A 56,950-nucleotide genomic window follows, 5' to 3' on the forward strand; every position below is an offset into this window, starting at 1 on the left:
GGCATCCCCGCCTTCTACACCCCCGCCGGTGTCGGCACCCAGGTCGCGGAGGGCGGTCTGCCCTGGCGGTACGACGGCGAGGGCGGCGTGGCGCTACCGGGGTACGCGGCCCCACCGCGTGGTGTCCTGGACGGTGGTCCCGGACGGACGGGGATCCGGCCGGGATCAGCCCCCGAGCGGGATGCCGTTGATCCCGTTGCCGCCGCCGAGCAGGCCCTGCACCGGCAGGCCGCCGAGCAGCGCCGTCAGGGGGTTGGCGCCGACGCCCGCGTCGACGGCGTCGAGCGCGTACGGCGTGGTGAACTCCAGGGTGTCGACGGCGCTTCCGGCGGCGTTGGTCACCTCGGGCAGGGGCGCGGGGAGCTGCTTGCCCAGATCCTCCACGGGGAGGGTCTTGCTGACGGAGCCGACGGTGCCGAGCGCGGCGCCCGCGTCCGGGACGGCGGGCGCGGCGCAGGCGCTGCCCGCGGCGGCTGCGGCGAAGGCGGCGCCGAGGGCGGCGACACCGAGGGTCTTGGCGGCGGACTGCTTCATCGGGATCTTGATTCCTTGAGGACTCGGGGAAACGGATGGACCGTAAGAGCGCTGAGCGGCTCTGCAAGGTAGTCAGCCGCGCACCCGTCCCGCAAATACCCGGAGGCGGCCGGAAACACGTGTTCCCGGCCGTCCGGCATTCCCCAGTATTCCCGCCGTTCGAACCGCATCGGGAAGGTTTTAGCTGGTCACAGTGGTCTGCCTAAACAGCCATTCGGATTTCAGCTCGGCATATCCGGGCTTGATCACGTCATTGATCATGGCCAGTCGTTCATCGAAAGGAATGAATGCTGATTTCATCGCATTGACTGTGAACCATTGCATGTCGTCGAGCGTGTAATCGAAGGCGTCGACCAGCAGCTCGAATTCCCGGCTCATGCTCGTGGCACTCATCAGCCGGTTGTCGGTGTTGACCGTCGTCCGGAAGTGCAGCTTGCGCAGCAGCCCGATGGGGTGGTCCGCGATGGAGGCCGCCGCGCCGGTCTGGAGGTTGGAGCTGGGGCACATCTCCAGCGGGACGCGCTTGTCCCGTACGTACGCGGCGAGCCGGCCCAGCGTCACCGTGCCGTCCTCCGCGACCTCGATGTCGTCGATGATGCGCACGCCGTGGCCGAGCCGGTCCGCGCCGCACCACTGGAGCGCCTGCCAGATGGAGGGGAGCCCGAACGCCTCGCCCGCGTGGATCGTGAAGTGGTTGTTCTCGCGCTTCAGGTACTCGAACGCGTCGAGGTGCCGGGTGGGCGGGAAGCCGGCCTCGGCGCCCGCGATGTCGAAGCCGACCACACCCGAGTCCCGGTAGCGGTTGGCGAGTTCGGCGATCTCCAGGGCGCGGGCCGCGTGCCGCATCGCGGTGAGCAGCGCGCCGACGCGGATCCGGTGGCCGTCGGCGCGGGCGAGGCGCTCGCCTTCGCGGAAGCCCTCGTTGACGGCTTCGACGACCTCTTCGAGGGTGAGCCCCCCGTCGAGGTGCTGCTCGGGCGCGTACCGCACCTCCGCGTAGACGACGCCGTCCTCGGCGAGGTCCTGGGCGCACTCGGCGGCGACCCGGAAGAGCGCGTCACGGGTCTGCATCACGGCGCAGGTGTGGGCGAACGTCTCCAGATAGCGCTCCAGGGAGCCGGAGTCGGCGGCCTCCCGGAACCAGAGGCCGAGCTTGCCGGACTCCTGCTCCGGCAGGGCGTCGTAGCCGGCCGCGCGGGCGAGGTCGATGATCGTGCCGGGACGCAGTCCACCGTCGAGATGGTCGTGGAGCAGGACCTTGGGGGCGCGGCGGATCTGGTCGGCGGTGGGCGGACGGTACGTCTGGCTCGTCATCCATGAACTCTAACGCTTCTCTTCCTACGCGCGTAGAGTACAGCCGGACGATACGTAACAGTGACCGTGCGGACGGGTGGCGTACACCCGTCCTTCTGAGACTGTTCTGTTATGGGACAGCAAGCGGTTCCCGCGCCGGGGGGACGTACGGCAGGCCGGGACGGTTGGGCACGCGCGCGGCGCGCGGAGCCGCGGGCGCGACTGGGAAGGGCGGTCGCCTCACCGGCCGCGGACGCGGCGGTGGGGGGCGTGATCCTCGTCCTCCCTCCGGGTGAACCGGTGTCGGCCAAAGGGGCCTCCTTCCTCGCCCACGCGCGGATGCTGCCGCTCGCCCGCTCCCTGGCCGCGGCGGGCGGGGCGGAGGGTCTGGTGGCGCACGTGGTGCGGTACGGGCGGCGCGGCTGGAACGGTACGGAGGCACACCTCGCCGCGGATGCCCGCTGGGCGGCGGAGGAGGTCGTACAGCGGTACGGGGACGTCCCCGTCTGCCTGGTGGGGCACGGGATGGGCGGCCGGGCGGCGCTGCGGGCGGCCGATCACACCGCCGTCAACTCGGTGCTGGCGATGGCCCCGTGGCTGCCGGAGGACGACCGGGCCGCCGAACCGGAGCCGGTACGGCAGCTCGTGGGACGCCGGGTGCTGATCATGCACGGCACCAACGACGCGCGGACGGACCCGGAACTCTCCTACCGGCTGGCCGAGCGCGCCAAGAAGACGAGCCGCGACATCTGCCGCTTCGAGGTCCACTCGGACGGCCACGCGCTGCGCCAGCACCACTCCGAAGTCCTGGCACTGGCCTCGGACTTCGTCCTCGGCTCGCTGCTGTCGCGGGCCTACTCACGGCCGGTGGCGGACGCGCTGGCGGCGCCGCCGCCGCTGGGGCTGCGGATGCCGCTGGCGGCGGGGTTCGGGCGGTCGCTGCGGCCGTGAGCCGTGCGCGGCACGCTCCATGACGGCCTGATCCGAACAAACGGGCCTAGTCCGGCAGGAGTTGGCCGCGGCGCGAGAGCAGGAAGCGTTTGAAGGCGGCCACCGGCGGGGTGTCCGGGTGGCCGTCGAGCCAGGCGACGCCGATCTCCCGTACCGCGCGCGGCGCCGTGACCGTCAGTTCGACGACCCCGGGGCGGGCCACCGCCGGGGGTGGCAGCAGGGCGACGCCGAGGCCGGCCGCGACCAGGCCGCGCAGTGTTTCCGCCTCCTCGCCCTCGAAGGCGACGCGGGGCCGGAACCCCGCCTCGGCGCAGAGGTCGTCGGTGATCCGGCGCAGCCCGTACCCCGGCTCCAGGGTGACGAACGTTTCGTCGGCGGCCTCGGCGAGGCGGACACGGCGGCGCCGGGCGAGCCGGTGGTCGTCGGGGACGACGAGACGCAGCCGCTGCTCGTCGAGGCGGCGGGCGGCCAGGTCGGGGGCGTCGGGGACGGGTGAGGTGAGGCAGAGGTCGAGTTCGCCCGCGCGCATGCGCTCGATCATCGCCTCGCCGTAGTTCTGGACGAGCTGGAACCGTACCCGGGGGTGGTCGACGCGGAAGGCCCTGATCAGGCCGGGTACCGTCTCGGAGCCCATGGTGTGCAGAAAGCCGAAGGCGACCTTGCCGGAGGCCGGGTCGGCGTCGGCGCGGACCGATTCGGCGGCCCGCTCGACCTCGCCGAGGGCCCGCTCGACGGAGGCGAGGAACGTCCGGCCCGCGGGGGTGAGCGCGACCGTACGGCCGATGCGGGCGAACAGCGCGACGCCCAGGTCCTGTTCGAGCCGGACCATCGCCCGGGAGAGGGTGGACTGAGGGACGCCCATGTCCCGCGCGGCGCGGGTGACGTGTTCGTGGCGGGCCACCCCGGCGAAGGAGGCGAGGCGCGGGGCGAGGACGGCGGACCAGGACGCGGGGTCCAGTTCCGCGACTCTCGGGGGCGGGTTGCCGGGCGGCCGGGCGGGCGAAGTGCCGGGCGTTCGGCCGGGGGTGTTGCCAGGGGTGTTGCCGGGGGTGTTGCCGGGCGTGTTGCCGGGCGTGTGATCCATGTCCTGTTCGTCACTGTTCCGTGACAGCCGGGGCCGCGAGCTGTGTTCATGCGCCATGGGAACGATTATCGCCATTCCATGCATTGGACGCATGAGGCCGCGGTGCCTACCTTCGAGATATGCCTTCCGTCAGTACCGAGGCACCCGCCACCCCGGGTGCCTCCGCCGCGCCGTCCGCTCCGACGTCCTCGACCCGCACGTCCCCGGTCGAGAAGCCCTCGGACTCGCTTCTCTCCCCCGGCCGCCCCGGCTACCGCCGGATGAGCTTCGCGCTCTTCGCCGCCGGGGTCGCGACCTTCGCCCTCCTCTACTCCACGCAGGCGCTGCTGCCCGCGATCTCCGCCGGGCTCGGTGTCACGGCGAGCCAGGCGAGCTGGACGGTGTCGGCGGCGACGGGCGCGCTGGCCGTCTTCGTACTGCCGCTGAGCGCGCTGTCCGAGCGGTTCGGGCGGCGCACCCTGATGACCGTCTCGCTGGCGGTCGCGGTGGCGGTCGGGCTGCTGGTGCCGTTCGCGCCCAACGTGGAGTCCCTGGTCGCGCTGCGCGCCGTGCAGGGCGCGGCGCTCGCGGGGCTGCCTGCCTCCGCGATGGCGTATCTCGCGGAGGAGGTCCGGCCGAAGGCGCTGGTCGCCGCGATCGGGCTGTTCGTCGCGGGCAACAGCGTCGGCGGCATGAGCGGCCGGATCGTCACCGGCTGGGTCGCCCAGCTCTGGGGGTGGCGCGCGGCGCTGGGCGCGGTCGGTCTGATGGCCGTGGCGTGCGCCGTGGCCTTCCGGATCCTGCTGCCGAAGGCACGGAACTTCCACCCGCGCTCGCTCAGCCCGGCGGGGCTGGCGCGGACGGTGGCCGGCCATCTCGCCGATCCGCTGCTGCGCCGGCTGTACGCGATCGGCGGGCTGTTCATGACGGTCTTCGGCGCGGTCTACACCGTGATCGGCTACCGGCTGGTGGAGGCGCCGTTCAGCCTGCCGCAGGGCGTCATCGGCTCGATCTTCCTGGTCTACCTCGTGGGTACGGTCTCCTCGGCGGCGGCCGGCCGGCTGGTCGCGCGGCTGGGGCGGCGCGGCGCGCTCTACCTGGCCGTCGGTACGACGACGGCGGGGCTGCTGCTCTCCCTCGCGGACGCGCTCGCCGCCGTCCTGCTGGGCCTGGTCCTGATCACGGCGGGCTTCTTCGCGGGCCACGCGGTCGCCTCGTCCGCCGTGAGCCGTACGGCGAAGACGGCGCGGGCGCAGGCGTCGGCGCTCTACCAGTCGTCGTACTACCTGGGCAGCAGCGCGGGCGGCACGCTCGGCGCGATCGCCTTCCACGCGGGCGGCTGGGCCGCGACGGTGGCGCTGGGGCTCGTGGCGGTGCTCGGGGTCGTCTCGATCACGCTGTACGGGACACGGGTCGCGCGCGCCGAGCAGCGCCTGGCGCTCTCGTAGCCCCGTAAGGACGTGCCCCGTAAGGAAGCGCCCGGTAAGACAGCGCCCCGTAAAACAGCGTGAAGACGGCGGAATCCGCGCCATCTGTCTGCGCGGGGCGGCGGCTTCCGGAAGACTGGTCACCAGTGACGCATGACTGGTTTCTACGGGTGGGACGGGCTACCGGGGTGACGCCGTGAGCGAGAGTGCCGCAACACAAGATCTGGACGTCCGGCTGGAGAAGCACCGAACGGAGCTGACCGGCTACTGCTACCGCATGCTCGGTTCCGCGTTCGAGGCCGAGGACGCCGTGCAGGACACGATGGTGCGCGCGTGGAAGAGCTTCGACAAGTTCGAGGGCCGCTCCTCGCTCCGGTCCTGGCTCTACCGCATCGCCACCAATGTCTGCCTGGACATGCTCACGGCGGGCAACCGCAGGGCCCGTCCCATGGACCTCAGCGGCCCCACCCCGGTGGCCCAGGCCCAGCTCAACCCGCAGCCGGAGATCGTCTGGCTGGAGCCGGTGCCGGACGGCCGGGTCCTGCCGTCGATGGCGGACCCGGCGGAGGCCGCGGTGTCCCGGGAGTCGATCCGGCTGGCGTTCGTCGCGGCGCTCCAGCATCTCCCGCCCAAGCAGCGCGCCGTGCTGATCCTTCGCGAGGTGCTGGCGTGGAAGGCGAGCGAGGTCGCCGAACTGCTGGACACGACGGTCGCCTCCGTCAACAGCGCGCTCCAGCGGGCCCGCGCGACGATCGCCGAGTCGGAACCGGCCACGACGGAGACGTCGGACCCGCTGGACGAGGAGCAGAAGGCGCTGCTGGAGCGGTACGTCACGGCCTTCGAGGGCTATGACATGAAGGCGCTGACGGCGCTGCTCCACGACGACGCGAAGTTCACCATGCCGCCGTTCGACCTCTGGCTCCAGGGGCACGACGACATCGTGGCCTGGATGCTCGGCCCGGGCGCCGGCTGCCGTGGCTCGCGGCTGCTGCCGACGTTCGCCAACGGGACGCCGGCCTTCGCGCATTACAAGCCCACCGAGTCGGGCGACGGGTATCTGCCGTGGGCGCTCCAGATCATCGAGATCGAGGACGGCCGGATCTCCACGATGCACTGCTTCCTGGACACCGCGCGGTGGTTCCCGCTCTTCGATCTGCCGATGCGGCTGGAGAAGGAGAAGGACGGGCAGGGGTAGGCGTCACTCCTGCCTGCGGCCCTCTCCCCTGCCCCTCACCCCGCGGCGGGCAGGGGCAGGGGCGCGAACCGGTGGGCCTCCCAGAGCAGCCGGGAGGCCTCCTCCGGGTAGTCGGTGACCGCGTTCGCCGCGCCGTCGAGGACGAGGACGCGCGGCCGCTTCGGGTCGTACGGAGGCCACTGCGTACGACCCGCGGCGAACGCGGCCCATTCGGCGCGGAAGCGGGCCGACAGGGCCTCCGCCTCCGCCGGCGGCTCCTCCCCCATCAGCATCGTCGCGAGCCGGCCCGTGAGGTTGCCGAAGGTCAGCGGTACGTCCAGGGCGTGACAGGCCCCGAGAGCGCCGCCCATCGCGGGGGCCGGCCAGGTCAATTCGTAGCAGCGGACGACGCCCCCGCCGTCCGCGTGCGCCCGCGCGAGATGGAGGCTGGGCATCCGGAACAGCCAGTCGGAGAAGACGAGTTCGTGCAGCCGTTCGGCGTCGGCGGCCGGATGGGCGGCGCGGTAGGCCGCGGCGCTGTCGGCGACCGGTCCGAAGGCCCGCAGGAGGTCACGCGCCTGCTCCTCGGTGACCTGGCCGAGCTGTCCGGCCATGGCGCTGAACAGCCGGTACTCGTCGCGGTTGTGGCCGACGATCAGCTCGACGTCCCGCGCGGCACCGTCCGCCAGCGCCTCCCAGGGCGCGCGCGGCAGTACATCGCCGTCGACCACCGGTGAGTACGGCACAGCCGTACGGGCGACCGCGCCCCAGCGGTCCTCCCGGGCGGGCATCGTACGCGCGACCGCCTCACCCGCGGTGACCAGCCGGTCGGGCGCGAACGCCGCCAGCTCCGCCACCGTCGGCCGGACGTCCGGGCCCAGTTCGGCGGCGATCGCGGTGGAGAGATCGGCGGCCAGCTCGGGCGAGAAGTAGGTACCGGGCACGCTCTGCGCGATGGCCCGCGAGAACAGCCCCGCCGCCCGCTCCATGACCAGCAGCGCGGCGATCGAACCCGCGCCCGCCGACTCCCCGAAGACGGTGACCCGGCCGGGGTCGCCGCCGAACGCGGTGATGTTGTCCCGTACCCACTCCAGGGCGGCGACCTGGTCGAGCAGGCCACGGTTGGCGGGCGCCCCCTCGATCCAGGCGAAACCCTCCACCCCGACGCGGTAGTTGAGGGTGACCACGACCACGCCGCCGTCGCGGGCGAGCCGACCGCCGTCATAACCGGCGTCACCCGCGGTCCCCGACATGTACGCGCCTCCGTGGATCCACACCATGACCGGCAGCCCGGCGGCGCGGTCCGTACCGGGGAGTGCGGGCGACCAGACGTTGACCGTCAGCCACTCGTCCACCCGCGCGGCCGCGTCCCCCTCGCCGTCGCCAACAGGCCGCCCGATCTCATTCGGTACCACCGCCTGCGGGCACGGCGGCCCGTACTCCCGGGCGTCCCGCACCCCCGCCCAGCCGGTGGCGGGGCGCGGCGCGGCGAACCGCAGGGCGCCGACCGGCGGTTGCGCGTACGGGATGCCGCGGAAGACGGCGACGCCACCCTCCAGGCGGCCCCGCACTCTCCCGGCGGCGAGGCTCAGCTCCGTACCGGTCGCCGTCCCTGTCTCCGTCTCCGCGGAATCGGCAGCGGTCATCGGAAGTCCTCTCGGCCGGGCCGACCGGGCGGGTCGGCGGGGTACGCCGCACACGACGCACCCTCCCAACGTCCGGGCCGCGCGTCCGGGTTCCTGGCGTTCCGCGGGTCAGGCCGGCTTGCGGATCAGCAGGCAGGCCTGCGGGACCCGCGCCTCCGGCTCCCTGATCAGCGTGGCGTCCACGACGAGCCCGGCGCCCGTCGCCAGCTCCGCGATGCGGCCGGGCGGCAGCAGATGGACATCGAGGGACATGGGGTGGCCCCCGTACCCCTCCTCCTTGCGCCGCCGTTCGTCACCGACGTGGAAGCCGAGCAGGAGATGGCCGCCGGGAGCGAGCACCCGGTGGAACTCGTCGAACACCGCCGGGAGTACGTCACGCGGGAGGTGGATGATCGAGTACCAGGCGACCACGCCGCCGAGTGCGCCGTCCGCCGACTCCAGGGCCGTCATCGTCCCGATGTCGAAGCGCAGCTCCGGATGGGCCCGCCGGGCGACGCCGACCATCCCCGGGGACAGCTCCACCCCGAACGCGGCCGCCCCGAGGGAGCGCAGATACGCCGTCACATGACCGGGACCGCACCCCACATCGGCGACAGGACGCCCCCCGGCGGCCCGTACGAGCGCGGCGAAGGCGCCCAGCATCGCCCGCCCCAGCACATCCCTCTCGAACGCGGGGCGTACGAGCGCGGCGTAGTCGACGGCGACGGTGTCGTACGACGCCCGGGTCTCACTCAGATAGGTCGGCTCGGTCACGCCGGGGACCCTACCCCTCCCCCGCCACGCCCTCCCGCTCGGCGGTCCCCGCCATCCCCACCATGCCCGCCAGTCCCACCAGATCCAGCAGCAGCCACAGCTCACGCCCCACACCGCGCAGCCGCAGCGGGCGGCCCTGCCTGCGGGCGTCGAGCCGGAGCGCGGCGAGTACGTCGACGGCCGCCAGGTTCGGCCGCCGCAGCCCGGTGACGTCACAGACGACGGCCTCGGCGGGGCCGGCCTCGGACAGCCGCCCGGCCAGCTCGGCGCGAAGCCGGGGGACGTCGTCGGGGGTGACATGTCCCGCGACGACGAGAACGATCGGATCACTGGCATCCACACCAGGGAGACCGGTCCCACACCCGGAACTCATCGCAGCGGCCCGTGCACGGCCCGTACGCCGCGGGAGGCCGCCGGGGTGGCCTGCGGGGCGGGCCGTCAGCTGACAGGCAGCTCGGAGGTGTCGATGGCCAGGTCGAAGGGGGCGGGGAGGGTGAGCTTGCCCCCGTATTCGACCGCCTGGAGGGTGCGGTATGTACCGCCCTCCGGCTCGCCGTAGAGCGTGGCGGTCGGACTGTCCGACACCCAGGGATCGAGGAGCAGGTAGAGCGGAACGCCTGCCTGGGCATAGCCGTGCGCCTTGGCGATGCGGTCGTGGTTGGCGTTGCTGCGTGAGGTGATCTCCACAACGAGCTTCGCCCGGCTCACGGGAAACAGCTCCCCGGGCACGGGCCGATCCTCCTCCGCCGCCACCATCAGGTCAGGGATGTAGAGGCCCTTGCGACCCGGTACCGCCGCTTCCTGCGTCTGGAAGATTCTCCAGTCGCTCGGGATCACCGCGTACAGAAGCCGCTGCACGCTGTCAGCAGTCGAGTTGTGGTCCCAGGACGGCGTCGGTGACACGGTGATGATCCCCTCGATGATCTCCACCTTGCAGCCCTCGGGTGCGTCCTTCTCCTTCCAGAGACGGACGAGGTCGTCCCAGCCCTGCTCGGGCTCGTGGTCGACGGTGAGTGCGCTCATGGCGGTCTCCTTCGTTGTGTCACCGATTCCAGCATGCCGAACGGGACCGGCGGCCGTCCACCGATCCCGTTCACCCGAATGAGGAAACCGCAGGTCAGGCGATACGTTCCCGCACCACCGGCGTGGTCGCGTACGCCGTGCCCGCCGGGCTGATGTCGTACGTGCCCTCCAGGGCCTCGGCCGCGTACGCGAACTTCTCCGGGGTGTCCGTGTGCAGCGTCAGCAGGGGCTGGCCCGCGGTCACCCGGTCGCCCGGCTTCGCGTGGAGTTCGATGCCCGCGCCCGCCTGGACCGGGTCCTCCTTGCGGGCGCGGCCCGCGCCCAGGCGCCAGGCAGCGACGCCCACGCCGTACGCGTCGAGGCGGGTCAGGACGCCCGTGGCCGGGGCCGTGACGACCTGCTGTTCGCGGGCGACCGGGAGGGCCGCGTCCGGGTCGCCGCCCTGTGCCGCGATCATCCGGCGCCAGACGTCCATCGCGGAGCCGTCGGCGAGGGCCTTCGCCGGGTCGGCGTCCTTCAGGCCCGCCGCGTCGAGCATTTCGCGCGCCAGGGCCAGGGTCAGTTCCACCACGTCGGCCGGGCCGCCGCCGGCCAGCACCTCGACGGACTCGCGGACCTCCAGGGCGTTGCCCGCGGTGAGCCCGAGCGGGGTGGACATGTCGGTGAGGAGCGCGACGGTCCGTACGCCGTGGTCGGTGCCCAGGCCGACCATGGTGGCGGCGAGTTCGCGGGCGTCCTCGATGGTCTTCATGAAGGCGCCGGAGCCGACCTTGACGTCCAGGACCAGCGAGCCGGTGCCCTCGGCGATCTTCTTCGACATGATGGAGGAGGCGATCAGCGGGATCGCCTCGACGGTGCCGGTGACGTCCCGGAGCGCGTACAGCTTCTTGTCGGCGGGGGCCAGTCCGTCGCCCGCCGCGCAGATGACCGCGCCGGTGGTGTCGAGGACATCCAGCATCTCGGCGTTGGAGAGCAGGGCCCGCCAGCCCGGGATGGCCTCCAGCTTGTCGAGGGTGCCGCCGGTGTGGCCGAGACCGCGCCCGCTGAGCTGCGGTACGGCGGCGCCGCACGCGGCGACCAGCGGGGCCAGCGGGAGGGTGATCTTGTCGCCGACGCCGCCCGTGGAGTGCTTGTCGGCGGTGGGGCGGGACAGCGCGGAGAAGTCCATGCGCTCGCCGGAGGCGATCATGGCGGCGGTCCAGCGGGCGATCTCCGTACGGTTCATGCCGTTGAGCAGGATGGCCATCGCCAGCGCCGACATCTGCTCGTCGGCGACCTCGCCGCGCGTGTAGGCGTCGATCACCCAATCGATCTGCTCCGGGCTCAGTTCGCCCCGGTCGCGCTTGGTGCGGATGACGGAGATGACGTCCATGGCGGTCCTAATCCTTGCGTTTGGCTTACGTACGTACAGCGGCCCCGGCGCCGCCGGATCGCGGCGGGGCCGGGGCCGGGTTCAGTGGGACCGGCCGTTCCCCGGTCGGCCGTTCCCCGACGGACCGTTCTTCAGGTGGCCGGGGCCGAAGGCCTGCGGGAGCAGGTCGGCGAGGGTGCGGATTCCGTCCGGGGTCTCCATGACCAGCTCCGGGCCGCCGAACTCGTACAGCAGCTGCCGGCAGCGTCCGCACGGCACCAGCACCTCCCCCGCGCCGTCGACGCAGGTGAAGTGGGTGAGCCGGCCGCCGCCGCTGAGCTGGAGCGCGGAGATCAGCCCGCACTCGGCGCAGAGTCCGAGGCCGTACGAGGCGTTCTCGACGTTGCAGCCGGTGAGCGTGCGGACCGGGGCGCCGTCGCCGGCCACCGCGAGCGCCGCGACCCCGACCGGGAAGCCGGAGTACGGGGCGTACGCGCGGGACATCGCGTCCCGCGCCGCCGCCCGCAGCGCCTCCCAGTCCACCTCGCCCGGGGCCGGGGCCGAAGCCCCGGCCGGCGCGCCCGGCGCCGTCATTTCCCTTGGCCCTTCCGGTACGGGAGTCCGTCCGCCTTGGGCATCCTGAGCCGTTGCGCGGAGAGCGCGAGGACCAGCAGCGTGGTGACGTACGGCGCGGCGTCCACGAACTGGCTGGGCACCTGGTCGGTCAGCGCGTACCAGACGAAGAGCAGGGCCGAGACGGCCGCCGAGATCACCGCGGGCAGGTACTTCTTCTTGTAGAGCTGCCAGCAGACGACCAGCACCAGCAGGATCGCGAGGAGCAGCAGCATCGCGTGGACGTTCTCGGCGCCGCCGCGCAGCTTGAGGCTGTCGGTGAAGCCGAAGAGCCCGGCGCCCAGGGCCATGCCGCCCGGCATCCAGTTGCCGAAGATCATCGCGGCGAGGCCGATGTAGCCGCGCCCGCCGGTCTGGCCCTCCTGGTAGATGCCGGTGGAGACGATGGCGAGGAAGGCGCCGCCGAGCCCGGCGAGGCCGCCGGAGACGACGACGGCGATGTACTTGTACTTGTAGACGTTGACGCCGAGGGATTCCGCGGCGACCGGGTTCTCGCCGCAGGAGCGCAGGCGCAGGCCGAACGCCGTACGCCACAGCAGCCACCAGGTGCCGGGGATCAGCAGCAGGGCGACGACGGTGAGCAGCGAGAGGCCGGTGACCAGGCCGCCCACCAGGCCGGCGAGGTCGGAGACGAGGAACCAGTGTCTGGCCTGGAGGTCCTGCATCCAGTCGGAGAGTCCGGGGATGGTGATCTCGGTGATCGAGTCGACGCGGGGGGACTGCTTGGAGGAGCCGCCCTCGGCCGCGTCGAAGGTGAACTTGGAGAGGTAGCGGGTGGCGCCGACGGCGAGGATGTTGATGGCCACGCCGGAGACGATGTGGTTCACGCCGAAGGAGACGGTGACGACGGCGTGCAGCAGCCCGCCGAGCGCGCCGCCGATGATGCCGAAGAGGACGCCGGTCCAGGGGCCCCACTGGTAGCCGGCCCAGGCGCCGAACCAGGTGCCGAGGACCATCATCCCTTCGAGGCCGATGTTGACGACGCCCGCGCGCTCGGCCCACAGGCCGCCGAGTCCGGCGAGGCCGATGGGGATGGCGAGTTCGAGGGCGCCGGCGACCTGGCCGACGGAGGTGATGTCGTTGGCGCCGCTGATCAGCCGTACGAGCGAGACCAGCGCGAGCGCGCCGGCGATGATCAGCAGGATGACGGGGAGGGAGAGCGCGGGCCGGCCGCCGCTCTTCTTCGGGGCGGCGCTCGTGGCGGAGACGGTGCTCGTGGTCGTGGTCACAGCGCGGACCCCTCCTTCTCGGTCTTGTCGTCGCCCGACGAGGCGCTCGGTGAGGCGCTCTGCGACGGGTCGCTGTCCGACGGGCCGTGGTCCGGCGTGGCCGCCGTGGTGAGGGCGCCGCCCGCGGCGAGTTCCTCGCCGACCTTCTGCTGCTGGCGGCGGAGCCCGTAGCGGCGGACGAGTTCGTAGCTGACCACGACCGAGATCACGATCAGGCCCTGCATGATCGTGGCGATCTCCTTCTCGTACCCGAACTGGTCGAGGGAGGCCGACGACTTGTCGAGGAAGGCGATCAGCAGCGCGCTGAACGCGATGCCCAGCGGGTTGTTCCGGCCCAGCAGCGCGATGGTGATGCCGGTGAAGCCGACGCCGGTGGGGAAGTCGAGGCTGTACGTGTGGGTGTCGCCCAGCAGGGTCGGCATCCCGGCGAGTCCGGCGATCCCGCCGGAGACCAGCATCGCGGTGAGGACCATCTTCTTGGCGTCGACGCCGGAGGCCTGGGCCGCGCTCTCGCTGGCGCCGGTGGCGCGCAGGTCGAAGCCGAAGCGGGTGCGGCCGAGGACGAACCAGTAGACGATGCCGCAGGCGGCGGCGACGAAGGTGAAGCCGTAGATCTCACCGGCCTCGATGCCCATGTCCAGGCCGGGGAACCAGCCGGACCGCGGGATGTCGCCGGTGGTCAGGTTGTTGGAACCGGGGGGCTGGACACCGAAGTTCTTCGGCAGGATCAGCCAGGCGACCAGGCTGGTGGCGATCGAGTTGAGCATGATCGTGGAGACGACCTCGCTCACCCCGCGGGTCGTCTTGAGGATGCCCGCGATCCCGGACCAGAGGGCGCCGACGAGCATGGCGACGATCACGATCAGGGCGATCTGGAGCGGCCCCGGCAGATCGACGCTGGCGCCGACGAGCGCGGCCGTCATCGCGGCGAGCCGGTACTGGCCGTCGACCCCGATGTTGAACAGGTTCATCCGGAAGCCGATGGCCACGGCGAGGGCGGCCAGGTAGTACGTTCCGGCCTGGTTGACGATCAGCACCTGTACGTCGACGTACCAGGCCGACTCGAACATGATGCGGTACGGCTCGACCGGGTTGGTGCCCGAGACGAGCAGCACCACCGTGGTGAGGGCGACGGCGACGACCAGTGCGAGCACCGGTCCCGCGAAGCCCAGGATCAGCCGGTCCTTGTCGAATTTCTTCATCGGGCGTCGTCCTCCGGGCTCGCGCCGTCGGTGTGCGGGGCCGCGCTCTCCGCCGGTGCCTCCAGGTGGCCGCGGGCGGCGCCGGTCATGGCCGAGCCCAGTTCCTCCGGCGTGATGGTGGCGGGGTCCGCGTCGGCGACGAGACGGCCGCGGTACATGACCCGCAGGGTGTCGGAGAGCCCGATCAGCTCGTCGAGGTCGGCGGAGACGAGGAGTACGGCCAGGCCCTCGCGGCGGGCCTCGCGGATCTGGTCCCAGATCTGCGCCTGCGCGCCGACGTCCACCCCGCGGGTGGGGTGCGCGGCGATCAGCAGCTTGGGACGGTGGCTCATCTCGCGGCCGACGATCAGCTTCTGCTGGTTGCCGCCGGACAGCGAGGCCGCGGTGACCTCGATGCCGGGGGTGCGGACGTCGTACTCGCGCACGATCCGCTCGGTGTCGGTGCGGGCCGCCTTGAGGTCGAGGAGGCCGCCGCGGCTGTTGGGCGGCTCGGTGACATGGCCGAGGATGCGGTTCTCCCAGAGCGGGGACTCCAGGAGCAGGCCGTGCCGGTGCCGGTCCTCGGGGATGTAGCCGATGCCGTTCTCGCGGCGCTTGCGGGTGGGCGCGTGCGAGATGTCCTCGGTGCCGAGGGTGATCACGCCGCCGTCGGGGTCGCGCATCCCCATCAGCGCCTCGATGAGCTCGGTCTGGCCGTTGCCCTCGACGCCGGCGATGCCGAGGACCTCGCCGCGGTGGATGGTGACATCGATCCCGGCCAGGACCTCGCGGACGACGCCGTCGGGGTCGGTGGCGGTCAGCCGCAGTCCGTCGACGGTGAGCACCGGGACGTCCGTGACGGTGGACTCGCGGGTCTCCGGCGAGGGCAGCTCGCTGCCGACCATCAGCTCGGCGAGTTGCTTGGTGGTGGTGTTCGCCGGGTCGGCGGTGCCCACGGTGGTGCCGCGCCGTATGACGGTGATGTCGTCGGCGACGGAGAGCACCTCGCCCAGCTTGTGCGAGATGAAGATGACGGTGAGGCCCTCGGCCTTCAGCTCCCGCAGGTTGTCGAAGAGCGCGTCGACCTCCTGGGGGACGAGGACGGCGGTGGGCTCGTCGAGGATCAGGATGCGGGCGCCGCGGTAGAGGACCTTGAGGATCTCCACGCGCTGACGGTCGGCGACACCGAGGTCCTCGACGAGGGCGTCGGGCCGCACTCCGAGACCGTACGCCTCGGAGATCTCCTTGATCTTCTTGCGCGCCTTGGTGCCGATGCCGTGCAGCTTCTCGCCGCCGAGGACGACGTTCTCCAGGACGGTGAGGTTGTCGGCGAGCATGAAGTGCTGGTGGACCATGCCGATGCCGCGCGCGATGGCGTCGGCGGGACCGGCGAAGGCGGCCTGCTCACCGTCGATCGTGATGGTGCCCTCGTCCGGCTTCTGCATGCCGTAGAGGATCTTCATCAGGGTCGACTTGCCGGCCCCGTTCTCGCCGACGAGGGCGTGGACGGTGCCCTTGCGGATGGTGATGTCGATGTCGTGGTTGGCGACGACACCGGGGAACCGCTTGGTGATGCCGTGCAACTCCACGGCGGGAGGGCTGCTGGACGCGTTGATGACGCACTCTCCTTGGCGGGAAAGGAGTGGGGGCGGAGGGGGTGGCAGGGCGGGGTGAAGCTATCGCGCCGGAGGGTGGTCTACACGCATTGCGCTGCCGAATCGTAAGGAGGGAGTGCCGGGTGCGCCGGGGGCCCGGGCGGCGGCTTGGTGCCGTCGCTCCGGGCCCGCGGTCACGTACCGACGTACCGCATGTACCGCATGTACCGCTTGTACCGTGTGGACCGCTCGGTCGGCCGCTGGGGCCGGGGGCCGTTACGGGGCGGTCTTGACGGTGATCTTGCCGTCGATGATGTCCTTCTTCGCCTTCTCGACGGCGGAGACGACATCGGTCATCTTGGTGTACGCCGGGTTGGAGTCGGCCAGGCCGACGCCGTCCTTGTCCAGGCCGTACCGGATCTCACCGGTCTCGGGCTTGCCGTCCTTGACCGACTTGATCAGGTTGTAGACCGCGTCGGAGACGTCCTTGGTGACCGAGGTCAGGATCTTGTCCTTGTACTTGGCCAGACCCGCCTGCTCGTACTGGTCGGAGTCGACGCCGATGGCCCACTTGCCGGCCGTCGCGGTCGCCTCGATGGCACCGAAGCCGGCCAGACCGGCGGCGTGGTAGACCACGTCGGCCTTCTTGTCGAGCTGGCCCTGCGCGGCGGCCTTGCCGAGGTCGGGCTTGGAGAAGCCGTCGAAGTTCGGGGGCTGCGTCAGGTACTGCGACAGGACCTTCACCGACGGGTCGGTGTCCTTGACGCCCTGCTCGAAGCCGGCCTGGAACTTCTTGATCAGCGGGGTCTCGACACCGCCGATGAAGCCGACCGTCTTCGACTTGCTGACCTTGGCCGCGGCGACGCCCGCGAGATAGGAGCCCTGCTCCTCGTTGAACACCATGTTGGCGATGTTCTTGTCGGTCATCGAGGAGTCGTCGATGATCCCGAAGGAGACCTTCGGGAACTTCGGGGCGACCTTCTTGATGGCGGGCGCGTAGGCGAAGCCGATACCGATCACCGGGTTGTTGCCGGCGCGGGCCAGGTCGGTCAGGCGCTGCACCTTGTCGGCGTCGGCCTCCCCGTCCGTCGGCTCGGAGTCGGTGCCCTTGATGCCGAGGTCCTTCTCGGCCTTGGCCAGACCGGCGTAGGCGGCGTCGTTGAAGGACTGGTCACCCTTGCCACCGACGTCGTAGGCGATGGCGGCCTTGGCCTCGTTGGAGTCGGTTCCGGCGTCCGACGACGACTTGCCGCCACAGGCGGTGACGGAGAGCGCGAGTGCCGCTGACGCGACGCCCACTGTGGCTATCCTGGTGATCCGGCGCAAGGGAGGCTCCTTCTGGCCTAAGCGCCTCTTCCGGCGCTGGTTTCGCCGCGATCGTAACGCGCGTAGATGTCAGATAAAGACCTGTACGGCAGCCGTTATCGGATCGTCGCGAACGGGAAGCGAACAGCAGGGGATCAGCGGGCGCACCAGGGCCACCGGCCGGTTACGGACGGTCGCCGTCGAGGAGCGCGGCGGCGGTGAAAAGCTCCACGCCGACCTGGATGGCCCGTTCGTCGACGTCGAAATCGCCACGATGCAGGTCGTACCGGGCCTGGCTGCCGGGGGTCCGCACGCCGAGCCGCGCCATGGCTCCCGGGACCTGTTCGAGGTACCAGGAGAAGTCCTCGCCGCCGAGGCTCTGCTCGGTGTCCTCGATCGCATACGATCCGCGGCGCGCGGCCTGGGCGGCACGGAGCAGTTCGGCGACGGTGCCGTCGTTGACGACCGGCGGCACTCCCCGTACGTACGTGATCTGCGACTTGGCGCGGTGCAGTGTGGCGACCTCGTCGACCGCGGCGTGCACCAGGTCCGGCGCGTCGCGCCAGGCGGCCAGGTCCAGGCAGCGGACGGTGCCGGAGAGCTCGGCGTGCTGCGGGATGACGTTGGGGGCGTGGCCGGCCTCGATACGGCCCCAGGTGACGGCGAGTCCGGAGCGGGCGTCGACGCGGCGCGCGAGGAGCGCGGGGACGTCGGTGGCGACCCGGGAGACGGCGGTGACCAGGTCGGTGGTGAGGTGCGGGCGAGCGGTGTGACCGCCGGGCCCGTCGAGGGCGATGTCGAGCCGGTCGCACGCCGAGGTGATCGGTCCGGTACGCAGCCCGATCGTTCCGGCGTCGACCTTGGGGTCGCAGTGCACGGCGATGATCGAACCGACACCGTCCAGGGCCCCGGACTCGATGGCGTCGGCGGCGCCGCCGGGGAGGACCTCCTCGGCGGGCTGGAAGATCAGCCGTACGGCGTTCGGCAGCAGCCCCTGGCGGTCGAGACCGGCGAGGACGAGCCCGGCGCCGAGCACGGCCGCGGTGTGGACGTCGTGCCCGCAGGCGTGCGCGCGGTCGGGCACGGTGGAGCGGTACGGGACGCCGGTCTTGGTGTCCGGGATGGGCAGACCATCGATATCGGCGCGCAGGGCGAGCATGGGGCGCGCGGGGTCCGGGATGCCGATGTCGCAGACGAGTCCGGTGCCGGTGTTGAGGACACGCGGCGCGAGTCCGGCCTGCTCCAGCCGGCGCTTGATCGCGGCGGTGGTCCGGAACTCCTGGTTCCCCAGCTCGGGGTGCATGTGCATGTCCCGGCGGAAGGCGATCAGCTCGTCGCGCAGGGCGTCGGGCAGGGTGCCGGGGAGCGCGGGGTGCGTCGGTTCCCCGGGCTGATCGGTCTCGGACTCGCAGGACATCAACTGGCTCACCTGTCGAAGGGTAGGCCCCTTTAGTGATCAACCAACCCTGGATCAACAAAATTTCAGCCACTCAGGGGAAGAAATTTTATGCCCTTGCGCATGGCGATCACCCACAGTGGGTATACCGCGCCATTTCGGTGGAGTGCCCCGGCCGGGGTGGGGAACGAGGTCACCATGCGGCCGGACTCCTGTTCGGCCCGCCACCTCCCCGGCACCGGCCCGCCACCTTCCCGGGGGCGGGCCGGTGCCGGTCGGAAGACCGACGGCGGTCAGAAGATCGACGACAGTCCGCTGGTGATCGAGGAGACGAGTTCCTTGCCCTCCGACGCGACCTTGTTCACCGCGGGGGCCACCTTCCGCGCCACCGGCACCACCCACTTGGACTGGCCGAATGTGACCCGGCTCAGGGCCGTGGAGGCGACGGCCTCCAGGAACGCGCCGCTGGTGAACCCGTTCTCGATGCCTTCGAACAGGGAGCTGAGTGTGGCGGCGCCCAGCGAAATGGCGCCGACCCATCCCGCGATCGGGAGCAGCGGCGGGAAGACGAGGCCGGCGAGGCCGAGGCCGGCGGCGAGGAGTCCCGAGCCGACGCTGACGTAGCCGAGGGCGTCGGCCCACCAGCCCGCGTCGGACCACCAGTCCTCCTTCTCGGCACCGGTGCCGTTCTGGTTGACGTCGTCGTGGGTGCCGCTGTCGGCCGGGTTGTTCCCGTTGTTCCGGTCCTCCCGCGCCTTCTCCGCGGCCCGGCGGGCGGCCTCCGCGATCTCGGCCTGGCGCTTCTGGGCGGCGATCGCGCGGGCCTGGCCGGCCGCGGTGGCCGCCGTCCGCGCGTCCTGGCCGGCCTGCAGCGCGGACTGGCGGGCACTGGCCGCGGACGCCTGGGCGCTGTAGGAGGAGTTCAGGGCCGAACGGGCGGAGTCGATGGCCTGGTTCGCCGAGTAGTTCGCCGAGCGGGACGCGCTCCGGGCGGTCGCCGCCGCGGCCCTGGCCTGGTTCGCCGAGGTCTGTGCCGCCGACGCGGATGCCTCCGCGGCATCGGCGAGCTGCTTCGCCTCCGTCGCGTACCCGTCGGCCTTCCGCGACGACTCCAGCGCCTTGTCCGCCCACTGCTGGGCCTCCGCGGCGGCCTGCCGGGCGTCGGCGCCCGCCTTCGACGCCAGCGCCGCGTTCTCCTGCGCGGTCTGGGCGATCTTCGCCGCGGCGGCGATCGCCCCGCGGATCGCCGAGATGTGGGTGGCGGAGTCATGGTCGAGCTGGGCCGTCGCGTACTGCACGACCTGGACGAAGTTCCGGCGCATCCACGTCGGGCCCTCCAGGGCCACCTCCCCGTACGACTTGGTGTACTCGCCGCCGGTGGCCACCAGGGACGCGGTGGTGACGGCGTCGTCCTCCCGCAGGGCCGCCGGGTAGGTGCGGTCGAAGAAGTCCTGCAGCGCCTCCGGGGTGTTCGCGTTCAGCGCGTCGTTGGCCGCCTTGATGACGGCCTTGCCGGGCTTCTGGCCGATGATGCGGACGATCTGTACGCGATTGTCGTCCTGCGAGGCACGGATCACCCCGGAGGTGATGAAGTCGCCCACCGCCGTGGAGCTGGAGCTCTCCAGCGCCCGCTGGGCCGCCTCCGCGATCGTGGGGCTGGATATCTGGGCGAGGTAGAGGACGGTCTCGCGGTCGTCCTGCCCCTGTGCGAGCTGCCGGTCGAGGTCGACCCAGCCGAGTACGTCGTCGTCGCTGCCGGCCAGCGCGAACCCGGCGGCCTCCCGCGTCCACGCGCCCTTCGCCGCGAGCAGTCCGGTGGCGGCCTTGCGGCCCAGCGTGGCGGCGAGGGCCAGGTCGTCCGTCCGGAGCGCGGCCTCGGCGCCGGCGATCAGATCCTTGACGGCCTGTGAGGTCTGCGCCTCCTGCGCGCGCTTGTTCTCGTACTCGGCCTTGTCCGCCACCTCGATCTCGGCCAGCAGCCGGGCCTCGTCGAGGCCCTGGAGTTTCTCCTGCTGGAGCCGCGCCAACTCCGCGTCCCGCGCCGCCTGTTCCACGGCGATGGCGGCTTCCACGGTCTTGGTGGCGGTGTTGGCGGCCTTGACGGCCTCGGCCGCGTGCGCGGTGGACCGGTTGGCGTAGTCGATGGCCTGGCCCGCGTACTTCACGGCCTCGTCGGCGGCGTCGGCCGCCTTCTCCGCGTGGTCGGCGGCGGAGTTGGCGGCGTCGCGCGCGGTACGCGCCGCGGCGGCGGCCGTGTTGGCCAGGGCCTGGGCGGTGGAGGCGGCGTTGGTGGCCCGGTTGGCGGCGGTGCTCGCGATCGCCGCCTGCCGCCTGGCCTCCGCGGCCTCCGACTGCGCGGCGCCCGCCGCGGCGGCGGCCTGCGCGGACGCGGCGGCGGCGGAGGCCGCGTTGCGGGCGGCGGAGGCGGCCGAGGAGCCGGCGCTCGCGGCCTGCGCGGAGGCGGCCGCCGCGTAGTCGGCGGCCTTGGCCGCGGTACGGGCCCGCGCGGCCGAGTTACGGGCGGCGACCGCGGCGTTCTTGGCCGCCGCCGTCTTGGAGGCGTCCTTGGAGGCGGCGATCGCGGCGTTGTAGGCCCGGGAGGCGGCCCCGCCCGCGGTGGCGGCGGCCTGGGAGGCCGCGGTGGCCGCCCAGGAGGCGCGACGGGCCGCGTTCACGGCGGAGTTGGAGGCGTTGATGGCGTTCCGGGCGGCGTTCGCCGCGCCCTTGGCCGCGCCGGCCGCCTTGCGCGCCGCGGCCCCGGACCTCTGCACGTCGTCCTTGGCGGCCTCGGCCTCGGCCGCGGCCTTCTCCGCCGCCTCCTTGGCCTTCTCCGCGGCGGTCCGGGCCCGCTCGGACGCCTCGACGGCCAGGTCGGTCTCGGCCTGGGCGCGCTTGCCCTCCCGCTCGACGACCGCGACGAGTTCCTCGATGGTCGCCGCCTCCTGGTCGCGGGCGCGGGCGATGTGCTGGCCGGTGTCGAGGAACCACTGGATCTCCGTCCCGCCGCCGCTCAGCGCGCGGTCCGCGTACTTCCGTACCTCGGGCCCGGACTTGAGGAGCATGGCCGTGACCTGGACCCGCGCGTCCTCCAGGCGGGCGGTGAACTGCCCCGCGGAGAGGAAGTTCTCCAGCGCCTTCCGGGTGCCCGCGTCCAGGGCCGTGGAGGCATCGCGCTGGACCGCCTTGTCGCCGGTGGCCGACACGGTGGCGGTCGCCACCCGCAGGTCCTCCAGCAGGGCGGGCTCGAAGCCGTCCTTGAGGAAGGCGGCGATGGCGCCGTCGCCGTTGTCGAGGGCTGCGACTGCGTCACGGCGCAGGCCCTTGCCGGCCCGGGCGAGGCAGCTGACGATCGCGACGCGGTTGTCCTCCGCGGTCACCTTCGGCAGCGTCTCGGCGAGGAAGGTACTGATCTCCGTGTCGGTGCCGAAGAGCACGTCGGCCGCGGCGGCCTTGGTGGCCTTGCCGCCCGTCATCCACGCCGTGACCACCTCCGCCCGCTCGGTGTCCGGCAGCGTGAGCGGACCGGACTCCGGCTCGTCCGCCGTGGCGGCGCGGGCCACGGGGGTCCAGGCCAGCGGTGAGGCCGCGGCGGCCGTGACCGCGGCGAGCGCGCCGAGGAGCCGTCTCCGACTCCAGAACATGGTCTGCATAGGGGTGGTCTCCTCGTGTTTTCCGCCGGTGAGGCAGATCAACGATCACTGACGCGGCAGGCTCCCCGTACGCCCGGGCTGTCATGTGCGGCACCAGCGAGGCGTGAGCGCGGCCTGTGCGATGAACGGGACCATACCAACCTGCGTTCATGCAGAAATCAATTCGGCGTAGCCAAAAATAAAACATGGCGGGGTGGCACCCGGCGGCAGGAACGTGTTATTCCCGAGAAGCGGAATGACAGCCTTCGTTATGCGTTCTTTATCAGCGCCGTACAACCCTCACTAAACGTGACGAGGGTCACAGATCATCGTCAACTGACGTCCTTTTTATGGTCGTTGAGGGAGTGGACAGCGCCGGTGAGGCGAGATGCCATGGGCGCGACGAAGCGGCTCCCCGGGTTCGGGGAGGGCCTGTTTCTTCACGGGGGCATAGAAGTGAAATTCCTTGTGGACCACTTGTGCCCGTCGAAGGGCCGGGGTTTCCATCCGCAATACGGATGCCTTCTCGCCAGTCTTGAACCACGTTACGGACATGGATTCGGAACCAACGGATTTAGGAATGCGATGAAGGCACGCACCACAATTGCGGCGAGGCCGCAGCGGAAGAGATTCCTGGCCCGGACGCTGGGCGCGGCGGTCGTCGGCGCCCTCGCCTGGGTCGCCCTGGCGTCCGGCTCCGGCGGCGCCACCGCCGGGACGGGCGCCGCCGCGACCGTCGCGGACGACGCCCCCGGCTACGCGGTCGAGGACTTCGACTACCCGGGAGCCGACGAGATCCTGGAGGAGCGGGGCATCGTCCTCAAGCGCGGCGACGGCCACATCACCCTGGCCGACTGCGGGAGCGGCAGCGGCCTCCTGGAGATCATGGCCCGCAGGGAGGCGGCGAACATCTGCTTCCGGGTCGTCGGCAACTCGGGCTGGCTGACCATGGAGATCCCCGCCGTCTACGCCGTCAAGGGCAACGACTACGACACCGAGGTCGACATGACCGTCGGCTCCGAGGAGAAGTCCTTCGACATCGTCAAGAACACCTGGACCGCGGTGGGCGAGAGCGCCGAGGAGCAGAACCGCGAGCACATGCTCGTGGAGATCAGGACCTCCAAGTAGTGCCCGGGAGCCCGCGTTCCGGCCCCGGCCCCGACCCGTCGTCCGATCTGCCTCCGAGGAACTCACTCATGCGACCGACCAGACCCCTGCTCTCCTGGGCCCTCGCCGCGGCCCTGGCCGCCGGCCCCGTCGCCCTGAGCGCCGCGCCCGCCGCCGCCGTGACCGGCCCCGCCGTCTCCTCCGGTGACACCACCTACGCCTACACCGCCCAGATCATCGTCGGCGGCCACGACCGGGGCTGCTCCGGCGTCCTCGTCGACCGGGAATGGCTGCTCACCGCGGCCAGTTGCTTCGCCGCCGACCCGGTCGCGAGCCTCGCGGTCCCCGCGGGCAAGCCGCAGAAGAAGACCACCGCCACCATCGGCCGCACCAGCCTCACCGGCACCGCGGGCGCGGTCCGCGAGGTCGTGGAGCTGGTGCCCCGTACCGACCGCGACGTGGTCCTGGCCCGGCTGAACCGCCCGGTCACCGATGTCACCCCGCTCGCGCTGGCCACCACCGCGCCCGCCGCGGGCGAGGAACTGAAGCTCGCCGGGTACGGCCGCACCAAGACCGAGTGGGCGCCGCTCAACCTGCACACCGGCACGTTCTCGGTGGACGGCACCGACGCCACCACCGCCACGGTCACCGGCAAGGACAACGTTGCCGCGTGCATGGGCGACACCGGCGGCCCGCTGGTCCGTACGACCGGTGGCACGCCTCAACTCGCCGCGCTGAGCAGCCGGTCGTACCAGGGCGGCTGCTTCGGCATCGACGCCGAGGAGACCCGCACCGGCTCCATCGCGGCCCGCGTGGACGACCTGGCCGGCTGGGTGGACTCCGCGGTCGGCGCGGTCCGTATCACCGACTACAACTGCGACGGCGTCGAGGACATCGCGATAGCCGACCCCCGGGCCACCGTCGGCGGCGACGCCCAGGCGGGTCTCGTCCGGGTCGTGTACGGCGGCGGGAAGGGCATCGCCGAGATCACCCAGGACCTCGACTGGGTGCCGGGCGGCTCGGAGGCCGGCGACTGGTTCGGCGAGTCCCTCGCCACCGTCGACTACAACGAGGACGGCTGCACCGACCTGGTCGTCGGCACCCCCGCCGAGGACCTCGGCGGCGAGGCAGAGGCCGGTTTCGTCCAGATCCTGTACGGCGCGCCCGGCGGCCTCGGCACCGGGGCGCTGAAGGCCACGCACTTGGAGCAGGGCCAGGGTTCGGGCAGCATCGGGGCCTCCGCCTCCGAGGCCGGCGACCGCATGGGGGACTCCCTGGCGGCCGGCACCACCGCCGCCGGTGAACCGTTCGTGGTGATCGGCGTGCCCGGCGAGTCCATCGGCACCCTCGCCGAGGCGGGCATGTTCTTCTACGTGCGCGGCGGCACCAGCGTCTCCGTCCACCAGGACAGCACCGGCGTGCCGGGCACCGCGGAGGCCGACGACCGCTTCGCCGGCAGCGTCGCGGCCGACGCCAACCACATCGCCATCGGCTCCCCGGGCGAGGCCATCGGCACCGAGGCGGAGGCGGGCGCCGTGGTCGTCTTCAGCCACACCCTCAACTCCGAGAACCGCCCCACCGCGCGGTTCGGCCTCGACCAGAGCCAGGACACCGTCTCCGGCGGCGCCGAGGCGGGCGATCTGTTCGGCGATGCCGTGGCCCTCGCCCCGTACCGTCCCTCGGGCGCCGCGAGCGCCACCGAGTCGATCCTCGCGGTCGGCGCGCCCGGTGAGGACCTGACCATCGGCGGCGCCGACAAGGCCGACACGGGAGCGGCCTACACCTTCCGGGTCACCGCTGCGGGCACCTACAGCCAACTCGCCGGGTTCTCGCAGGGCACCGGCGACGACGACGTGAGCGGCACCGCCGAGGCCGGCGACCGCTTCGGCTCGGCGCTCTCCGCCGTGAACACCGCGCCCCGGGCGGTGTCCACCACGGCGACGATGAGGCTGGCCATCGGTATCCCGGACGAGGCCGTCGACTCGGTGGCGAATGCGGGCGCGATCCTCACCCTCTCGCTGCTCGGCGCCCCCGGCGCCAACGACCGCTGGCTGGAGGCGGGCAACACCGCCGGCATCCCCGGCCCGCCCGGGACCAACCAGTACCTGGGCAGGAGCATCCACTTCACCGGCACCCGCCTGTACGTCGGGATGCCGTACGGCCCGGGCACCTACGGGGCCCTGCACTCCCTGCCGCTGGCCAACGTGACCGCCGGCGCCACCGCCGCCCCGATCACCACGTACCAGCCCGGCCAGGGCGGCCTCCCGTCGGCCGGCTCCCGCTTCGGTCTCGCGGCGCGGTAGCCGGACCGGGCGCCCGCTCGACGCCCCACGGCGAGCGGGTCGGCCACGACCGGGATCCACCGTCGTGGCCGGCCCCAGCCCCGACCACCAGCAGCACGAGCAGCACCTCACACCCGAAAGGCGAGTACGACAATGCGACCATCGTCCTTCCTTGCCCGGTACCGGCGCATGGCCGTCCCGTTGCTGATCGTCCTCGCCGTGGGCGCGACCACCACCGGGACGGCACCCGCGCCCCAGGAGCCGGGGGCATCCTCCCGCCAGGTGGGCAGACTCGACCCGGCCGCGCCGGCCGGCGCTCCCACCCCCACCGAGACCACCGAGACCCGGCCCGTCACCCTGGCCGCCGGGGAGCAGTGCACACCCGTACGCCCCGGCTCCCGCGAGGGCAGGGCGGGTGCCGTGGAAGCCTGCGTCACCACGAGCACCACGCCGGTGCGGCAGGCCGGGCGGGGGGCTCCCGCCGCCGCGCGGCCGGCCGCCTCGGCCGCCGCCGACGACGAGGCCACCTGCACGATCACGATCCCCGGGATGTGGAACTACGGCCGCTTCGGCTACTGCGTGAACGGCCTGACCGTGCTGTACCTGCTCAGGGACGGCAACGGCAAGGAGATAGGCACCGGCACACTGGACGTCGCGACCAGTGCCCTTCTGCCCGCCGACCGTAAGACGTGGAACGAATACGTCACGGTGAGGATGACCGGTGCGACCGGGGCCGTCACGGCCCTGACCGCGAAGTTCCGGTCCGCGTGCTCGGCCGGCTGCAAGGCCACCAAGACCGCCCCCTGGTACGGGGGCGATCTGGTCAAGGACCAGTCCGTCAACGGCTTCGTGTCCTACTCCTCCACGCCGGCCGCCGGCGCGAAGGTCGAGTTCACGACGTCGTACCAGCTGTACGTGACCTCCCCCGGCGCCCAGATCACGGACCCGAGCGCCTCCTGGAGCAACCCGGAGCGGATCCGCTGCGACGACGACGTCCGGGACACGACCAGTTCCACCAGTACACCCGGCCCCGGCTGCGTCGTGCCCAGCGTCATGCCGGTCGTCAGGATGAGTGCGACCGCGCCGGGCTCGGCCGCGGCGGCCGGCTACCTGTGGGCCCAGGAGAACCTCGCCGACGGCTGGGGCCGCGACAAGCCGCTGACCCGGGCGAAGAGCGGCATCGCCGACCGCACGCAGCGCACCTGCGGGGGTTCGAAGCCCTTCGAGGCGAAGCCGGAATACATCGCGGACGACAGCTGCGGCGAGTTCCCCTTCGCGGCGACCCACGAAGGAGGTACCGACGGCGCCCGGTGCGCCGAGGTCATCCCCAACTACAGCAGCGGAGGGTGGGACCTCCTCGAACCGGAGGGCGGCACGGACCCGGGCAGCCCCTGCGCCCGCGTCCACGCCCCGCTCGCGGACAACCAGGCCGCCGAGGCGCAGCTGTTCGAGGGCTTCGTGAACCAGCGAGTGGTGGAGGCCGAGCAGTTCAAGGTCGAGATCACCAGCTCGACCCCCGAGCCTCAGGCGGCCTGCCTGCGGAAGCCACCGGCCGGGGCGCTTCCTTCCAGCAGCGGATGGGTGAAGAACACCACCGAACGGGTCCCGCTGGCCAACAAGACCGTCCCGCTCGGCCCGGCGGGCGACCGGGCGGCCACCGCCGTGACCTGCATCGCGAAGGACGTGAAGGAGGGCAGCCCGGCCGAAGGTGACATCACCGGCTGGGAGGACGCCCGGACGTTCGCCGCCACCCACTCCCCCGGAACCGGGCTCGCCCGGTGTCACCTGATAGCCAACATCCTCGGCGGAAGGGGCGGGGAGCGGGACGGTGGACCGCGCAATCTCGCCCCCTGCTGGCAGGTGGGTATGAACACCGGCACGCCCAGCATGCGGACCTACGAGTTCGCGGCCCAGAGGCTGGTGGGGGACAACGGCTTCGGGGCCAACGACGCGATCCTCTACCAGGTCACACCCCATTACCGGGACGCCACCAGCACCATCCCCGAGGCGGTCACGATGAGCGCTACAGTCGAGCGGGCGGACGGCACCTCACAACCGCTGTTCCCCACCGTCTACATCACCAACACCCAGCGCAACACGGGGCTGTTGAACCTCGGGAACTGATCCCCACCGCTGCGCGCCACGGGAGCCGGAATGAGTCGTACGACACCGCCGCGGCCGCTCGACGTCGCCGCCGTCTTCCCTCAACTGGCCCCGCTGGCACGCACGGCGACCCGGTTGCATCCCCGCCCCGGGTCCCCGTCACCGCACGACAGTTCCGTCGGCGGGCCGCTGCTGTGGCCCGCCGGCGAGCCGTGGCCGTACTGCGACGGCCCGCACGAGTGGGACGGGCTGAACGTCCCCCTCTCGCCGGAGGACGTGCGGGTGCAGCGGCACATCCGGGCGATGGTGGCGAGCCGGCCGGCCGGCATCCCCGAGATGTCCCGGTACACGCCCGAGGAGCGGGCGACCGACAACCGGATCAACGACGGCCGCCCGTGGCCCGAGGGCCCGATCGCCATGCTGCCCGTGGCCCAGTTGTACGTGCGCGACATCCCCCTGCTGCGCCCGCCAGGCCAGGCCGAAGCCGATCTGCTCCAGGTGCTGTGGTGCCCCTTCGACCACCCGGCCCACCCCAGGACCGCGCTGTTCTGGCGCTCCGCCGCCGAGGTCACCGATGTCCTCGGCACACCTCCCGAGCCGCCCGCGGTCCAGTTCCCCGGCTATGTGCCGGAGCCGTGCCTGCTCGCGCCGGAGCAGGTCACCGAGTACCCCAACTTCATGGAGCTGACCAAGGAGTTGCAGCAGCGGCTGAGGGACCGGAGCAGCTGGCAGGCGGCGGGCGCCGCGGTGGACAGCTCCTACGCCGACGCCCCGGAGGAGCTCTACAAGAAGTGGCTGTCCGTCTCACCCGGCTGGAAGACCGGCGGCTGGACCCGCTGGGGCCTCACCGACCCCATGGACCGGACCTGCGCCGCCTGCGGCACCGGGATGGACCCGCTGCTCACCATCGCCGCGTCCGAATGGAACTCCGGCACCGAGAACTGGGCCCCCGTCGGAGACCAGGCCCGCGACCCGCTTCCCCCCGGCACTCCCCCGGCCCACTACACCTCGATCGACCTCGCCGGGGGCTATGACCTGCAACTCCACGCCTGCCCGGCGTCCCCGGACCATCCGCACCTCGAACTGATCCAGTGAGCCCGACCCGCTACGGCCCAGCACGGCGCAACCCAACGGTTCACGCGCGTGTCCACACTGATTTTGTGTCTGGTTGATCGCCAAACCGCTGCTGGCCCTGTACGGACTTCGGATGCTCCGTGGTCTCAAAGCTGACGAACGGAAGACCCTTCTGTAGACGGCCGCTGTCGCGTCGGCTTCACGCCGAGATCCCGGACGACCAGGCGGCGGCACTTGTCGTGGTCGTAGCCGGCCGGTACCACGTCCGGGCGGCGTCGGGGCCGGCCGCGTTTGCCGCGCACCGGCGGCACGGCTTGTTGAGCCCCCTTTAAGGCCCGGATGTGGAAGCCGTCGACCGCCGCCCGGGAGAAGTCCAGGACATTCGCGCTGCGCAGCTTGGCGAGAAGGACCTCGTGCAGCCGCGGTCAGACGGACCACAGGCCCTGGGTGTCAGATCGGCAGGTCCCATCCGGGGCCGTCCTCAGTGCCGAGCCACACCCTCTGACCGGCTGCCGAGACCGTGATTCCAAACCGCTCCTGGTGCGGCTCGTTGGCAGCCTGCCAGCACCGCACGGCCCCTTCGACCTGATCCCACAGACGAACGGGACCCCGCTGGACAACGGTCCACCCACCTTGGGGGTTGGGGGCCGTCCGTGCCTGCGAACCGGTGGACACGTCCCAGAGGATCTGTTCCGCCCCCGCCCCCATGCGTTCGGCCGAGGGCGCCGCGAGCTGCGCGATCCAACCGCCCGTCCAGTCGTCGAGCTTCGCGGGGTCGATCTGGCTCGGACGCTCATCTCCAGGCAACAGGGCCAGCATCGGGCGGGGCGGGCGGTCGTGCGGCCGGGCGATCATAAAGCTGGTGTAGCCGGGCAGGAACCGGCCCGTGGCCTCCCCGGGGCCGGTCACGTCCAGCAAGATGAGGGCGTTGGCATAGCTCCACCCGGACAGCGTGACCAGGATCTTTCCCCCCGGCTGCACCTGGTGCAGCCACGGCAGCGGAATGTATCGGACCGAACAGGTGGCGACCAGCCGGTCGAACCGCCCCCCGTCCGGGTCGCCACGCAACCCGTCACCGATGATCAGCCGGGGTGCGAAACCGGCGGCCTTGAGCGCCACCGCCGCAGCACCACCCACCACCGGGTCGTACTCAATGCTGGTGAGGTTGGCGTCCCCGAGACGGTGCGCACCGAGGGCGGTCGAGTACCCGGTGCCGGTGCCGATCTCCAACACCCGGTGACCGGCCTCGGCGCCGAGTTGCTGCCACATACGCAGCACCAACGACGGCAGGGTGGAGGATGATGACGGGGAGCCGGTCACGGTCCCCTCGGTCACGTCGTCGGGCCTGATCCAACCGTCCAGTTGGGTGATCAGCGTTTCGTCGGAGTAGGCCCCCTCCAGCCATCCGGGCTCCCCCTCCCTGACGGGCCGGTAGCTGGTCGGAACGCTTCCCGTCACCGGCATGAAGTAGGACCCCGTGAACAGCTCGCGCGGAACCGCCATGACGGCGCCGCGCCAATCGGGTTCCGTCAGGGCGCTCTCTTCGGTGAGTCTGTCCGTCAGGGTGCGGCGGAGCCAAGCCGATGTGCTCACCTGTCGGGGCCTCTCTCCAGCTGGTCGGTCAGAGCATGGGCGATTGCCGCAGTGGTCTCCGCCGGCTGCCATGCCCATTGGCCGTTCGGGTTGCACTCAAGGAAGTACCACTCGCCCGCAGGGGTGACGGCGAGGTCGAATGCTCCGTAAATCAAACCGAGTTCGGCAAGGTAGGCAACGATCGCACGCGCGACCGCCCCGGGCACCTCCATCGCTGTGCACGTCATCAAATCCTGGCGGTAGCGCCAGTCAAGATCGGGGCTGTCGATCCGGAGCCCGAACAGTCGGCTACCTACGGCGGTCACCCGCACATCGAACGCCTTGTCGACCTTGGCTTGGAACATGTGTGGGCAGACGGCCACGGCATCGGTGATCTCGGTCCCGTGCACCTCGCGGACCCACACGCTGTGTGGCTGGCCGTCCACGCGGTAAGGCGTGTTCCACACTGGCTTGTAGACCACTCCGCCAGGCTGGTGGCTGGCGAATGTCCGCGCCTCACACGGGTCGTTGGTGATCACTGTGCTGGGCACCAAGAACCCGCAGCGTCGCGCGGTCGAGAGCTGCGCCGGTTTGAACTCGGCGGCTCGGTTGTTCCAGGGGTGATTGACGTAGCACGCGCCCGACAGTGACGCCAGGATGCCGCCCGCGCCCCACAGGGCTTGTTCCGCAGCGAACCGGCGGTCCTGGTCGCTCATCCCGGCCGGCCCCTCATAGGGCGAGGGCCTACGCACCCAGACGGACCGAACCCGGGTGGTGTCCAGTTCCCGGCTTGCCGTGCGCAGGGTGCCCTGCTGGCCGCCCGTACAGTAAGTGGCGGTCAGCGAGGCACCCGTGTGCAGGTCGGCGCCGGGGTCGAGACGGGCCACGGAAACCCGGCGCTCGGCAAGAAGCCGCAACACCACGTCCGCTGTCACGTCGTAGGGGTTGGTCAGCACCAGCACCGACCCGCTGTCACTCATCATCCGAACTCGGGTCCTGGTCGTACGACTCGGCACTGTCCGCGTCGGTCGCGCCCCCCGGACCGGACCCGTCACCGGGGGTGGTCGTGGTGGGCGTCAGGCCACTCGTGCTGGTGCCGTGCTTACCCAGCTCGACCGTCCGCCCGCGCTCGTCCACCGTGACGGCGATCTGCGTTTCGGGGTCGATCACGGGCGTGCACTGCGGGACTGTCGTGGTAGCCGCGTACGGACCCATTCGTTGCGTACCCCACGGTGCGGGCGTCTGCGTCATCTGCGCTGCGCCTCCGTTTCCTGGTGGTGCCGACAGTTCGACAGCTCGAACCACCTAGCGACTCAGTCGCCACGTGCGACGGGTACGGCTCGATGGCCGCGCCCTCTCAGGAAGCCGGTCGATCTGCGCTCGGCTCAGCAAGGGGACGAAGGTACTCACCGGCCGGACTCCCTAGCTCCGATGGGGATGTGAACGCGCAACAGCACGCCCTTGGAAGCGTAGAGCCATGAAAGCGAGTCGACCAGAATGTTTCTTGATATTTCTAGCAATACCCCGAGAGGGTGACCGTACGGGAAATTACTCGCCATCCTCCGGTGCATCGGGAGCGAGATCACTCACCACTCGATTGATGATCGCTCTCGCCGAACGGCCGTAGCTGGCGACGGCTGCGAGCGAATCAAAGATGCTGCTGTACAGGGCGAGTTCCTGGGGCTGGGCAAGGTTCAGCTCTGCCGAGAACGTCTCGACCATCACCCGGTCGTTGTCCAACAGCCAGAAGCCATGCGCGGGCGCGACCACGTACGCCGCCTCGAACCCGATGATGCCGAGCTTCACGTTGGGCAACGCCGAGAGCGCGACGAGTCGGTCGAGCTGCCCGAGCATGACTCCTGGCGGACAGAGCCGGTAGCGCAGCGCCGCCTCGGTCAGCACGAAGTGGAAACGTTTATCCGGCCGGTACAAGACCTCTTGACGCCGCATCCGCGCGGCCACGGCCTCGTTGATGTCGTTGCGCACCTTGAACACGGTGATGCTTTGAGCGAACCGTGCCCTGGCGTACTCGGTCGTCTGAAGCAGGCCGGGGACAAAGGTGGACTCGAAGCCCCGGAAGAGACGCGTCCGGGCGTCCAGGTCGGTGATCTCCTGCTGATGCGGCTTCAAGCCTGTCTTGAGCTGCCGCTGCCACTCTGCGTGCTGGACTTCGAGCGTATGCAGTGAAGCGAGCAGCGCTTCCGTCTGGCCTTCCTTGCCGGTGCTCCGCGTCCACCCACGGATGTCGTCGTCGGTCGGCGTCTGCCGGCCGTTCTCCAGCTTCGACACCTTCGAGGGTGGCCACGCCAAAGACTCCGCGAGCTGCCGACCGCTCATGCCGGCCTGCCGGCGAAGCTCACGGAGCCGTTTGCCCAGCGCGTCGTGTGCCTCGTGCACGCTGGTGACGCGAGTGGTTCTATGTGTCGGCGGCAAAGTCATCCCGTCGTGTGGCGAGGTGCCAGGCGGCATCACGCCAGTAATTGTGCTGCACGATCACGGCAGGATCTTCGATGATTTCACCGCCCAGGAAGTTCTCGTCGTCATCAAAGTGCATCCGCACCAGCTTGCGCGAGTCGAACAACCAGTAGTCGTAGTCCGGGAGATCGGCCGCTTCATTCCTCTTGAGGTAACGGATGTCCTCACCAGCGGCGTTGGTGTACCGCGAACAGAACACACCAAAGCGGCTGTAATCGGTGAGCGGCACCGTCACCACCCGCACGCGCATGAAGCGGCGGCCCTCGGCGGTGGTCTCCCGGATCATGGTCAGCCAGCTCTGGAACCAGTCCAGGTCGACCGTCTCACCCGCAACGAACCGACCCAGCGCTTCTGACTCGTTGGCGGACTTGTAGTGATCGCGTGTCTCCAGCCGAAAAGCCGTGTGCTCGAAGGTACGAAAGAGCTTGCTGAACTCGGGGCCGATGAGCAGGCTCAGCGCTCCTCCCCCTGTCCCAAGTAGCGGAGTGCGTACATCTTGAGTACGTCCTCCGGGATCTCGATGAGCGTCTCATGGTCGGGGACAGGCCCGACGTCGGCGAGCGCCTGAGGGTCCGTCACCTTCCACCCCTGCGCGATGCAGGTCTTGCGGTCGGTGCGGTCGGTGGCGAACAAGGTAGGCGAGTTGCCTTCCTGGGACTCCGGGTCTTTGCCGAGGAGCCGAGCACGCATGTCGTGTCTCCGTTGCTCGAAATTTGGCGAACCGTTCGCCGCCATGGTGTCGGACGGGCGGAACAGCCGTCAATGGAGCGAGGACCGCGCCGCCACACGGAACCGCACCCCTCCCCTGACGGCGGCCGGCCCGCCACCCGGGGAGGGCGGCGGGCCGGAAGTGGTACCGGTGTGGGCGTGCTCAGGCGGTGCGGAACTCTTCGGCGCTCACGGACGCGACGAAGGACGCGAACGAGTCGGCGGGGAACGCCAGTTGCGGACCGCTCGGGCTCTTGGAGTCCCGCACGGGAACCACACCGTGCGAGGCGACGAGGTTGACGGCGACCTCTACACAGGTACCGCCGTTGCCGCTGTAGGAGGAGGTGAACCAGCGAGGAGATGCGTCGGTTGTCACAGGATGCCCTTTCGTACCTCGTTGATCAGGGCCACGGATGCCGCTTGGGAGAGCGCTTCGGCCTGTAGTTGATGGTAGGCCCTCACCAGGGGCACCACGGTAGGGATATCGCGGTCCAGATATCCCCGGGTCTGCGACTCGACATAGGAGACCACGGACCGGTCCGCCAGGGTCAGCAGATTGACCACCCTGCTGAACGGGCACCGCTCTCCTATGGCGAAGGGGACGATCTGGAGCATCGTGTACGACTGATCGGCGAATGCGACCAGCTGCGCCAACTGGGCGCCCATGACCTCGGACCCGCCCACCATCCTGCGGATACAGCTCTCGTCCAATACGGCGATCACGATGGGCGGGTTGGGCCGTTCCAGCGCGGCCTGCCGCTCCGCCAGGAAGGTGAGCCGTTCCTCGGCCTGTTCGGGCGGGATCGTTCCGCGCTTGACGTTCGCCGCCTCCACGGCCGCCGCGTACTCCGGCGTCTGGACCAGCCCAGGGATGGCGCCGACTTCGAAGATACGGATCTCCACGGCGCGCTCCTCGCATCGCACGTACTCCGGGAAGCCCTCCAGCAGGCTGCCCTGCCGAAGATCGCGCCACTCGCGTTCGAATTCATCTCCAACGTCCAGAACGAGATCAGCGCGGCGCGCGAAGCGCAGAGTTGGCGGTTTGCGACCAGTTTCGACAGCGGACACATGCTGTCCTGAATATTCCATCTGGTCCCCGAGGTCGTCCTGCGTCACCCCGCGCGCCTCTCGCACGCTGCGTAAACGCGCTCCGAACGCGGCTCGTGGCGATGCTTCCGGGTTCAGTTCCTTGCGGTTGACCATGGCATGGCTCTCTCTTCAATCCCTGCTGCCAGGTTGCTTGGTTTTCCGAGAGTAGGCGACCCTGAACGCGCTTGGTAGTGGATTCGCTACGGAGAGGAGTCATTCGTGTCCGACGACAGGGTTCCCGCCACGTCGCAGCAGCCCCCGCGTACCCCGGCCCCCGACGGGCCCAAGTCCCCGGTAGAGCGGCGTTCTTCCGGGATCACGCCGGTCCCGCCGTACCCCCCGGTCGACCTCGCCCCCGAGCCCGGTTGCGATCTCTGTGCCTGGTGGGACAGGCGCCGGGAGAATGCCCAGATCGGGATCGATTCGGCGACGCCGCTGGAGTGCGCCCGGCAGATCGCCTCGCACCCCCACCGCAGGGCGGGAGACCTCAGGTGACGTCCGGCGCGCGCGACGGACGGTGTTACCCGGCGCGCCGACTCCAGCGTCTCCAGGCGAACGTGCCTGTCCCCGGGCAGGAACTCCGGGTGGGCATGGCGGTGTTCGACCACAGGACGGACATGCCCGGCTTCATCCGTTCCTTCGCCGGATCGGTGGTCCGCCTGGTCCGGCCCTCGGGCCACACCTGGGAAGCCCCCCGGTTGTCGGTCCGCCCGGCGACCGAGCGGGAACAGACACAGCTCCGCGCCCTCGCCGCCCTGCACCGCAAGCAGCGGCCTCCCGCGCGGAGGGAGGGATGAGCGCCGCCCCGCTCTACCGCCTGACTGTGATCTGCGAGGGGCCGGTCAACGGCACGTGGGTACACGTCGTCCTCGCCGCCCGACAGGCGGCGTCGCCGGACCGCGCCCTGTCCTTCCTGCGCTCTCAGGCCCGGCGCATCGCCGACGGACTCGACCCCGACCCATGGTCCGTGTGGGCCCCTCCGGGCACCCTTGTCCCTGTAGGCCCGCCTGTCCCGGACGCCCTCACCGAACTCCGCTGCTCGTGCGACGACTTCGTGGCTCAGGAGAAGGCGCGGAATCATCTCCTCGCCGGGGCGGCGCTCACCTTCCGCGCCGCCGACCACACCGGGCTCTACCTGCTCACGGCGGTGCCCGTACCCGCGTACCGCCCGTCGGTCCCGGTGCCCCGCCCCGGCCGCCGAAGGCACCGCAGACCCCGCTGGTACGACCGGTTCCGCCCACGGCGACGCCCCGGCCGGATACGGGCTCGGGGTGACGCGAGCCCGGCCCGCCCCCGCGAGGAGAGGGCGGGCCGGGGCCGGTGCGCGAAGGTCAGGCCGGCGACGGCAGCCTCGGCAGCCGGTGGACGTCGCGGGCCGTGCCCGTCACCCCGGAGAGGAAGCCCTGCGCGCGGGGCGACGCCGTCTCCTTGAGCCATTCCGGGGCTATGTCGAGGACCGCGACCCGTACGCCCGTGCCCGTGAGGGCCAGCGGCAGGGTGTGGACCACCGTGGAGGGGAAGCTGAGGACCATGCGGCCGATCGGGCCGCGGCGGGCGATCAGCTCCAGGGGCAGATCGGGGCGGACGATCTCCAGCCCCGTCGCCAGGTGCAGCCGGTGGAGTTTGTCGACGTGCTCCCGGCGGTGGGCGAAGTAGCGCGTCGCGCCGTGCGTACGGGCGAGCGCGGTGACCGCCTCGGTGTACTGGTCCGCGTCGACCACGCCCGTCTCGACCAGCGAGGTGCCGACCATGTCGGCGCCGGTCGTGATCCGCGGCGGCCCGAAGGTCGCGCGTGTCCAGGCGAAGGTGTTGGCCGTCACGGTGATGCCTTCCGGCACCTCCTCGACCGGCATCGAGGTGAAGACCTCGACCGTGCGGGCGGCCGACGGCATGAGCCGCCGGCGCGCGGCCGCGGTGACCGGTGCCAGGACCAGTTCCCGCGGCCCGCGCGAGCCACCGCGCCGGTGCCAGCGCACCAGCCGCTCGCCCCGGGCGAGCTGCCCGATGAACTCCATCGTCGCGGTGCCGTCGTCGACGACCGTCAGCTCCTTGGTCTGCACCAGGGCCAGCAGGAGCTGTACGTAACGGGAGAACGGGTCACCGATGACGACCCGGTCCGCCTTGCGCAGCAGTGGTGCCAGCTCCCGTACCGTCCGCAGCGGCGCCCCCGCCCCACCGCGCGCCTCCTGCCAGCGCACCGTGAACCCCGCGTCGCGGGCCAGCTCGGCCACCCGGCGGAGCTGGCCGCGCGACATCGGGTCGGTGGGCGACAGGACGACGATGGTGAGCGCGTCGGCCGTGCTGCTGAGGTGCGCCCACTCCAGCACGTTGAGCAGCTGGACCGGGCTCTCCACGAAGGCGATCGTGGGGGTGGCGGGGGCATCGGAGAGGGAGACGTCCGCGGTCGCGGGCGTCACAGCGGTCTCGCTCTGGTACGGGGAGCTGCCCCCGCCGGCACCGGTCATCGCGTCAGACCGCCACCGGCTCGGCGGCCTCGGCGACGACGCCCGCGACCCGGCGGAGCTTCTTCATCGGGCCCAGCTCCGACTCGTACACCTTCTTGACGCCGTCACCGAGGGACGCCTCGATGGTGCGGATGTCGCGGACGAGGCGCGACAGGCCCTGCGGCTCGACGGAGGCGGCCTGGTCCGAGCCCCACATGGCGCGGTCGAGGGTGATGTGACGCTCGACGAACGTGGCGCCGAGGGCGACGGCGGCGAGGGTGGTCTGCAGACCGGTCTCGTGGCCGCTGTAGCCGATCGGGACGTTCGGGTACTCGGCCTGGAGGGTGTTGATCACGCGCAGGTTGAGCTCCTCGGCCTTGGCCGGGTACGTCGACGTGGCGTGGCAGAGCAGGATGTTGTCGCTGCCCAGGACCTCGACCGCGTGGCGGATCTGCTTCGGCGTCGACATGCCGGTGGAGAGGATGACGGTGCGGCCGGTGGCGCGCAGGGCGCGCAGCAGCTCGTCGTCGGTGAGGGAGGCGGAGGCCACCTTGTGGGCGGGCACGTCGAACTTCTCCAGGAAGGCGACGGCCTCGGTGTCCCACGGGGAGGCGAACCAGTCGATGCCGCGCTTGGCGCAGTGCTCGGCGATGGTGCGGTACTCGTCCTCGCCGAACTCGACGCGGTGGCGGTAGTCGATGTACGTCATCCGGCCCCAGGGGGTGTCGCGCTCGATGTCCCACTGGTCGCGCGGGGTGCAGATCTCCGGGGTGCGCTTCTGGAACTTGACCGCGTCACAGCCCGCCTCGGCGGCCACGTCGATCAAGGCCAGGGCGTTGTCCAGCTCACCGTTGTGGTTGATGCCGATCTCGCCCGTGATGTAGACGGGGCGGCCGGGGCCCGCGGTCCGGGTGCCGAAGTTCCGCAGACGGGAAGGGGAGTTGGTGCTCATGGCGGTGCGTCCTTACTTGTTGACTGTGTGGAGGGTGTGGGGGGCGGAGGAGGCGGAGGGCTCCGGGAGAACCGGGGAGTCCGGGGGAGCCGAGGGGGTGACCTTGAGCGACGGGCCGAGCAGCCAGCCGGCGATCTCCCTGATGGCTCCCTCGCCGCCGGGCTTGGTGGTGACGGCGCGCGCCGCGGCGCGTACCTCGTCGTGGGCGCTCGCGACGGCCACCGGCCAGCCGGCGAGGCCGAAGCAGCCCAGGTCGTTGACGTCGTTGCCGACGTAGAGGACCCGCTCGGGCGCGATGCCGTGCTCGTCGCACCACTGCTTGAGCGCCAGGTCCTTGCGGTCGATGCCGTGCAGCACCGGCACCTGGAGCTTGCGGGCGCGGGCCGCGACGACCGGGTTCTGCTCGGTGGACAGGATGAGCAGTTCGAGGCCGGAGCGGCGCAGCGCGGCGATGCCGAGGCCGTCGCCGCGGTGCACGGCGACCGTTTCGCGGCCGTCGGAGTCGATGTGGACCTTGTCGTCGGTCTGGGTCCCGTCGAAGTCGAGGACGACCGCGTCGACATCGTCGTACGAGGGGAGGACCTGCGGGTCGAGGAGCGGCGCGAGGAGCCGGGCGCGGGCCAGGTCGTGCGGGTCGTCGATCTCCAGCACCCGCGCGGGGTCGGTGGGGACGAGCGCGGTGCGGCCGAAGAAGCGGTGGCGCGCCTCGCGGAAGCCGTCGGCGCGCATCGCGTAGGCGGCGCCGGTCTCCAGGTACTCCTGGGGGCGGTCCTGGCGGCGCGGCCGGTTCGCCTTGTCGTGGTTGACGCCGTAGCCGTCGGGGCGGGCGAGGCCCGCGCCGTCCTGGCGCCAGACGAAGCCATGGGTGGGCGCGACGGTCAGGGCGGTGTCGGCGCCGTCCTCGGTGACGGCGCCGGTGACGCCGTCGAGGTCCTCGGCCGTGAGGAACGGGCTGGTGCACTGCACCAGCAGCACGACGTCCGGTCCGGCGGCGTCGTCGCCGCGCATCGCGCCGTACGCGTCCATCGCGTGCAGGACGGCGGCCTCGCTGGTCGCGGTGTCCCCCGCGATCGCGGCGGGGCGCAGGACGACATCGGCGCCGGCGGCGCGGGCCGCGTCGGCGATCAGGCCGTCGTCGGTCGAGACGACGACATCGGTGACGCGCCGGGCCGCCAGGCAGGCGCGGACCGCCCGGACGACGAGCGGGACGCCGCCGACGGGGGCGAGGTTCTTGGCGGGAACGCCCTTGGATCCACCGCGTGCGGGGATCACCGCGAGGACGGTCATCGGTACTCCGTAGGGGGGTTGGGGGTGCGCGGCTCGTGCGGGGTGAGGCAGGTGGGGACGGGGGCCGGGGCCGGTGGGTGCGCCGTACGCGCGGTCACAGCTCGCCCATCCGGCGGATGACCGGCGCGACGCGCTGCACGCCGTGCCGGTAGGCGCCGCGGGCCGCTCCCCGTACCGCCTCGCGCAGCACGCGCCGTACGCCTCCCGCGCTGTCCTCGGCGGTTCTGGCGGCGGCGGGCAGCGGAGTCCCGTCCGCCGCGAGGTGGTAGCGGGCGAGCAGGCCCGGCAGGTATCCGGGTGCGGTGGTCGCGGTGTAGTACGGGCTGATCTCCGGGAGGTCACCGGCGGCGGCCCGCTCCGTCAGCTCGGTGACGCGCCCCCGCGCCGTGTCGAAGGCCTTCGCGTACGAGCCGTCGGCGGCGACGCCCTGCCGGGCCGCCCAGTGCGCGTCGGGGACCGGGCGGCCGCCGCCGTCGAGCTGGTCCCAGGAGGCGAGGCACCCCGAGCCGATGAAGTGGTGGTTGCCGAGCGGCTCGCGGACCCCGAAGTCGGTGAGGATCGCGGTGGGAACGGAGCGGTGCAGGGACTCCAGGGCGGCCGTCGAGGAGACGGTGACCAGCAGGTCCGTACGGTCCAGGACCTCGCCCATGTTCCCGTACACCAGGCGGAAGTTGTCCGGCAGCCCGCCGGGCATCTTCTCGGCGAGGCGCTGGTACGGGAACTCCTCGATGTGCGTGGTGTGTTCGCCGGGCTTGCTGCGCAGCTTGAGCAGTACCTCGCGGCGCGGGTGGAGCCTGGCGTGCTCGACGAGGCGGCGCAGCAGGTACGTACGGTCGGCGCGGGTCGCCGGCACGGACGGCTGGGCGGCGAAGACGAGGGTGTCGCGGCCTTCCTCGGGCTCGTAGCGCGCGCCGCCGAGGAACGGCAGCGCCGCCTCGGTGACGGCGGAGGCATCGGCGCCCACGCCCTCGTACACGGCGGTGAACCGGTCGGCGTCGTAACGGGAGTTGGCGAGGACGACGTCCGCGCCGTGCCGCAGCAGCAGCCCGTCGGAGAGCTTCTCGTAGACGACGCCGACATAGCCGGTGACGACGACGGGCCGGTCGGCGAGCTTCAGCGCGGCGATGCCGTGCAGCATCGCCTGGACGGCGCCGCCGACGAGGGCCAGCACGACGATGTCGTACGACTCCTCGCGCAGCGTTCTCAGGAAGGCGGTGCCGGTCACCTCGCGCAGGGCGTCCGCCTCCGCGCCGACCTCCGCGAGCTGGCGGGCGGTGGGCGTGGCTCGGCCGCGCAGCAGGAAGCCGCTGAGCTCTGTGGGGCGGCCGTCCGGGGCGATGCGGCGCGCGGTGAGCGCGCCCCACTTCCACCGGGTGTCGGAGTCGGCGAGCACGGCGACCCGGACCGCTTGGCTGATAGGTGATGGCACGCCGAGGACGTTAGGAAGCCATTTCGTTTCCCGGCCCAACTCAATGGCAATGGAGGGTTAACAACACATCTACGAATGGCGTCGCACCCCGGGAAACGGGCGGAACGGCCGCCTCCCGCGGCCGATTCACTGTTCCGACACTCTTCGTTCATCTGGCATGCCCCGCGAAGTAAGCCCTGGTGACGGCATACCCCCTAGCGTCGGCCGGGTGGTGAAGCTCTCTGTTGTCGTGCCGTTCTACAACGTGCGGACATATGCCCCCGAAACCTTGCGCAGCCTCCAGGCGAATACGCGTGCCGACTTCGAATTCCTGCTTGTCGACGATTGTTCGTCGGACGGTACCGGCGAGATTCTGGAGCGGGCGGAACGCGAACTGCCCGGCGCCAAGGTGATCAGACATGAGCGGAACGGAGGACTCGCCACCGCGCGCAACACCGGTCTCGACGCCGCGTCGGGTACGTACATCACCTATCTGGACGGCGACGACTGGGTGGTTCCCGGCTATTTCGAGCAGCTGCTCGCGGCGGCCGAGGAACTGGACTGCGATTTCGTCCGTACCGATCATGTGCAGTTCACCGGAAAGTCCCGGGCGGTGCACCGGGTCCCGGTCGGCCGGCGCTCCACGGTGCTGAACCCCCGGGACGCGATCCTGCCCGCCGACCGGTCCACCTCGGTCGACTACGCCTACGCGTGGGCCGGGATCTACCACCGCCGGCTGGTCGACCGCGGGCTGCTGCACTTCACGGACGGGCTGCGCACCGCCGAGGACCGGCCCTGGATCTGGCGGCTGCACCGGGAGGCGGAGTCCTTCGCGGCGGTGAGCCTGCACGGGGTCTTCTACCGGCGCGGGGTGACCTCGTCGCTCACCCAGATCGGCGATGTCCGGCAGCTCGACTTCATCCGGGCGTTCGATCAGGTCGTGGCGGAGACCGCCGCGGACCGGGACGCGGACCGACTGCTGCCGAAGGCCGTACGGACGTACTGCGCGGTCATGGCCCACCACCTTGGCTCCATCGAGAGGTTCGAACCGCCCGTGGCACGTAAACTCCGCTCGCTCAGCGCGGCGGCCCTCAAGCGCATTCCGGCGCCGCTCCTCACGGAGACGCTGGACTCGATGGACTCCGCGCGGGCCGGGCGTCTGCGCCGGATCCGCCGGCGTCCGGTCGCCCAGCGGGGACCGGAGGCGGCAGCCTGATGAGCACGTCGGCCACGGGCACCACACAGCTCTTCTTCGCCTGTACGCAGTACGCGGCGGCGACCGTCACGGCGGCGATCCGGGCCGGGCTGTTCGGCCCGCGCGCGGAGCACCGCAGGATCCTCGTCATCAGCGACACCTCGTCCGCCCCGGAGCTGGGCACCGCGCTGGAGACACTGCCCGGTTTCCGCCCGCTGCGGCCGGAGTACGACGAGATCCGGTCCTGGAACGACTTCGTCCGGCCCTTCCACCCGGCCGGCTGGTCCCCGCGCGAACAGGACACCTCGCTCTGGCAGCGGGCCGTCCGGATGGCCTGGGGGCTGGGCGACGCTCCGGTGGAGATCGCCTGCGAGTCGATCCAGGCCAACCCGTCCCAGGCGGTCGCGGCCGTCTTCGGGGACAGCCCGATCCATGTGTACGCGGACGGCCTGATGAGTTACGGGCCCACCCGGAGCAAGCTCGACCCGCTGATCGGCGGACGCGTCGAGCGGCTGCTGCACCTGGATCTCGTACCGGGTCTGAAGCCGCTGCTGCTGACGGAGTTCGGCGTCGAACCGGAGATCATCCCGGACGAGACCTTCGTCAAGGTGCTCGCCGAGATCGCGGACGCGGAGAGCGCGGCGGACACCGGCCTCGGTGGGGCCACGCCCGGTGACTCCTCCGACGAGCCGCCCGCGCTCATCCTCGGCCAGTACCTCTCCGCGCTCGACATCCTCACCGTGGCGGAGGAGGAGGAACTGCATCTGGGGATGGTCAGGGGCGCGATCGCCCGGGGCCACCGGAACGTCGTCTTCAAGCCCCATCCCTCCGCGCCCGCGCAGTGGTCGCGGAGGCTGGAGGAGGAGGCCGCGGCCCTCGGGGCGACCCTGACGGTACGGTCGGGCCCCGTGCTGGCCGAGGTGCTGTACCAGCGGCTGCGCCCCGCCCTCGTCATCGCCTGCTTCTCCACGGCCCTGTTCACGGCGCACGCCTTCTACGGGCTGCCGGTCGCGCGGACGGGCACGGAACTGCTGCTGGAGCGGCTGGCCCCGTACCAGAACAGCAACCGGGTGCCGGTGACGATCGTGGACGCGCTGCTGCCGCCGCTGCAGGAGACCGCGGGCGCGGAGGGTACGGACGCGGCTCCGGGCGGGCCCGCGCCGCACCAGCCGTACGAGCCGCTGCCGGAGCTGGTCGCGGCCGTCGGGTTCGCGATGCAGCCGCAGATCTACCGGAATCTGCGCCCGGCCGCCGAGGGCTTCCTCTCCCGGCATCTGACCCCGCGCACCTCGGTCTACTTCAAACGCCGCAGGCTCGCGGTGCTGGCGCTGCCGGGCGGTGTCCCCACCCAGCTCGCCTTCATCCCGCGCAACGCGACGGTACGCAGGGTCGCCCGGCACGCGCGCTCGATCAAGAAGGCCACCCTGGGCTGAGTACCCGGCCGGCCGAGGCGGAGCGTTGCGACGGATCGCGGCGCTCCGCCTCACGTGGTCCGTACGAAGTCCATGTCCATACGAAGTCCATGCACATCCCTTCCCCGACCGACGCATCGACGCAGGGACGAACGGAACCCGCAATGACTCAGACGACCCTGGCCAAAACCCCGGAGCCGGCGCCCGAACCAGCCGGCACCCCGGCCCCGGCCCCAGCCCCCGCGGCGCCCCCCGCGAAGGGGGACCGCATGCGCGCGCTGGACGGGCTGCGGATCCTCGCGGCCCTGATGGTGTGCGTCTTCCACTACGCGGGGAAGGGCCAGGTGGAACGCGCGTGGGGCCAGTCCCCGAAGGAGCTCTTCCCCGATCTGTCGGCGGTCGCCACCTACGGTTCGCTGGGGGTCCAGCTCTTCTTCGTCATCAGCGGCTTCGTCATCTGCATGAGCAGCTGGGGCCGTTCGCTCGGTGACTTCTTCCGCTCCCGTGTCACCCGGCTCTACCCGGCCTACTGGGCCGCCATCGTCCTCGTCACCGCCGCGTGCGTCGCCCTGCCGTCGGTCATCGCCCCGCTGCGCCTCGACGAGGTGCTGGTGAATCTGACGATGCTGCAGCAGCCGATGGGGGTGGACCGGGTCCTCGGGGTGTGCTGGACGCTGTGGGTCGAGGCGCGCTTCTACCTGCTCTTCGCGCTGTTCGTGGTGTGGAAGGGCGTCACCTACCGCCGGGTCGTCCTGTTCTGCTGCCTGTGGACGGTGGCGGGGGTGTTCGCCCGGGTCGCCGACAACCCGCTCACCGACGAGCTCGTCATGCGCGACCACGCTCCGTTCTTCATCGGCGGTCTGGCCCTCTACCTGATCCACCGGTACGGCAGTGATCTCCTGCTCTGGTCGATCGTGGGCACCAGTTGGCTGCTCGGCCAGCGGTACTCGACGACCGCGCTGTGGGACCCGAACGCGACCAGCGTCTTCCAGGAGCGCTCCCCCTACGTGATCCTGCTCCTGGTCACCTTCGCCTTCGGCGCGGTGGCGGCCGTGGCGCTCGGCTGGCTGCGGTGGGCGAACTGGCGCTGGCTGACCTTCGCCGGGGCGCTCACGTACCCCTTCTACCTGATCCACGAACACCTGGGCTGGTTCGTGATCGCCGTCTACCACCGGAAGTTCGGCCTGGAGCCGCGGCTGACCTTCGTCGCCACCGTGGTCTCGCTGCTCGTGGTCGCCTGGCTCATCCACCGGCTGGTGGAGAAGCCGGTGGGCCCGCGCATGAGGCGGATGATGAAGCGGCAGGCGGAGCGGTTGCGCGCGTCGTAGCGGCCCGGCCCGTCCTACGGGCGGCGGCCGTGGAGCGGCGGCCGTACCGGCCGGCGGCCGGGGAGTTCGGCTCCCCGGCCGCCGGCCGCCCGGATCACCAGGCCCAGCGCTGCTCCGCGCCGCCGTTGCACGTCCAGATGATGGCGGCGGTGCCGTTCGCCGTGGAGCCGCCGTTGTCAAGGGACAGGCACGTGCCCGACTTCACGTTCACGAGTTCGCCGTTGCTGTAGAGGGTCCAGGACTGCTCGGCGCTGCCGTTGCAGGTGTACTGGATCGCGGCCGTGCCGTTGGCGGTGGCGCCGCCCGCGGCCAACGAGAGGCACTTACCGCTCTTGAGGTTGAGCAGCCCCCGGCTGTCGAACGCCCAGTACTGTTCGTCGCCGCCGTTGCACGTGTACTGAATAGCGGCGGCGCCGTTGGCGGTGGAACCGCCCCCCGATATGGAGAGACACTTACCGCTCTTCGCGTTGAGCAGAGTCGCGTACACGGCATTCTGGTCGGCGAAGGCCGTTCCCGTACCGGCGAATACAGCCGCCATCGCGACTCCTGCCGCGAAAACCCCACGCATGAGTGTGGTGCGCATTACGACCAGCCCCCTCAGTAAGTAACCGGAACAACATCGGAATCTTGTCCCAGAACTCTGCGGAAATATCGGCGGTTTACGGCCGTACCGCAGAAGGAACGCCCGGCAGAGCACAGATGGCCATCCTGTTCCGGCCCGCCGAACGGGAGGGAAAGAGACTGTGCGGGGCCGCCCGGAACGGACCGCTCCGGGCGGCCCGGAGATCCGCCGCCCGTACCGTGGTTGGCCGAATCCACCCCCTTGCGGTTTCAGCGCGTGTCCGGGCGCTCACCCACAGGTCAGGGCCGGTCGGGCGGGCGGGCGAGGACCCGATCGGCGCGACGGAGTGGCTGGTGACGGCGGGCCACCCCTACACTCCACGTAACGTCACGTGACGGGTTGGCAACAGGGAGTGCGCATGAAGGCGAGCAAGGGCGACCGGCTGGTCACGCACGGCAGGGTGGTGGGCAAGCACGACCGTGTCGTGGAGATCGTGGAGGTGCTGGGCCCGGAGGGCACGCCACCCTTCCGGGTACGCGCCGAGGACGGCCACGAGACGATCATGTCGCCGGGCCCCGACTCGATGGTCGAGCACCGCAAGGGCAAGGACTGACGTCCCGGGTCCCCGGCGCGGGGCGGGGAACGCCCGGTCAGTGGGCGATGGAGTCGATCAGCTCCCGCGCGCCCTGGCGCAGCAGCGCGAGGGCGACGGACGCGCCGAGGTCGGCGGGGCTGAGCAGCCCGGCCCACTCGTGGGCGTTGAGTACGGTCTTGCCGTCCGGGGTGAAGACACAGGCGCGCAGCGACAGATCGCCGTTGGGGCGGGCGGTGGCGTACCCGGCGATGGGGCTGTTGCAGTGCCCCTGGAGGACGTGCAGGAACATCCGCTCGGCCGTCGTCTCGCGGTAGGTGTCCGGGTCGCCGAGGCCGCTGACGGCGTCGATGAGCGCCGTGTCGTCCTCGCGGCACTGGAGGGCGAGGACCCCCGCGCCGATGGGCGGGCACATCGTCTCGGGCGACAGGATCTCCGTGATCACGTCGGGGCGCCCGATCCGCTCCAGTCCGGCGGCGGCGAGCAGCAGGGCATCCGCCTCGCCCGCGGCGAGCTTCTCCAGCCGGCGGTTGGCGTTGCCCCGGAACGGGACGCACTCCAGATGCGGGTGGGAGGCGGCGAGTTGGGCGATCCGCCGCACCGACGACGTACCGATCCGCGTCCCCTCGGGAAGCCGGTCGAGGGTCAGACCGCCGGGGTGGATCAGTGCGTCGCGGATGTCGTCGCGCTTGAGGAACGCCGCGAACGTCGTGCCCGCGGGCAGCGGCCGGTCCGCCGGTACGTCCTTGACGCAGTGCACCGCGAGATCCGCCTCGCCCGCCAGGAGCGCGGCGTCGACCTCCTTGGTGAAGGCGCCCTTGCCCTCGACCAGGGAGAGGTCGCCCAGCCACTTGTCGCCGGTGGTCTTGACGGGCACGACCTCGGTGACCGTACCGGGATGGAGCGCCGTCAGCTCGGCACGGACCCGCTCCACCTGGGCCAGGGCCATGGGCGAATCACGGGAGACGATACGGATCAGCTCTGGAGCGGACATGCCATTAACGATAGACCTCCCCGGGAGCCCCACCGGCCCCGGGCGGCGTCAGACGCTGCTCAGCGAGAGCTTCGCCGCGAACCCCAGGAAGAGCGCCCCCGCCGCCGTCGTCATCCCCGCCGAGAGTCGCTTGCGGCGGCGGAAGGCCGCAGCGAGCCGCGTACCACCGAATATCAGCGCCGAGAGGTAGAGCGCGCTGGCCGCGTTGGCGAGCAGGCCCAGCAGGACGAAGGAGAGCGCGGGGTGCGCGTATCCGGGGTCGACGAACTGCACGAAGAAGGAGACGAAGAACAGGATCGCCTTCGGGTTGAACAGGCTGATCACCAGCGCCTTGCGGTAGGGCCGCTCGGCCGCCGCCGGCGCCTGCTCCGGTCCGTCCGCGGCGCCCGCCCCGTCCCGTATGTGCCGGTCGCGCCAGAGCGACCGGGCGGCGCGCAGCATCCCGACGGCCAGCCAGGTCAGATAGCCGGCGCCGGCGAACTTCACGACGTCGAACAGCAGGGCGTTGGCCTGGAGGAGCGAGGCGACACCCGCCGCCGAGAGCACCATCAGGACCGTGTCACCGCACCAGACGCCCGCGGCGGCCGCATAGCCCGCGCGCACGCCGCGGCGGGCCGCGACCGAGAGCACGTACAGCGAGTTCGGACCCGGCAGCAGAACGATCAGCACGAGGCCGACCAGGTAGGTCGGCAGATCAGTGACACCCAGCATGTACCGGAGTGTGACATACGGGTCCGACATCCGGCCGGTCCGTTCCGGCGGCCGGACACCCCGCCGGGCACGGCCGCCGGATCCTCTGCCGGATGCCGCCGGATCCCCTGCCGGATCCACGCTGCATCCCCTGCCGGAACCCCCGGCGGCCGTCACCGGATTCCTGCACGAGGATCTTCTATACGAGGATCTTCATCAGCCGCTCCGCCAGCACCACGGCCGAATGCGGGTTCTGCCCGGTGATGAGGTTGCGGTCCTCCACCATGTAGGGCTCCCACGCGTCACCGCGGCTGTACGCGACGCCGACCTTGTCCTTCATCTCGTCCTCCAGCAGCCAGGGCGCCTTGGCCGCCAGTCCGACGCCTTCCTCCTCCTCGTTGCTGAAGCCCGTGGCCTTGTAGCCCTTGAAGGGCGACACACCGTGGATCCGGGTGGCCAGCATCGCGGCGGGGGCGTGGCACACGATCGCGAGCGGATCGCCCGAGGCGAGCTGCGCCGTCAGCAGCCGTCCCGCGTCGGCGTCGACCGCCAGGTCCGCCATCGGGCCGTGGCCGCCGGGCAGATAGACCGCGTCGTAGTCCTCCAGGCGGACGTCCGACAGCGCGAGCGGCCGCCGCATCACCTCCGCGGAACGAATGGTGTTCTCCAGGTCCAGGGCGCCCTGCTCACCGCCGGCCATCGAAGGCCGGAGGCTCATCATGTCGACGTTCGGGGTCACCGCGCCGGGGGTCGCGACCACGATCTCGTGGCCGGCGTCCGTGAGCGCCTTGTACGGGGCCGCGAACTCCTCGGCCCAGTAGCCGGTCGCATGCCTGGTGCCGTCCTTGAGTGTCCAGTACGTCGCGCCGGTCATCACGAAAAGTATCTTCGCCATCACATATTCGCCTCCCCGCACCCTTTCTTCGGGTTTGAGGTATTCGCCTTTTACCAGCCTAGGGACAGGTCCGGACCACTGCACACGGGCGGCGGCCGGAGCGGAGGCCGGAGAGCCGGAGAGGCCGGCTGTCAGAACGCGTCCACCGGCACATACGTCCCCCACACCTCCCGCAGCGCGTCGCAGACCTCCCCCACCGTCGCCCGCGCCCGCAGCGCCGTCCGCAGGGGGTGGAGCACGTTGGCCGTGCCCGCGGCGGCCACCCGCAGCTCCGCGAGCGCGCCCGCCACCGCCGCCCCGTCCCGCTCCGCCCGCAGCCGCGCCAGCCGCGCCGCCTGCCGGGCCTCGATCCCCGGATCGAGCCACAGCGGGGTGTACGGCTCCTCCTCGTCCAGCGCGTACCGGTTCACGCCGACGACCACCCGCTCCCCGCTCTCCGTCTGCCGGGCCACGGCATACGCGGACCGCTCGATCTCGCGCTTCTGGAAGCCCTGTTCGACGGCGCCGACCGCGCCGCCCAGCTCCTCGACGCGGGCCATCAGCGCGAGCGCCGCCGCCTCCACGCCGTCCGTCAGCCGCTCGACGGCGTACGACCCGGCGAACGGGTCGACGGTCGCGGTGACGTCCGTCTCGTACGCCAGCACCTGCTGGGTACGGAGCGCGAGGCGGGCCGCCTTCCCGGAGGGGAGCGCGAGGGCCTCGTCGTAGGAGTTGGTGTGCAGCGACTGCGTCCCGCCGAGGACCGCCGCGAGCCCCTGCACCGCGACCCGCACGAGGTTGGTCTCCGGCTGCTGCGCGGTGAGCTGCACGCCCGCCGTCTGGGTGTGGAAGCGCAGCATCAGCGACCTGGGGTCCCGCGCGCCGAACTCCTCGCGCATGACGCGGGCCCAGATCCGGCGCGCGGCACGGAACTTGGCCACCTCTTCGAGGAGGGTCGTCCGCGCGACGAAGAAGAAGGAGAGCCGGGGCGCGAAGTCGTCCACCTCCATGCCCGCGGCGAGCGCCGTCCGTACGTACGCGATGCCGTCGGCCAGCGTGAACGCGATCTCCTGCGCGGGCGTGGCCCCGGCCTCCGCCATGTGGTAGCCGGAGATCGAGATGGTGTTCCACCGCGGGATCTCCGTACGGCAGTACCGGAAGAGGTCCGCGACCAGCCGCAGGGACGGTTCCGGCGGGAAGATGTAGGTGCCGCGCGCGATGTACTCCTTCAGTACGTCGTTCTGGACGGTGCCCCTGAGCTCCCGCGCCGGAACGCCCTGTTCCGCCGCGACGAGCTGGTAGAGGAGCAGCAGCACGGCGGCGGGCGCGTTGATCGTCATCGAGGTGGAGACCTCGCCGAGCGGGATCCCCTCGAACAGCTCCCGCATGTCGTCGATCGAGTCGATCGCGACGCCGACCCGGCCGACCTCGCCGTGGGCCAGGGGCGCGTCGCTGTCGTACCCCATCTGCGTCGGCAGGTCGAAGGCGACGGAGAGGCCGGTCGTGCCGTGCGCGATGAGCTGCCGGTAGCGGGCGTTGGACTCGGCGGCGGTGCCGAACCCGGCGTACTGACGCATCGTCCACGGCCGGCCGGTGTACATCGTCGGGTGGACGCCCCGGGTGAAGGGGTACGCGCCGGGCTCGCCCAGCTTCTCGGCGGGGTCCCAGCCGGCCAGCGCGCCGGGCCCGTAGACCGGCTCGACGGGCACGCCGCTCTCGGTGACCCTGACGCCCCGTCCGCCGCCTTCATCGGCACCGCCGGTTCGCCGTCCCGGGTCCGTCATCGGTACCGCCTCCCGTCGCTGACCGCCGGTCACCACGGACTGTAGCGGCGGCCGGTCGTCCCCGCCCCCGGGAATTCGGGAGTTACGGGCACGCGGGCGGCGTCGGCGCGGGATCATGTCACTCCGGTCACTCCGGTCCGGCCGCGCGCCGGGAACCGTCTTCTTCTCTTCGGGGAGCCGCGAAGATGCTCACGACATCCACCCTGTGCAGAGGGTTCGCCACGGCCGCCGTGCTGGCCGTGAGCGTGGGTTGTACGGTGCAGCCGGGCACGGGCGAGCCGGCGGGCGACGCCAAGGGCGGGGGCCTGGGGGTGAGCATCGGCCCCCTGCCCGAGCGGACCACGCCCACGCCCACGCCCACCCCGTCCGACGCCCCGCCGGCCGCGTCGGCCCGCGCCGCCGCCAACCGTTCGGCGGCCCCGGTGCCCACGCCCACGCCCACCCCGCCCGGGCCCCCGGCGCCGAGCGCGAGCCCGGAGCCGCCGGCGCCCAGGACGCTGATGGCGGCCGGCAGCCGGAGCGACCAGGTACGGGAACTCCAGGCCCGGTTGGGCCAGATCGGTTACTTCGACCGCGCGCCCACCGGCTACTACGGTTCCGTCACCACCGGCGCGGTCTCGGCGTTCCAGGCCAAGCGGGGGCTGCCCCGGACCGGCGCGACGGACACCGTCACCTGGCAGCGGCTCCTCGCCATGACCCGGGCGCCGACCGCCGACGAACTGGACCCGCCCACCACCAGGCCGGTCGCCAAGCCCGACCCGCGCTGCATGAAGGGGCGGGTGATGTGCATCAGCAAGACGAGCAGCACGCTCTCCTGGATGATCGACGGGAAGATAAAATCCTCGATGGACGTGCGCTTCGGCTCGGAGTACACGCCGACGCGCGAGGGGACGTTCAAGGTCGGCTGGAAGTCCCGGCACCACGTCTCGACGCTGTACGACTCCCCGATGCCGTACGCGATGTTCTTCAGCGGCGGCCAGGCGGTGCACTACTCCGAGGACTTCGCGGCCCGCGGCTACTCGGGCGCCTCGCACGGCTGCGTCAACGTCCGCGACGAGAAGAAGATCGCCGCGCTGTACGCAGAGGTCAGGACCGGCGACAAGGTGGTCATCTACTGGTGAGGAACAAGCCTGTCGGTAACCACCGCACCATCAATTGAGCCCCCCCCCCATTGAGCAACCCCCGCCCCCGGCGTCCACGTCCGCGAGAGCGGCGCCGGCTCAGGCGCGAGGGGGTGGCGCGGGCGGGACCGGGGGAACGTGTCCCGCCCGCGCCGATGCGCTGAGCCGTAGGTACGGGGGGAACCCCGGCTCGATGCGCTGCCGATGACCAGTCGGCTCACTCTGTACTGCGTCAGAGCCCGGAAAAGTGTCACACCCGGCCCTGCGTTTTCGTATAACGCCAGGTCAGGACGGGTCTTGGTCCGACGAGGGCTCCGCAGCCGATGGCTCCGGAGTCTCCGGGGGCCCGGTCACCGTCCCCGGGTCCGTCGGACCGGCCGGGTCGCGCGATTCCTCCGGGCCCGGCACCGCGTACGTCGGTGACGGGGGCGGTGTCAGGGCCGGCGCCGCGGGCATCTTCTGCGGCTCGCCGTTCTCGCCCCCGTCGCCCTCCTCGGCGTTGCCGCCTTCCTCGCCCTTCCCGCCGTTGCCGTCGTTGCCGCCCTTCCCGCCGTGCCCGTCGCGGTCCTTGCCGCCGTTCCTGCCCCCGCCGCCCCGCGGATCGCCGTCGAGCAGCCGGTCGCAGTAGCGCTCCGTGCCTCCGGGCCCGTCGGCCGCCGTGTCCAGGGCCTTTCGCCGCTCGGGGTCGATCGCGCCGCCGCGGTAGTCGCGGCAGGCGTCGACGGTCCTGCGGAACCGGTCACCGGACGCCGGGTCCGTGTTCGGTACGAACGGATCGTGGTGGCCGTCGGCCGCCCCGGCGGGGGCGTCGTCGTCCGCGTCGGCCTCGCCCCGCGCGCCGCCCGCCGCACCGTCGTCCTCGCCGGGCGCGGCACCGGCCGCCGAGCCGCCCGTACCGGAGGACGGTACGGGCGAGCGTCCGGCCCCGCCGTCGCCGCTCGGGTGGTCCGAGGGCCGCGCGGACCGGTCCTGGCCGCGTTCGGCCGAGCCGGACGACAGCGGCCTCGGGGAGGCCCCGGCCGAGACGGAGCTGGCGGGCCCCGGGCCGGGTCCGAAGAGGGAGGGCACCACGGTGGCGCCCGCCGCGACCGTGATCCCGCCCAGCGCGCATCCGGCCACCGCGACGACCAGCCCCCGGCGCAGCGGACGGCCGCGCCGCCGGGTCCGTACGGTCATGGGCGCCAGGGCGAGCCGTACCGTACCGGGCAGGTCCGCGGGGGCGGCGCCGTCGGTGCGGCCGGCCGCGCCGGCCTGCCGGAAGGCCGCCAGGGCGGCCGCCTCACCGGGGAGTTCCGCACCGTTTGCGTACGTGACGGCGGACATGTCCCGAAGGGCGTCGGAGAGGAGTTCCCGCCGGGCCCGCGCATGTTCGTCGGGGGCCTCCACGGGGTCACCGCGCAGCAATCCCTCCGCCGCGTCCTTGTCGAGCCACGCGTCCCGTTCGTCGGCCATCACATGTCCTTCTGCGTCCGCAGGCGCGAATACGTCACACCTGCGGAAGCCGTGGCCTCCGGTCGTGGGCCGCGCTGCGGGGGTACGGCGGACAGCCCCGTGCGGCGGTCCGCGCCGCCGGGAGCGCCACCGGGGCCGCCGTCCGCGGCGCCGGCCGCGTCCGCCTCGGCGTCGGCGTCCGCGTCGAGGAGTTCGGCCAGCCGCTTGAGCCCGCGGTGCGCGGCCGTCCGTACCGCGCCCGGACGCTTGCCCAGCGTCCTGGCGGCGCTCTTCGCGTCGAGCCCGACCACCACCCGGAGCACGACGGCCTCGGCCTGGTCCTGCGGAAGCTGGGCGATCAGTGCCATGGTCCGGCCGGTCGCCAGGGCCTCCATGGCCTCGTCGGCCGTGTCCGAGTCGGCCGCCTTGCCGGTCAGCTCCGTCTCGTCGGCGCCGATGGCGGGGCGTCTGCCGCGCATCCGGAGATGATCGAGGGCGCGGTTACGGGCGATGCGCGCCGCCCAGCCGCGGAACCGGTCGGCGTCACCGGTGAAGCGGCCGAGGTCGCGGGCGATCTGGAGCCAGGCCTCCGAGGCCACGTCCTCGGCGTCCGGCTCGCCGACGAGTGTCCGTAGGTAGCCCAACAACCGCGGGTGCACGGCGCGGTACACAGTACGGAAGGCGTTCTCGTCCCCGTCCTGCGCCGCGAGCACCGCGGTGGTCAGCTCCGCGTCGTCCCCCAGCACTCCCACAACCCGTCCCGAAATCGCGGCTGGTCCCTGCCGCACCACCCCACGCGCTTCTGCACGCTACGGCCTTACCCGGCCCGCGTCCACGCCTTGTACCGCCTGCGACGACGTGCCGGCGTCATGAGGTGTGACACAAAAAGCCTCCGTGACGCTGATGTGAGTACGGGGCCGTGCTGCGGCTCCGGCGGACGACGACCGGGGCCTCTCCTGTGGGGGGTGGCGGCCCCGGTCGTCCTCTTTTTTTGCCCCTGCCCTGAACTGGGACGATGCGCGGCATCGGTGACCAACGCGGCCAACGCGTGACCAACCGGCCAGATGGATCATGTCGCCCCCGCCCCGATGAGCCGAGCCGTCCGGGTCGGCAGGCGGGCCCCTTACGGCTCGCCCGGCGTCTGTCGTGCCGGTCGATGGCGCGGCCTGATGAGGGGTGTCTCACATTGGCCGGGGCCACGACGGCAGCCTCCCGCTCGTCCGGTAGCCGGTCGACGTCCGAACCTGCTCAGTCGGCGGTCATGGCGTCGATCAAGCTCTTGGGACGCATGTCGGTCCAGGTCTCCTCGATGAAGTCGAGACACGCTTGACGCCCCGCCTCTCCGAAGGCCACCTCCCACCCGTCCGGCACATCGATGTATGTGGGCCAGAGCGAGAACTGACCCTCCTCGTTCTTCAGAACAAGGTAGTTGGCGTCCTGGTCCTCAAAAGGGTTCGTCATCATTCATTCCCATCTGTCACTCGAACTTCACTGCGGACAGCCAATCAGAAATTGAATCCCAAAGCAGAGAGAGCATGGGCGGATTGGCCATGTCGTCGTGAGAGCAAGGCAACCGCGACTCGCTTATTCGACCGGAAGTGTAGGGCTGCCACATAGCGCGACCCGAACCGTCGTCGAGCTCGTCCGACGAAACAAAAAGAAGATCGCCATGAAACCTGCGAGGATAATGCTTCACATAGATACGGGTATTATTCGCAATAATCCTCGCCCTTACTTCGGCCTCTTCCTCTGAAATCTCACTGCGGAAGTAGTCGGGGAGTCCGGCGAGTTCCCGGAGGGAAGGCGCCTCGTCGAGCACCGCCGATGCGTCCGCATGACCGAGATCGCCAGGGCCGCTGCCATCGCTTTCCTGAATCGCTTGACGGACAGGATCCGCAGGTTCCCGGCCGGTCGCGCCCGAGTCGAGTGAGCCGACCGGAGCGGGTGCGTAGCCTCCCATGATGACGAGTGCCACTTGCTCGCCGTCTTCCTGCAGTTGTACGGCCATCTCCTGGGCTACGCGGCCTCCCATCGACCACCCCAGCAGATGGTAGGGACCGGACGGTTGTACGGTGCGCAACTCCTTGACGTATTCTTCCGCCATTTCCCGGATGGATCCGGGCAACTGACCCGCACCGTCGACGTCCCGCGCCTGCAGGCCGTACAAAGGAATGCCAGGAGGTACGAATCCGGCCAGCGGCGCGAAGCACCAACTCAACCCGGATCGCGGATGAACGCAGAAAAGGGGTGGCCGGTTGCCGTGAGTCCTGACGGGAAGGAGCATACGAAGTGAGTCCGTCATCGCGGGAAGGCTGAGCCGATGCGCGAGTCCCGCGACGCTGGGTGCTTCCATCAGCATGTGAACGGAGACATCGACACCCATGATCGAACGAATCCGGCTCACCAGCTTGACCGCCAGAAGTGAATGTCCACCGTATTCGAAGAAGTTGTCCTCGACGCCGATGTGCGGCACATTCAGTCCCTCGGCGAAAATTCTGCACAGGATTTCTTCCTGGACCGAGGAGGGTTCCCGACTCCCCGCGGACCAGGCATGGTCCGGCGCCGGAAGTGCCCGTCGATCCAGCTTCCCGTTCGCCGTCAGCGGCAGACTCTCCAGGACCACCAGCGCGGACGGCACCATGTGCTCCGGCAGCTTCGCGCCGAGATGGGCGCGCAGGGCAGCGGTATCGACACCGTCCGTGTGACCGGTGGCGGGAACGAAGTAGCCGACCAGACGCTTGTCACCGGGACGGTCCTCACGCACCACCACCGCCGACCGGGCCACATCCGGGTGCCCGGTCAGTACGGCCTCGACCTCACCCAACTCGATCCGGAAACCCCGGACCTTCACCTGATCGTCCGTACGGCCCAGATACTCCAACTGCCCCTCGGCGTTCCACCGGGCCAGGTCACCGGTGCGGTACATCCGCTCGCCCCGACCACCGAACGGACTCGCGACGAACCGCTGGGCGGTCAGCCCCGGCCGGGCGTGGTAGCCGCGGGCCAGTTGGGCGCCGGCGACGTACAACTCACCCGCGACACCCACCGGAACCGGACGCAGAGCCGGGTCCAGGACGTAGACCCGGGTGTTCCACACCGGACGGCCGACCGGCGCGGTACCCCCGGGCCATGCCGCCCGGTCCGCGGGCAGGGTGTGGGCGGTGACCACATGGGTCTCGGACGGACCGTAGTGGTTGTGCAGCACCGTTCCGGCCGCCCCGCACAGGTCACGGACCCGGTCACTGAGCACAAGGGCCTCGCCGGCCTGGGAAACATGACGCAGCCGCGGCAGGTCCGTGCCCTGCTCCGCCAAGGCCTCACCGAGCGCGTCCACCATCATGGTGGGGGCGTACAGCTCGGTGGCCTTCTGCTCCCTCAGCCATGCCACGAACTCTTCCGGGTTACGCCGGATCTCCTCGTCCGGTACCACAAGGGTCTTGCCGTCCAAGAGGGCGGAGAGGATCTCCTGCGCCGAGACGTCGAAGCTGATCGCGGTGAACTGAGCGACCCGCGAACCGGCCTCGGCGGGGAGGGCGGAAGCGTGCCAGGACATCAGGTTGACCAGCGCGCCGCAGGACATCACCACACCCTTGGGACGCCCGGTCGAGCCGGAGGTGTAGATCAGATACGCGGGGTGCTGCGGCAGCAGCGGACCGATCCGCTCCTCATCGCCGGGAGCGCCGGCCGGCAGTGCGCCGAGTTCGGCGACAACCGCGGGGGCGTCCAGCAGCAGCGCGGGCCCGGTGGCCAGGCGCCCGGCGACCTCCGTGGTGGTCAGCGTCAGCGAGGGGACGGCATCGGCCAGCATGAAGGCGATCCGCTCGGCCGGGTACTCCGGATCGATCGGCAGGTAACCGGCGCCCGACTTCAGCACCGCCAGCAGACCGACGATCAGGTCCACCGAGCGAGGCACGGCGAGCGCGACGACGCGCTCGGGACCGATACCGCGACGGATCAGCAACCGGGCAAGCCGGTTCGCCCGCTCGTCGAGCTCCGCATAAGTCAGTTCCACGTCCGCGAAGACCACAGCCATCGCATCCGGAGTACGAGCGACCTGCGCCTGGAACAGCTCCGGCAGCGTCACGGCAGGCACGTCGCGGGCGGTGTCGTTCCACTCGACCAGGACCCGGTGCCGCTCCGTCGGGTCCAGTACGTCGATGGCGTTGATGTGCTGGTGGGGGTTGGCGGTGACGGTGTCCAGGACGCGGACGAACCGTTCGGCCAGTGCCTCCACCGTTTCGGGATCGAACAGATCGAGGGCGAAGTCGATACCGCCGCGCAAG

Annotated in this window: 49 protein-coding genes and 3 pseudogenes (1 of these 52 cut by a window edge); 15 read left to right on the plus strand and 37 right to left on the minus strand. The window is 71.2% G+C overall.

Annotated elements, in window-relative coordinates; translation table 11 throughout:
* A pseudogene (locus AB0P17_RS35630) lies at positions 1–132 on the plus strand (succinyl-CoA--3-ketoacid-CoA transferase); the annotation flags it as partial.
* A gap of 33 nt (positions 133–165) precedes the next feature.
* Here the strand turns inward: AB0P17_RS35630 and AB0P17_RS35635 are convergent.
* Both AB0P17_RS35635 and AB0P17_RS35640 read right to left on the minus strand, forming a co-directional pair.
* Positions 166–534 (minus strand): ATP-binding protein, encoded by a 369-nt coding sequence (locus AB0P17_RS35635; protein ID WP_365817771.1) that lies wholly within the window; start codon positions 532–534, stop codon positions 166–168.
* Between the two features lie 180 nt (positions 535–714).
* A complete protein-coding gene (locus AB0P17_RS35640; protein ID WP_365817773.1) occupies positions 715–1,848 on the minus strand; it encodes an adenosine deaminase in 1,134 nt (377 codons plus the stop codon).
* Between the two features lie 201 nt (positions 1,849–2,049).
* On the opposite strand from AB0P17_RS35640, the gene AB0P17_RS35645 reads away from it, so the two are divergent.
* Complete coding sequence (locus tag AB0P17_RS35645) at positions 2,050–2,778, plus strand: alpha/beta hydrolase (RefSeq protein ID WP_365817858.1); 729 nt, start codon at positions 2,050–2,052, stop codon at positions 2,776–2,778.
* 46 nt (positions 2,779–2,824) lie between these two features.
* Here AB0P17_RS35645 and AB0P17_RS35650 read toward each other — a convergent pair whose 3' ends face one another.
* Entirely contained in the window at positions 2,825–3,919 is a 1,095-nt protein-coding gene (locus AB0P17_RS35650; RefSeq protein WP_365817775.1) for a LysR substrate-binding domain-containing protein, read from the minus strand.
* Positions 3,920–3,981: 62 nt separating this feature from the next.
* Between AB0P17_RS35650 and AB0P17_RS35655 the strand changes: the two genes are divergently transcribed.
* Together AB0P17_RS35655 and AB0P17_RS35660 are read left to right on the plus strand one after the other, a co-directional pair.
* Positions 3,982–5,289, plus strand: coding sequence for an MFS transporter (locus AB0P17_RS35655; RefSeq protein WP_365817777.1), 1,308 nt, complete (start codon positions 3,982–3,984; stop codon positions 5,287–5,289).
* Between the two features lie 175 nt (positions 5,290–5,464).
* Positions 5,465–6,463, plus strand: a complete 999-nt coding sequence (locus tag AB0P17_RS35660; protein WP_365817779.1) for a sigma-70 family RNA polymerase sigma factor — start codon at positions 5,465–5,467, stop codon at positions 6,461–6,463.
* Positions 6,464–6,498: 35 nt separating this feature from the next.
* On the opposite strand, the gene AB0P17_RS35665 is transcribed toward AB0P17_RS35660, so the two are convergent.
* The 12 genes and pseudogenes from AB0P17_RS35665 to AB0P17_RS35720 form a co-directional block, all read right to left on the minus strand.
* A complete protein-coding gene (locus tag AB0P17_RS35665) occupies positions 6,499–8,088 on the minus strand; it encodes a carboxylesterase family protein (RefSeq protein WP_365817781.1) in 1,590 nt (529 codons plus the stop codon).
* 108 nt (positions 8,089–8,196) lie between these two features.
* Positions 8,197–8,841: a class I SAM-dependent methyltransferase gene (locus AB0P17_RS35670; RefSeq protein ID WP_365817783.1), complete on the minus strand. Its 645-nt coding sequence runs from the start codon at positions 8,839–8,841 to the stop codon at positions 8,197–8,199.
* A 10-nt stretch (positions 8,842–8,851) separates the two neighbouring features.
* Complete coding sequence (locus tag AB0P17_RS35675) at positions 8,852–9,181, minus strand: STAS domain-containing protein (RefSeq protein WP_365817785.1); 330 nt, start codon at positions 9,179–9,181, stop codon at positions 8,852–8,854.
* A gap of 98 nt (positions 9,182–9,279) precedes the next feature.
* The gene (locus tag AB0P17_RS35680; RefSeq protein WP_365817787.1) at positions 9,280–9,864 is read right to left on the minus strand and encodes a Uma2 family endonuclease; all 585 of its coding nucleotides are present in this window, start codon (positions 9,862–9,864) and stop codon (positions 9,280–9,282) included.
* Between the two features lie 94 nt (positions 9,865–9,958).
* Positions 9,959–11,236 carry a thymidine phosphorylase gene (locus tag AB0P17_RS35685; protein WP_365817789.1) on the minus strand — a complete coding sequence of 426 codons (1,278 nt, stop codon included), beginning with the start codon at positions 11,234–11,236 and terminating at the stop codon, positions 9,959–9,961.
* Positions 11,237–11,317: 81 nt separating this feature from the next.
* Positions 11,318–11,809, minus strand: coding sequence for a cytidine deaminase (locus tag AB0P17_RS35690; RefSeq protein WP_365817791.1), 492 nt, complete (start codon positions 11,807–11,809; stop codon positions 11,318–11,320).
* Positions 11,806–13,077 carry an ABC transporter permease gene (locus AB0P17_RS35695; protein ID WP_365817793.1) on the minus strand — a complete coding sequence of 424 codons (1,272 nt, stop codon included), beginning with the start codon at positions 13,075–13,077 and terminating at the stop codon, positions 11,806–11,808. The genes AB0P17_RS35690 and AB0P17_RS35695 overlap by 4 nt, the downstream gene beginning before the upstream one ends.
* Positions 13,078–13,181: 104 nt before the next feature.
* Positions 13,182–14,279: pseudogene (locus AB0P17_RS35700) on the minus strand (ABC transporter permease); the annotation flags it as partial.
* Entirely contained in the window at positions 14,276–15,847 is a 1,572-nt protein-coding gene (locus tag AB0P17_RS35705) for an ABC transporter ATP-binding protein (protein WP_365817795.1), read from the minus strand. The pseudogene AB0P17_RS35700 and the gene AB0P17_RS35705, both read right to left, overlap by 4 nt.
* A gap of 282 nt (positions 15,848–16,129) precedes the next feature.
* Positions 16,130–17,179 carry a BMP family ABC transporter substrate-binding protein gene (locus AB0P17_RS35710; protein ID WP_365817797.1) on the minus strand — a complete coding sequence of 350 codons (1,050 nt, stop codon included), beginning with the start codon at positions 17,177–17,179 and terminating at the stop codon, positions 16,130–16,132.
* A 163-nt stretch (positions 17,180–17,342) separates the two neighbouring features.
* Positions 17,343–18,575 (minus strand): amidohydrolase, encoded by a 1,233-nt coding sequence (locus tag AB0P17_RS35715; RefSeq protein ID WP_365817860.1) that lies wholly within the window; start codon positions 18,573–18,575, stop codon positions 17,343–17,345.
* A gap of 272 nt (positions 18,576–18,847) precedes the next feature.
* Positions 18,848–22,204, minus strand: a complete 3,357-nt coding sequence (locus AB0P17_RS35720) for an ALF repeat-containing protein (RefSeq protein WP_365817799.1) — start codon at positions 22,202–22,204, stop codon at positions 18,848–18,850.
* 564 nt (positions 22,205–22,768) lie between these two features.
* Between AB0P17_RS35720 and AB0P17_RS35725 the strand changes: the two genes are divergently transcribed.
* The 4 genes from AB0P17_RS35725 to AB0P17_RS35740 all read left to right on the plus strand — a co-directional run bounded on the left by AB0P17_RS35725 (position 22,769) and on the right by AB0P17_RS35740 (position 28,770).
* Positions 22,769–23,311, plus strand: coding sequence for a hypothetical protein (locus AB0P17_RS35725; RefSeq protein WP_365817801.1), 543 nt, complete (start codon positions 22,769–22,771; stop codon positions 23,309–23,311).
* A gap of 68 nt (positions 23,312–23,379) precedes the next feature.
* Positions 23,380–25,593 (plus strand): trypsin-like serine protease, encoded by a 2,214-nt coding sequence (locus AB0P17_RS35730; protein WP_365817803.1) that lies wholly within the window; start codon positions 23,380–23,382, stop codon positions 25,591–25,593.
* Positions 25,594–25,761: 168 nt separating this feature from the next.
* Positions 25,762–27,696 carry a hypothetical protein gene (locus AB0P17_RS35735; protein WP_365817805.1) on the plus strand — a complete coding sequence of 645 codons (1,935 nt, stop codon included), beginning with the start codon at positions 25,762–25,764 and terminating at the stop codon, positions 27,694–27,696.
* A gap of 30 nt (positions 27,697–27,726) precedes the next feature.
* Positions 27,727–28,770 carry a hypothetical protein gene (locus AB0P17_RS35740; protein ID WP_365817807.1) on the plus strand — a complete coding sequence of 348 codons (1,044 nt, stop codon included), beginning with the start codon at positions 27,727–27,729 and terminating at the stop codon, positions 28,768–28,770.
* 173 nt (positions 28,771–28,943) lie between these two features.
* On the opposite strand, the pseudogene AB0P17_RS35745 reads toward AB0P17_RS35740, so the two are convergent.
* The 9 genes and pseudogenes from AB0P17_RS35745 to AB0P17_RS35785 form a co-directional block, all read right to left on the minus strand.
* Positions 28,944–29,192 (minus strand): annotated as a pseudogene (locus AB0P17_RS35745) (hypothetical protein); the annotation flags it as partial.
* Positions 29,193–29,199: 7 nt separating this feature from the next.
* Complete coding sequence (tgmC, locus tag AB0P17_RS35750) at positions 29,200–30,342, minus strand: ATP-grasp peptide maturase system methyltransferase (protein ID WP_365817809.1); 1,143 nt, start codon at positions 30,340–30,342, stop codon at positions 29,200–29,202.
* On the minus strand, positions 30,339–31,301 hold the full coding sequence (gene tgmB, locus AB0P17_RS35755) for an ATP-grasp ribosomal peptide maturase (RefSeq protein ID WP_365817862.1): 963 nt from the start codon (positions 31,299–31,301) through the stop codon (positions 30,339–30,341). Before tgmB ends, tgmC begins: the two co-directional genes overlap by 4 nt.
* Positions 31,294–31,572: a putative ATP-grasp-modified RiPP gene (gene tgmA, locus AB0P17_RS35760; protein WP_365817811.1), complete on the minus strand. Its 279-nt coding sequence runs from the start codon at positions 31,570–31,572 to the stop codon at positions 31,294–31,296. Before tgmA ends, tgmB begins: the two co-directional genes overlap by 8 nt.
* A 297-nt stretch (positions 31,573–31,869) precedes the next feature.
* Positions 31,870–32,718 carry a helix-turn-helix transcriptional regulator gene (locus tag AB0P17_RS35765; protein WP_365817813.1) on the minus strand — a complete coding sequence of 283 codons (849 nt, stop codon included), beginning with the start codon at positions 32,716–32,718 and terminating at the stop codon, positions 31,870–31,872.
* 19 nt (positions 32,719–32,737) lie between these two features.
* Positions 32,738–33,253: a DUF6879 family protein gene (locus AB0P17_RS35770; RefSeq protein ID WP_365817864.1), complete on the minus strand. Its 516-nt coding sequence runs from the start codon at positions 33,251–33,253 to the stop codon at positions 32,738–32,740.
* The gene (locus AB0P17_RS35775) at positions 33,250–33,486 is read right to left on the minus strand and encodes a hypothetical protein (protein ID WP_365817815.1); all 237 of its coding nucleotides are present in this window, start codon (positions 33,484–33,486) and stop codon (positions 33,250–33,252) included. Before AB0P17_RS35775 ends, AB0P17_RS35770 begins: the two co-directional genes overlap by 4 nt.
* 181 nt (positions 33,487–33,667) lie before the next feature.
* The gene (locus AB0P17_RS35780; RefSeq protein ID WP_365817817.1) at positions 33,668–33,880 is read right to left on the minus strand and encodes a DUF397 domain-containing protein; all 213 of its coding nucleotides are present in this window, start codon (positions 33,878–33,880) and stop codon (positions 33,668–33,670) included.
* Positions 33,877–34,707: a helix-turn-helix transcriptional regulator gene (locus AB0P17_RS35785; RefSeq protein WP_365817819.1), complete on the minus strand. Its 831-nt coding sequence runs from the start codon at positions 34,705–34,707 to the stop codon at positions 33,877–33,879. The genes AB0P17_RS35780 and AB0P17_RS35785 overlap by 4 nt, the downstream gene beginning before the upstream one ends.
* Positions 34,708–34,812: 105 nt before the next feature.
* Between AB0P17_RS35785 and AB0P17_RS35790 the strand changes: the two genes are divergently transcribed.
* The gene (locus AB0P17_RS35790; RefSeq protein WP_365817821.1) at positions 34,813–35,088 is read left to right on the plus strand and encodes a hypothetical protein; all 276 of its coding nucleotides are present in this window, start codon (positions 34,813–34,815) and stop codon (positions 35,086–35,088) included.
* 95 nt (positions 35,089–35,183) lie between these two features.
* Positions 35,184–35,390: a hypothetical protein gene (locus AB0P17_RS35795; protein WP_365817823.1), complete on the plus strand. Its 207-nt coding sequence runs from the start codon at positions 35,184–35,186 to the stop codon at positions 35,388–35,390.
* Positions 35,391–35,924: 534 nt separating this feature from the next.
* Here the strand turns inward: AB0P17_RS35795 and AB0P17_RS35800 are convergent.
* From AB0P17_RS35800 to AB0P17_RS35815, 4 genes are all read right to left on the minus strand, one after another.
* Positions 35,925–37,058, minus strand: coding sequence for a hypothetical protein (locus AB0P17_RS35800; RefSeq protein WP_365817825.1), 1,134 nt, complete (start codon positions 37,056–37,058; stop codon positions 35,925–35,927).
* A 4-nt stretch (positions 37,059–37,062) separates the two neighbouring features.
* Positions 37,063–37,989: an N-acetylneuraminate synthase family protein gene (locus tag AB0P17_RS35805; RefSeq protein WP_365817827.1), complete on the minus strand. Its 927-nt coding sequence runs from the start codon at positions 37,987–37,989 to the stop codon at positions 37,063–37,065.
* Positions 37,990–38,001: 12 nt separating this feature from the next.
* Positions 38,002–39,276 (minus strand): N-acylneuraminate cytidylyltransferase, encoded by a 1,275-nt coding sequence (locus AB0P17_RS35810; protein WP_365817829.1) that lies wholly within the window; start codon positions 39,274–39,276, stop codon positions 38,002–38,004.
* Between the two features lie 94 nt (positions 39,277–39,370).
* Positions 39,371–40,705 carry a DUF6716 putative glycosyltransferase gene (locus AB0P17_RS35815; protein WP_365817831.1) on the minus strand — a complete coding sequence of 445 codons (1,335 nt, stop codon included), beginning with the start codon at positions 40,703–40,705 and terminating at the stop codon, positions 39,371–39,373.
* Between the two features lie 208 nt (positions 40,706–40,913).
* Here AB0P17_RS35815 and AB0P17_RS35820 point away from each other — a divergent pair, with 208 nt between their 5' ends.
* The 3 genes from AB0P17_RS35820 to AB0P17_RS35830 all read left to right on the plus strand — a co-directional run bounded on the left by AB0P17_RS35820 (position 40,914) and on the right by AB0P17_RS35830 (position 44,619).
* Positions 40,914–41,900, plus strand: a complete 987-nt coding sequence (locus AB0P17_RS35820; RefSeq protein WP_365817833.1) for a glycosyltransferase family 2 protein — start codon at positions 40,914–40,916, stop codon at positions 41,898–41,900.
* Entirely contained in the window at positions 41,900–43,312 is a 1,413-nt protein-coding gene (locus AB0P17_RS35825; protein ID WP_365817835.1) for a polysialyltransferase family glycosyltransferase, read from the plus strand. Before AB0P17_RS35820 ends, AB0P17_RS35825 begins: the two co-directional genes overlap by 1 nt.
* Before the next feature lie 143 nt (positions 43,313–43,455).
* On the plus strand, positions 43,456–44,619 hold the full coding sequence (locus tag AB0P17_RS35830) for an acyltransferase (protein WP_365817837.1): 1,164 nt from the start codon (positions 43,456–43,458) through the stop codon (positions 44,617–44,619).
* 94 nt (positions 44,620–44,713) lie between these two features.
* Here AB0P17_RS35830 and AB0P17_RS35835 read toward each other — a convergent pair whose 3' ends face one another.
* A complete protein-coding gene (locus AB0P17_RS35835) occupies positions 44,714–45,157 on the minus strand; it encodes an RICIN domain-containing protein (RefSeq protein ID WP_365817838.1) in 444 nt (147 codons plus the stop codon).
* Positions 45,158–45,599: 442 nt separating this feature from the next.
* Here AB0P17_RS35835 and AB0P17_RS35840 point away from each other — a divergent pair, with 442 nt between their 5' ends.
* Positions 45,600–45,794 (plus strand): DUF1918 domain-containing protein, encoded by a 195-nt coding sequence (locus AB0P17_RS35840; RefSeq protein WP_365817840.1) that lies wholly within the window; start codon positions 45,600–45,602, stop codon positions 45,792–45,794.
* Positions 45,795–45,831: 37 nt separating this feature from the next.
* On the opposite strand, the gene hemC is transcribed toward AB0P17_RS35840, so the two are convergent.
* From hemC to AB0P17_RS35860, 4 genes are all read right to left on the minus strand, one after another.
* Positions 45,832–46,767 carry a hydroxymethylbilane synthase gene (gene hemC, locus AB0P17_RS35845; protein WP_365817842.1) on the minus strand — a complete coding sequence of 312 codons (936 nt, stop codon included), beginning with the start codon at positions 46,765–46,767 and terminating at the stop codon, positions 45,832–45,834.
* Positions 46,768–46,815: 48 nt separating this feature from the next.
* Positions 46,816–47,478 (minus strand): leucine efflux protein LeuE, encoded by a 663-nt coding sequence (gene leuE, locus AB0P17_RS35850; RefSeq protein ID WP_365817844.1) that lies wholly within the window; start codon positions 47,476–47,478, stop codon positions 46,816–46,818.
* 178 nt (positions 47,479–47,656) lie between these two features.
* A complete protein-coding gene (locus AB0P17_RS35855; protein WP_365817846.1) occupies positions 47,657–48,352 on the minus strand; it encodes a type 1 glutamine amidotransferase domain-containing protein in 696 nt (231 codons plus the stop codon).
* Positions 48,353–48,483: 131 nt separating this feature from the next.
* Positions 48,484–50,115, minus strand: coding sequence for a methylmalonyl-CoA mutase family protein (locus tag AB0P17_RS35860; RefSeq protein WP_365817848.1), 1,632 nt, complete (start codon positions 50,113–50,115; stop codon positions 48,484–48,486).
* A 185-nt stretch (positions 50,116–50,300) separates the two neighbouring features.
* On the opposite strand from AB0P17_RS35860, the gene AB0P17_RS35865 reads away from it, so the two are divergent.
* Positions 50,301–51,236: a L,D-transpeptidase family protein gene (locus tag AB0P17_RS35865; RefSeq protein WP_365817850.1), complete on the plus strand. Its 936-nt coding sequence runs from the start codon at positions 50,301–50,303 to the stop codon at positions 51,234–51,236.
* A gap of 285 nt (positions 51,237–51,521) precedes the next feature.
* Here the strand turns inward: AB0P17_RS35865 and AB0P17_RS35870 are convergent, their stop codons facing one another.
* The 4 genes from AB0P17_RS35870 to AB0P17_RS35885 all read right to left on the minus strand — a co-directional run.
* Complete coding sequence (locus tag AB0P17_RS35870) at positions 51,522–52,688, minus strand: hypothetical protein (protein ID WP_365817852.1); 1,167 nt, start codon at positions 52,686–52,688, stop codon at positions 51,522–51,524.
* Positions 52,688–53,413: an RNA polymerase sigma factor gene (locus tag AB0P17_RS35875; RefSeq protein WP_365817866.1), complete on the minus strand. Its 726-nt coding sequence runs from the start codon at positions 53,411–53,413 to the stop codon at positions 52,688–52,690. Before AB0P17_RS35875 ends, AB0P17_RS35870 begins: the two co-directional genes overlap by 1 nt.
* A gap of 502 nt (positions 53,414–53,915) precedes the next feature.
* A complete protein-coding gene (locus tag AB0P17_RS35880; protein WP_365817854.1) occupies positions 53,916–54,128 on the minus strand; it encodes an MbtH family protein in 213 nt (70 codons plus the stop codon).
* A 16-nt stretch (positions 54,129–54,144) separates the two neighbouring features.
* Positions 54,145–56,950: the 3' portion of an amino acid adenylation domain-containing protein gene (locus tag AB0P17_RS35885; protein WP_365817856.1), read on the minus strand. The gene runs 1,067 nt beyond the window's last position; only the last 2,806 of its 3,873 coding nucleotides appear in the window; its start codon lies off the right edge, out of view — the gene reads right to left on this strand; the stop codon is at positions 54,145–54,147.

Origin of the sequence: Streptomyces sp. NPDC088124 (assembly GCF_040685895.1) — a bacterium.
Classification (GTDB): Bacteria; Actinomycetota; Actinomycetes; order Streptomycetales; family Streptomycetaceae; genus Streptomyces.

Excerpts from the sequence above, each read along its gene's own strand:
- AB0P17_RS35635 (WP_365817771.1), bottom strand. The coding sequence starts at position 534 with ATGAAGCAGTCCGCCGCCAAGACCCTCGGTGTCGCCGCCCTCGGCGCC.
- AB0P17_RS35640 (WP_365817773.1), bottom strand. The coding sequence starts at position 1,848 with ATGACGAGCCAGACGTACCGTCCGCCCACCGCCGACCAGATCCGCCGC.
- AB0P17_RS35650 (WP_365817775.1), bottom strand. The coding sequence starts at position 3,919 with ATGGCGCATGAACACAGCTCGCGGCCCCGGCTGTCACGGAACAGTGAC.
- AB0P17_RS35655 (WP_365817777.1), top strand. The coding sequence starts at position 3,982 with ATGCCTTCCGTCAGTACCGAGGCACCCGCCACCCCGGGTGCCTCCGCC.
- AB0P17_RS35665 (WP_365817781.1), bottom strand. The coding sequence starts at position 8,088 with ATGACCGCTGCCGATTCCGCGGAGACGGAGACAGGGACGGCGACCGGT.
- AB0P17_RS35680 (WP_365817787.1), bottom strand. The coding sequence starts at position 9,864 with ATGAGCGCACTCACCGTCGACCACGAGCCCGAGCAGGGCTGGGACGAC.
- AB0P17_RS35685 (WP_365817789.1), bottom strand. The coding sequence starts at position 11,236 with ATGGACGTCATCTCCGTCATCCGCACCAAGCGCGACCGGGGCGAACTG.
- AB0P17_RS35690 (WP_365817791.1), bottom strand. The coding sequence starts at position 11,809 with ATGACGGCGCCGGGCGCGCCGGCCGGGGCTTCGGCCCCGGCCCCGGGC.
- AB0P17_RS35715 (WP_365817860.1), bottom strand. The coding sequence starts at position 18,575 with ATGTCCTGCGAGTCCGAGACCGATCAGCCCGGGGAACCGACGCACCCC.
- AB0P17_RS35720 (WP_365817799.1), bottom strand. The coding sequence starts at position 22,204 with ATGCAGACCATGTTCTGGAGTCGGAGACGGCTCCTCGGCGCGCTCGCC.
- AB0P17_RS35725 (WP_365817801.1), top strand. The coding sequence starts at position 22,769 with ATGAAGGCACGCACCACAATTGCGGCGAGGCCGCAGCGGAAGAGATTC.
- AB0P17_RS35730 (WP_365817803.1), top strand. The coding sequence starts at position 23,380 with ATGCGACCGACCAGACCCCTGCTCTCCTGGGCCCTCGCCGCGGCCCTG.
- AB0P17_RS35735 (WP_365817805.1), top strand. The coding sequence starts at position 25,762 with ATGGCCGTCCCGTTGCTGATCGTCCTCGCCGTGGGCGCGACCACCACC.
- AB0P17_RS35740 (WP_365817807.1), top strand. The coding sequence starts at position 27,727 with ATGAGTCGTACGACACCGCCGCGGCCGCTCGACGTCGCCGCCGTCTTC.
- tgmB (WP_365817862.1), bottom strand. The coding sequence starts at position 31,301 with ATGAGTGACAGCGGGTCGGTGCTGGTGCTGACCAACCCCTACGACGTG.
- tgmA (WP_365817811.1), bottom strand. The coding sequence starts at position 31,572 with ATGACGCAGACGCCCGCACCGTGGGGTACGCAACGAATGGGTCCGTAC.
- AB0P17_RS35775 (WP_365817815.1), bottom strand. The coding sequence starts at position 33,486 with ATGCGTGCTCGGCTCCTCGGCAAAGACCCGGAGTCCCAGGAAGGCAAC.
- AB0P17_RS35785 (WP_365817819.1), bottom strand. The coding sequence starts at position 34,707 with ATGGTCAACCGCAAGGAACTGAACCCGGAAGCATCGCCACGAGCCGCG.
- AB0P17_RS35795 (WP_365817823.1), top strand. The coding sequence starts at position 35,184 with ATGGCGGTGTTCGACCACAGGACGGACATGCCCGGCTTCATCCGTTCC.
- AB0P17_RS35800 (WP_365817825.1), bottom strand. The coding sequence starts at position 37,058 with ATGACCGGTGCCGGCGGGGGCAGCTCCCCGTACCAGAGCGAGACCGCT.
- AB0P17_RS35805 (WP_365817827.1), bottom strand. The coding sequence starts at position 37,989 with ATGAGCACCAACTCCCCTTCCCGTCTGCGGAACTTCGGCACCCGGACC.
- AB0P17_RS35810 (WP_365817829.1), bottom strand. The coding sequence starts at position 39,276 with ATGACCGTCCTCGCGGTGATCCCCGCACGCGGTGGATCCAAGGGCGTT.
- AB0P17_RS35825 (WP_365817835.1), top strand. The coding sequence starts at position 41,900 with ATGAGCACGTCGGCCACGGGCACCACACAGCTCTTCTTCGCCTGTACG.
- AB0P17_RS35830 (WP_365817837.1), top strand. The coding sequence starts at position 43,456 with ATGACTCAGACGACCCTGGCCAAAACCCCGGAGCCGGCGCCCGAACCA.
- AB0P17_RS35835 (WP_365817838.1), bottom strand. The coding sequence starts at position 45,157 with ATGGCGGCTGTATTCGCCGGTACGGGAACGGCCTTCGCCGACCAGAAT.
- AB0P17_RS35840 (WP_365817840.1), top strand. The coding sequence starts at position 45,600 with ATGAAGGCGAGCAAGGGCGACCGGCTGGTCACGCACGGCAGGGTGGTG.
- hemC (WP_365817842.1), bottom strand. The coding sequence starts at position 46,767 with ATGTCCGCTCCAGAGCTGATCCGTATCGTCTCCCGTGATTCGCCCATG.
- leuE (WP_365817844.1), bottom strand. The coding sequence starts at position 47,478 with ATGCTGGGTGTCACTGATCTGCCGACCTACCTGGTCGGCCTCGTGCTG.
- AB0P17_RS35855 (WP_365817846.1), bottom strand. The coding sequence starts at position 48,352 with ATGGCGAAGATACTTTTCGTGATGACCGGCGCGACGTACTGGACACTC.
- AB0P17_RS35860 (WP_365817848.1), bottom strand. The coding sequence starts at position 50,115 with ATGACGGACCCGGGACGGCGAACCGGCGGTGCCGATGAAGGCGGCGGA.
- AB0P17_RS35865 (WP_365817850.1), top strand. The coding sequence starts at position 50,301 with ATGCTCACGACATCCACCCTGTGCAGAGGGTTCGCCACGGCCGCCGTG.
- AB0P17_RS35870 (WP_365817852.1), bottom strand. The coding sequence starts at position 52,688 with ATGGCCGACGAACGGGACGCGTGGCTCGACAAGGACGCGGCGGAGGGA.
- AB0P17_RS35880 (WP_365817854.1), bottom strand. The coding sequence starts at position 54,128 with ATGACGAACCCTTTTGAGGACCAGGACGCCAACTACCTTGTTCTGAAG.